44 protein-coding genes (1 of these 44 running past the window's edge) are annotated in these 57,671 nt (G+C 62.3%); 13 read left to right on the forward strand and 31 right to left on the reverse strand.

Going from position 1 to position 57,671, the window contains the following annotated elements:
• Positions 1-68: 68 nt before the first annotated feature.
• Entirely contained in the window at positions 69-584 is a 516-nt protein-coding gene (gene fabA / locus CWR53_RS14495) for a 3-hydroxyacyl-[acyl-carrier-protein] dehydratase FabA (RefSeq protein WP_023533607.1), read from the forward strand.
• A gap of 11 nt (positions 585-595) precedes the next feature.
• Positions 596-1,816 (forward strand): beta-ketoacyl-ACP synthase I, encoded by a 1,221-nt coding sequence (gene fabB, locus CWR53_RS14500; RefSeq protein ID WP_058639738.1) that lies wholly within the window; start codon positions 596-598, stop codon positions 1,814-1,816.
• Between the two features lie 94 nt (positions 1,817-1,910).
• Here fabB and CWR53_RS14505 read toward each other — a convergent pair whose 3' ends face one another.
• From CWR53_RS14505 to htpG, 3 genes are all read right to left on the reverse strand, one after another.
• Entirely contained in the window at positions 1,911-2,915 is a 1,005-nt protein-coding gene (locus CWR53_RS14505) for an amidohydrolase family protein (RefSeq protein WP_058602672.1), read from the reverse strand.
• 107 nt (positions 2,916-3,022) lie between these two features.
• Positions 3,023-3,748, reverse strand: a complete 726-nt coding sequence (locus CWR53_RS14510; RefSeq protein WP_058602671.1) for a dienelactone hydrolase family protein — start codon at positions 3,746-3,748, stop codon at positions 3,023-3,025.
• A 65-nt stretch (positions 3,749-3,813) separates the two neighbouring features.
• Positions 3,814-5,718, reverse strand: coding sequence for a molecular chaperone HtpG (gene htpG, locus CWR53_RS14515; protein ID WP_058602670.1), 1,905 nt, complete (start codon positions 5,716-5,718; stop codon positions 3,814-3,816).
• 433 nt (positions 5,719-6,151) lie between these two features.
• Here htpG and CWR53_RS14520 point away from each other — a divergent pair, with 433 nt between their 5' ends.
• Positions 6,152-6,427, forward strand: coding sequence for a hypothetical protein (locus CWR53_RS14520; protein WP_058602669.1), 276 nt, complete (start codon positions 6,152-6,154; stop codon positions 6,425-6,427).
• Between the two features lie 67 nt (positions 6,428-6,494).
• Here CWR53_RS14520 and CWR53_RS14525 read toward each other — a convergent pair whose 3' ends face one another.
• From CWR53_RS14525 to sdhC, 11 genes are all read right to left on the reverse strand, one after another.
• Entirely contained in the window at positions 6,495-7,244 is a 750-nt protein-coding gene (locus tag CWR53_RS14525; RefSeq protein ID WP_058602668.1) for a DUF599 domain-containing protein, read from the reverse strand.
• A gap of 236 nt (positions 7,245-7,480) precedes the next feature.
• Positions 7,481-8,794 (reverse strand): branched-chain amino acid transport system II carrier protein, encoded by a 1,314-nt coding sequence (gene brnQ / locus CWR53_RS14530; protein ID WP_058602667.1) that lies wholly within the window; start codon positions 8,792-8,794, stop codon positions 7,481-7,483.
• 408 nt (positions 8,795-9,202) lie between these two features.
• Positions 9,203-10,087 carry a succinate--CoA ligase subunit alpha gene (sucD, locus tag CWR53_RS14535; RefSeq protein WP_004376004.1) on the reverse strand — a complete coding sequence of 295 codons (885 nt, stop codon included), beginning with the start codon at positions 10,085-10,087 and terminating at the stop codon, positions 9,203-9,205.
• On the reverse strand, positions 10,087-11,253 hold the full coding sequence (gene sucC, locus CWR53_RS14540) for an ADP-forming succinate--CoA ligase subunit beta (protein ID WP_023533614.1): 1,167 nt from the start codon (positions 11,251-11,253) through the stop codon (positions 10,087-10,089). The genes sucD and sucC overlap by 1 nt, the downstream gene beginning before the upstream one ends.
• A gap of 172 nt (positions 11,254-11,425) precedes the next feature.
• Positions 11,426-12,862 carry a dihydrolipoyl dehydrogenase gene (gene lpdA, locus CWR53_RS14545; RefSeq protein WP_058602666.1) on the reverse strand — a complete coding sequence of 479 codons (1,437 nt, stop codon included), beginning with the start codon at positions 12,860-12,862 and terminating at the stop codon, positions 11,426-11,428.
• A gap of 94 nt (positions 12,863-12,956) precedes the next feature.
• Positions 12,957-14,177: a 2-oxoglutarate dehydrogenase complex dihydrolipoyllysine-residue succinyltransferase gene (odhB, locus tag CWR53_RS14550; RefSeq protein WP_100851928.1), complete on the reverse strand. Its 1,221-nt coding sequence runs from the start codon at positions 14,175-14,177 to the stop codon at positions 12,957-12,959.
• Between the two features lie 42 nt (positions 14,178-14,219).
• Entirely contained in the window at positions 14,220-17,051 is a 2,832-nt protein-coding gene (locus CWR53_RS14555) for a 2-oxoglutarate dehydrogenase E1 component (protein WP_058602664.1), read from the reverse strand.
• 239 nt (positions 17,052-17,290) lie between these two features.
• The gene (locus tag CWR53_RS14560) at positions 17,291-17,995 is read right to left on the reverse strand and encodes a succinate dehydrogenase iron-sulfur subunit (RefSeq protein WP_023533615.1); all 705 of its coding nucleotides are present in this window, start codon (positions 17,993-17,995) and stop codon (positions 17,291-17,293) included.
• Between the two features lie 11 nt (positions 17,996-18,006).
• Positions 18,007-19,779 (reverse strand): succinate dehydrogenase flavoprotein subunit, encoded by a 1,773-nt coding sequence (gene sdhA / locus CWR53_RS14565; protein WP_058602663.1) that lies wholly within the window; start codon positions 19,777-19,779, stop codon positions 18,007-18,009.
• A 3-nt stretch (positions 19,780-19,782) separates the two neighbouring features.
• The gene (gene sdhD / locus CWR53_RS14570) at positions 19,783-20,151 is read right to left on the reverse strand and encodes a succinate dehydrogenase, hydrophobic membrane anchor protein (RefSeq protein ID WP_023533603.1); all 369 of its coding nucleotides are present in this window, start codon (positions 20,149-20,151) and stop codon (positions 19,783-19,785) included.
• Positions 20,145-20,531: a succinate dehydrogenase, cytochrome b556 subunit gene (sdhC, locus tag CWR53_RS14575; RefSeq protein WP_088523617.1), complete on the reverse strand. Its 387-nt coding sequence runs from the start codon at positions 20,529-20,531 to the stop codon at positions 20,145-20,147. The genes sdhD and sdhC overlap by 7 nt, the downstream gene beginning before the upstream one ends.
• A 352-nt stretch (positions 20,532-20,883) precedes the next feature.
• On the opposite strand from sdhC, the gene gltA reads away from it, so the two are divergent.
• Complete coding sequence (gene gltA, locus CWR53_RS14580) at positions 20,884-22,173, forward strand: citrate synthase (RefSeq protein WP_023533602.1); 1,290 nt, start codon at positions 20,884-20,886, stop codon at positions 22,171-22,173.
• 110 nt (positions 22,174-22,283) lie between these two features.
• Here gltA and CWR53_RS14585 read toward each other — a convergent pair whose 3' ends face one another.
• The 9 genes from CWR53_RS14585 to CWR53_RS14625 form a co-directional block, all read right to left on the reverse strand.
• Entirely contained in the window at positions 22,284-22,889 is a 606-nt protein-coding gene (locus CWR53_RS14585; RefSeq protein WP_058602662.1) for an START domain-containing protein, read from the reverse strand.
• Between the two features lie 33 nt (positions 22,890-22,922).
• Positions 22,923-23,177: a YkgJ family cysteine cluster protein gene (locus CWR53_RS14590; RefSeq protein WP_027916297.1), complete on the reverse strand. Its 255-nt coding sequence runs from the start codon at positions 23,175-23,177 to the stop codon at positions 22,923-22,925.
• A 126-nt stretch (positions 23,178-23,303) separates the two neighbouring features.
• Positions 23,304-23,768 carry a hypothetical protein gene (locus CWR53_RS14595; RefSeq protein ID WP_100851929.1) on the reverse strand — a complete coding sequence of 155 codons (465 nt, stop codon included), beginning with the start codon at positions 23,766-23,768 and terminating at the stop codon, positions 23,304-23,306.
• A gap of 64 nt (positions 23,769-23,832) precedes the next feature.
• Positions 23,833-25,275: a PLP-dependent aminotransferase family protein gene (locus CWR53_RS14600; RefSeq protein WP_058602659.1), complete on the reverse strand. Its 1,443-nt coding sequence runs from the start codon at positions 25,273-25,275 to the stop codon at positions 23,833-23,835.
• 293 nt (positions 25,276-25,568) lie between these two features.
• Positions 25,569-26,378: an OmpA family protein gene (locus tag CWR53_RS14605; RefSeq protein WP_100852658.1), complete on the reverse strand. Its 810-nt coding sequence runs from the start codon at positions 26,376-26,378 to the stop codon at positions 25,569-25,571.
• Positions 26,378-26,731 carry a DUF4398 domain-containing protein gene (locus CWR53_RS14610; RefSeq protein ID WP_058602657.1) on the reverse strand — a complete coding sequence of 118 codons (354 nt, stop codon included), beginning with the start codon at positions 26,729-26,731 and terminating at the stop codon, positions 26,378-26,380. Before CWR53_RS14610 ends, CWR53_RS14605 begins: the two co-directional genes overlap by 1 nt.
• Before the next feature lie 9 nt (positions 26,732-26,740).
• Positions 26,741-27,562 (reverse strand): ABC transporter substrate-binding protein, encoded by an 822-nt coding sequence (locus CWR53_RS14615; protein ID WP_058602656.1) that lies wholly within the window; start codon positions 27,560-27,562, stop codon positions 26,741-26,743.
• 74 nt (positions 27,563-27,636) lie between these two features.
• Positions 27,637-28,566: an electron transfer flavoprotein subunit alpha/FixB family protein gene (locus CWR53_RS14620; protein ID WP_058602655.1), complete on the reverse strand. Its 930-nt coding sequence runs from the start codon at positions 28,564-28,566 to the stop codon at positions 27,637-27,639.
• Positions 28,567-29,316: an electron transfer flavoprotein subunit beta/FixA family protein gene (locus CWR53_RS14625; protein ID WP_023533596.1), complete on the reverse strand. Its 750-nt coding sequence runs from the start codon at positions 29,314-29,316 to the stop codon at positions 28,567-28,569.
• A 585-nt stretch (positions 29,317-29,901) separates the two neighbouring features.
• On the opposite strand from CWR53_RS14625, the gene CWR53_RS14630 reads away from it, so the two are divergent.
• Entirely contained in the window at positions 29,902-31,566 is a 1,665-nt protein-coding gene (locus CWR53_RS14630; protein WP_058602654.1) for an electron transfer flavoprotein-ubiquinone oxidoreductase, read from the forward strand.
• Between the two features lie 99 nt (positions 31,567-31,665).
• Here the strand turns inward: CWR53_RS14630 and CWR53_RS14635 are convergent, their stop codons facing one another.
• The 3 genes from CWR53_RS14635 to CWR53_RS14645 all read right to left on the reverse strand — a co-directional run bounded on the left by CWR53_RS14635 (position 31,666) and on the right by CWR53_RS14645 (position 34,163).
• Positions 31,666-32,985, reverse strand: coding sequence for an MFS transporter (locus CWR53_RS14635; RefSeq protein WP_100851930.1), 1,320 nt, complete (start codon positions 32,983-32,985; stop codon positions 31,666-31,668).
• A 74-nt stretch (positions 32,986-33,059) separates the two neighbouring features.
• Entirely contained in the window at positions 33,060-33,533 is a 474-nt protein-coding gene (locus CWR53_RS14640; protein WP_058602652.1) for a response regulator, read from the reverse strand.
• 153 nt (positions 33,534-33,686) lie between these two features.
• A complete protein-coding gene (locus CWR53_RS14645) occupies positions 33,687-34,163 on the reverse strand; it encodes a sigma-70 family RNA polymerase sigma factor (protein ID WP_058602651.1) in 477 nt (158 codons plus the stop codon).
• 211 nt (positions 34,164-34,374) lie between these two features.
• On the opposite strand from CWR53_RS14645, the gene CWR53_RS14650 reads away from it, so the two are divergent.
• The 3 genes from CWR53_RS14650 to CWR53_RS14660 are packed head-to-tail and all read left to right on the forward strand — an operon-like array spanning position 34,375 to position 38,925.
• Complete coding sequence (locus CWR53_RS14650; protein WP_058602650.1) at positions 34,375-35,541, forward strand: efflux RND transporter periplasmic adaptor subunit; 1,167 nt, start codon at positions 34,375-34,377, stop codon at positions 35,539-35,541.
• Positions 35,542-37,506, forward strand: a complete 1,965-nt coding sequence (locus CWR53_RS14655) for a MacB family efflux pump subunit (protein ID WP_100851931.1) — start codon at positions 35,542-35,544, stop codon at positions 37,504-37,506. It begins immediately after the preceding gene.
• Between the two features lie 3 nt (positions 37,507-37,509).
• Positions 37,510-38,925: an efflux transporter outer membrane subunit gene (locus CWR53_RS14660; RefSeq protein ID WP_100851932.1), complete on the forward strand. Its 1,416-nt coding sequence runs from the start codon at positions 37,510-37,512 to the stop codon at positions 38,923-38,925.
• A gap of 239 nt (positions 38,926-39,164) precedes the next feature.
• Here the strand turns inward: CWR53_RS14660 and CWR53_RS14665 are convergent, their stop codons facing one another.
• A complete protein-coding gene (locus CWR53_RS14665) occupies positions 39,165-40,793 on the reverse strand; it encodes a PvdJ/PvdD/PvdP-like protein (RefSeq protein ID WP_100851933.1) in 1,629 nt (542 codons plus the stop codon).
• Between the two features lie 211 nt (positions 40,794-41,004).
• Between CWR53_RS14665 and CWR53_RS14670 the strand changes: the two genes are divergently transcribed.
• From CWR53_RS14670 to CWR53_RS14690, 5 genes are all read left to right on the forward strand, one after another.
• The gene (locus tag CWR53_RS14670) at positions 41,005-42,351 is read left to right on the forward strand and encodes a dipeptidase (protein WP_058602646.1); all 1,347 of its coding nucleotides are present in this window, start codon (positions 41,005-41,007) and stop codon (positions 42,349-42,351) included.
• A 16-nt stretch (positions 42,352-42,367) separates the two neighbouring features.
• The gene (locus CWR53_RS14675) at positions 42,368-43,654 is read left to right on the forward strand and encodes an aminotransferase class V-fold PLP-dependent enzyme (protein WP_100851934.1); all 1,287 of its coding nucleotides are present in this window, start codon (positions 42,368-42,370) and stop codon (positions 43,652-43,654) included.
• Between the two features lie 37 nt (positions 43,655-43,691).
• Positions 43,692-44,594 (forward strand): formylglycine-generating enzyme family protein, encoded by a 903-nt coding sequence (locus tag CWR53_RS14680; RefSeq protein ID WP_100852659.1) that lies wholly within the window; start codon positions 43,692-43,694, stop codon positions 44,592-44,594.
• Positions 44,595-44,621: 27 nt separating this feature from the next.
• On the forward strand, positions 44,622-46,271 hold the full coding sequence (locus CWR53_RS14685) for a cyclic peptide export ABC transporter (RefSeq protein WP_058602643.1): 1,650 nt from the start codon (positions 44,622-44,624) through the stop codon (positions 46,269-46,271).
• 110 nt (positions 46,272-46,381) lie between these two features.
• Positions 46,382-48,832: a TonB-dependent receptor gene (locus CWR53_RS14690; RefSeq protein WP_181405433.1), complete on the forward strand. Its 2,451-nt coding sequence runs from the start codon at positions 46,382-46,384 to the stop codon at positions 48,830-48,832.
• A gap of 492 nt (positions 48,833-49,324) precedes the next feature.
• Here the strand turns inward: CWR53_RS14690 and CWR53_RS14695 are convergent, their stop codons facing one another.
• The 4 genes from CWR53_RS14695 to CWR53_RS14710 form a co-directional block, all read right to left on the reverse strand.
• Positions 49,325-49,588 carry a DUF3077 domain-containing protein gene (locus CWR53_RS14695; RefSeq protein ID WP_100851935.1) on the reverse strand — a complete coding sequence of 88 codons (264 nt, stop codon included), beginning with the start codon at positions 49,586-49,588 and terminating at the stop codon, positions 49,325-49,327.
• A gap of 87 nt (positions 49,589-49,675) precedes the next feature.
• Positions 49,676-49,918 carry a hypothetical protein gene (locus CWR53_RS14700; RefSeq protein ID WP_058602641.1) on the reverse strand — a complete coding sequence of 81 codons (243 nt, stop codon included), beginning with the start codon at positions 49,916-49,918 and terminating at the stop codon, positions 49,676-49,678.
• Positions 49,919-50,789: 871 nt separating this feature from the next.
• Complete coding sequence (locus CWR53_RS14705; RefSeq protein ID WP_100851936.1) at positions 50,790-51,752, reverse strand: alpha/beta hydrolase; 963 nt, start codon at positions 51,750-51,752, stop codon at positions 50,790-50,792.
• Positions 51,753-51,788: 36 nt separating this feature from the next.
• Positions 51,789-57,671, reverse strand: the 3' portion of a protein-coding gene (locus CWR53_RS14710; protein ID WP_100851937.1) for a non-ribosomal peptide synthetase. It continues 11,805 nt past the right edge of the window; only the last 5,883 of its 17,688 coding nucleotides appear in the window; its start codon lies beyond the right edge, outside the window; its stop codon occupies positions 51,789-51,791.

The following is a 57,671-nucleotide window of genomic DNA, read 5'->3' on the forward strand; positions in this document are numbered from 1 at the left end:
CTCGCGATGCGTGACGGGCCGGCCGGGAAGATTCATCCCCTGCCGCAGGGGGTTATTGAGGAGCTCGCATGACCAAACAACACGCCTTTACTCGGGAAGACCTGCTGCGCTGCAGTCGCGGTGAGCTGTTCGGCCCAGGTAATGCGCAACTGCCCGCGCCGAACATGCTGATGGTCGATCGCATCACCCACATCAGTGAAGAAGGCGGCAAGTACGGCAAAGGTGAATTGGTCGCCGAGCTGGACATCAATCCTGATCTTTGGTTTTTTGCCTGCCATTTCGAAGGCGACCCCGTGATGCCAGGGTGCCTGGGCCTCGATGCCATGTGGCAGCTGGTCGGCTTTTTCCTGGGCTGGCAAGGCCTGCCGGGCCGCGGTCGTGCACTGGGTTCCGGTGAAGTGAAGTTCTTCGGTCAGGTGCTGCCCACCGCCAAGAACGTCACCTACAACATTCACATCAAGCGCGTGCTCAAAGGCAAGCTGAACATGGCCATCGCCGATGGTTCGGTCAGTGTCGATGGCCGCGAGATCTACACCGCCGAAGGCCTGCGGGTCGGCGTGTTCACCTCCACTGACAACTTCTAAGGGTTATTCGCATGCGCCGCGTCGTTATCACTGGTCTGGGCATCGTGTCGTGCCTGGGCAATGACAAAGCTACCGTCACCGAAAACCTGCGCAACAGCCGTCCGGGTATTCGTTACAACCCGGAATACAAGGAAATGGGGCTGCGTAGCCAGGTTTCCGGCTCCATCGACCTCAATCTCGAAGAACTGATCGACCGCAAGGTCTTCCGTTTCGTCGGGCATGCGGCTGCCTACGCCTATCTGGCGATGCAGGACGCCATCAAGGACTCGGGCCTGACCGAAGAGCAGGTCTCCAGCCCACGTACCGGCCTGGTTGCCGGCTCCGGTGGTGCATCGACCCTGAACCAGATGGAAGCGCTGGATACCCTGCGCGAAAAAGGCGTCAAGCGTGTAGGCCCCTACCGGGTAACCCGCACCATGGGCAGCACCGTTTCGGCGTGCCTGGCGACGCCGTTCAAGATCAAGGGCATCAACTACTCAATCTCTTCTGCATGCGCTACATCGGCCCACTGCATTGGTACTGCACTGGAGCAGATCCAGTGGGGCAAGCAGGACATCGTGTTCGCCGGCGGCGGTGAAGAAGAGCACTGGAGCCAGTCGTTCCTGTTCGATGCCATGGGCGCCCTGTCGACCAAGCGCAACGAAACCCCGGAACTGGCCTCGCGTGCCTATGACGCAGACCGCGATGGCTTCGTCATCGCCGGTGGCGGTGGCATGGTGGTGGTCGAAGAGCTGGAACATGCGCTGGCCCGTGGCGCCAAGATTTACGCCGAGATCGTCGGCTATGGCGCCACCTCCGACGGCTATGACATGGTCGCGCCAAGCGGCGAAGGCGCCATCCGCTGCATGCAGCAGGCGCTGTCGACCGTCGATACCCCGATCGACTACCTGAACACCCACGGCACCTCTACCCCAGTGGGCGACGTTGCCGAAATGAAGGGCGTTCGTGAAGTGTTCGGCGAAAATGCACCGAAGATCAGCTCGACCAAGAGCTTGTCCGGTCACTCCCTGGGGGCTGCCGGTGTACACGAGGCGATCTACTGCCTGCTGATGATGGAGAACAACTTCATCGCCGGCTCGGCCAACATCGACGAACTGGACCCGGCGGTCGCTGACTTGCCGATCCTGCGCAAGACCGAAGAAAATGCCAAGATCGATACGGTCATGAGCAACAGCTTCGGCTTCGGCGGCACCAACGCCACCCTGGTGCTCAAGCGCTGGGAAGGCAAGTGATTCGCTGACGCGCCAATAGAAAACGCCCCGACTGGTTCGGGGCGTTTTCATTTACGTTGTAAAAAAGATCCCGTTGGGCACGACGTGACCTGTGTCATTTCCCCTTGGGCAGTACAGCCAGGAAGTTGTCCTTGGCCACGCGCCTGGCCACGTCCTCGGGCAAGGCATCCAGAAATGACCTGAAACTGTCCATCTCCTCCCCCAGGCTATCGAAGCGGCCGACCACATCCGAGCCCAGCATGAACCGCGTCGGATACCGCTTTACCAGCGCCAGCCAGGCTTCGCGTGGGACGCCTTGCTCATCGAGCAGGTAGGGCTTGAGCACACTCCACGACAGGTCCACGTACAGGTTCGGGTAATCCTCGAGCAATCGCGTCAGCACGGGCAGCAGAAAATCCATCTGTGTCTGGTGCCGGTGAATTTCCATGCTGCTGCCAGCGTGTGCCCAGATGAAGCGCGTATGCGGATGATTGCGCAGGGGCTCTTCGATCTCGGCCAGGTACAAAGGGTTACGCTCGCGCTTGGAGGTGATATTGGAATGCAACAGCACCGGCAGGTCGCGCTCGGCGGCCAGGTGATAGACCCGGGTCATGGCTTCGTTGTTGGCACGCGGGGTTTCACCGCTGGTCAACGCCGTCAGGTCATCGTGACGGGTGAATACCTCGCCGATACCCTGCCAGAGGCCTGGATAAAGGTCGAGCATGCGCTCGATATGGCTCACGGCATTCTTGTCGACTGGATTGAAGCCGGTCAGGAAGGGGTGGAATCGCTTGCGCTGTTCGCCCGACAACTGCTGCAGCGCCGCTGCCACATAAGTGTCGGTGGCACTGTACCAATAGGCGTCGGCATCGTCGCCGGCGTAATAGCGGGGGCGCTTGGGCTCGTCTTCATGCCATTTCTTGGCAACGGGGATGCCGGAGATCATCGACTGATCGATGCCTGCAGCGTCCATGGCCCTGAGCAGCGCCGGCATACCTTCGGATTCCTGGAAGAAATCCACGTAATGCAGGTGCGCATCGCTGTAGCGGTATTCACGGGCCTCGGCACCTGGGCCAAGCCAGGCGGTCAACGCTACGCAGGCCAGTGCTCTGGCGATCATGGTTGGCTTCCTTGTAAGGGGCAAACCTACTAGACCTGCAAGGGCATCGTGCGGTTCGCCAGCCCCGCCATCAACGCAGCGCTGGCATCGCTCCAATCACGTGTGCGCTAGCGCTGGAATACTTCGGCCAGCAGGTTGTGCATCGCGCGGAAGGCCCGCTCGGACGTGCGCCGGTCGTACTGCGTCTTGCCAGGCACATTGGCATCCGGGTCAGTGAACGAATGCACCGCGCCGCCATAGCTCACCAGTTGCCAATCGACTTTGGCGGCGTTCATTTCGTCTTCGAACGCCGGGAGCTGCTCTTGGGGCACCAAGGGGTCGGATGCGCCATGCAGCACCAGGACCGAGCCCTTGATGCGTTTGGCATCCTCAGGGTCAGGCGTGTCCAGTGTGCCGTGGAAGGAGATCGCTGCACGCAGATCAGCCCCCGCACGCGCCAGTTCGAGCGCACAGCACCCCCCGAAGCAGAACCCGAAGGTCGCCACCTTGCCGGGGCTCAGTGGAGCCTTGGACTGGCCCAGCAACTGCGCAAGGGCGCCTTCCATGCGCCTGCGCAACTCGCCGCGGTCGTTTTTGAGCGGCATCATTGCAGCGCCCGCCTCATCGGCATTCGCCGGGCGAACGGTCTGACCATAGAGATCGACGAGCAGCACCACATAACCTTGCGCTGCCACTTCCTTGGCAATGCGCTCGGCCCCTTCTGTCACGCCCATCCAGTTGGGCGCCATCACCAGGCCAGGCCGACCCAGGGCGCCGGGCTCATAGGCCAAACGGCTCTCGAAGGTCTTGCCGGACAGGTGGTGGACCAGTGATTCGACGACTACTTTGCTCATGCTGTACTCCTTAAGGCTGCCCCATGAAAAAAGCCCGCCGAAGCGGGCTTTAGCCAGACGTCAATTCAAGCAGACAACTCGACCAACAGCTTGTTCAAGCGCCGCACATAGGCTGCGGGGTCTTTCAGACTGTCACCGGCTGCCAGCGCGGCCTGGTCGAACAGAATGTGCGACAGCTCGGCAAAGCGGTCCTCGCTCTGTTCGTGATCGAGCTTCTCGATCAGCGGGTGAGTCGGGTTGAACTCGAAGATAGGCTTGGAATCGGGCACTTTCTGGCCGCTGGCTTCCAGAATCTGGCGCATCTGCAGCCCCAGGTCCTGCTCGCCGATGGCCAGAATGGCTGGCGAATCCGTCAGGCGATGGGAGACGCGGACCTCGGCGACGTTTTCGCCCAATGCGCTTTTCAGGCGCTCTACCAGGCCTTCCTTATCCTTGGCGACTTCTTCCTGGGCCTTTTTGTCTTCTTCGGTATCCAGTTTGCCCAGGTCCAGATCGCCACGGGCCACATCCACGAACGCCTTGCCGTCGAATTCGTTCAGGTAGCTCATCAGCCACTCGTCGATGCGATCGGTCAGCAGCAACACTTCGATGCCTTTCTTGCGGAAGACTTCGAGGTGCGGGCTGTTCTTGACCTGCGCGTAGGATTCGCCGGTGAGGTAGTAGATCTTGTCCTGCCCTTCCTTGGCGCGGGCCAGGTAGTCGGCCAGCGACACGCTCTGCTCGCCGCTTTCGTCGTGGGTAGACGCGAAGCGCAACAGGCCAGCGATCTTTTCCTTGTTGGCAAAGTCTTCGGCCGGGCCCTCTTTCAACACCTGACCGAAGTTCTTCCAGAAGCTCTTGTACTGCTCTGGCTCGTTCTTGGACAGTTTTTCGAGCATGTCCAGCACGCGCTTGGTCAACGCGGTCTTCATCGAATCGATGATCGGGTCTTTCTGCAGGATTTCCCGCGACACGTTCAGCGACAAGTCGTTGGAGTCCACGACACCCTTGATGAAGCGCAGGTAGAGCGGCAGGAACGACTCGGCCTGATCCATGATGAACACGCGCTGAACGTACAGCTTCAAGCCACGCGGCGCCTCACGCTGGTACAGGTCGAACGGGGCGCGGGCAGGCACATACAGCAGCGAGTTGTATTCAAGCTTGCCTTCGACCTTGTTATGGCTCCAGGCCAACGGGTTTTCGAAGTCATGGCCGATGTGCTTGTAGAACTCCTGATATTCCTCGTCCTTGATCTCGGTACGCGGACGGGTCCACAGGGCGCTTGCACGGTTGACGGTTTCCCACTCTTGGGCTGGCTGCTCTTCGCCTTCGGCTGCTGTCTGTTCCTTGGGCAACTGAATTGGCAGGGCAATGTGATCGGAGTACTTCTTGACCACGTTGCGCAGGCGCCAGCCATCGGCGAATTCCAGCTCGTCCTTTTTCAAGTGCAGAACAATGCGGGTACCGCGCTCAGGCTTGTCGATGGTCGCGACTTCAAACTCGCCCTCGCCCTTGGACGACCAGTGCACGCCTTCGCTGGCGGGCTGGCCCGCGCGACGGCTGTAGACATCGACCTGGTCAGCCACGATGAATGCCGAGTAGAAGCCCACGCCAAACTGACCGATCAGGTGCGAGTCTTTCTTCTGATCGCCGGTGAGGTTCTTCATGAAGTCGGCAGTGCCAGATTTGGCAATGGTACCCAGGTGAGCGATGACGTCGTCGCGGCTCATGCCGATGCCGTTGTCCTCGAGGGTGACCGTACCGGCCTCCTTGTCGAAGCTCAGGCGAATCTTCAGGTCCGCATCGCCTTCGAGCAGTTCGGGCTTTGCCAGCGCCTCGAAACGCAGCTTATCGGAGGCGTCGGAGGCGTTGGAGATCAGTTCGCGCAGGAAGATCTCCTTGTTCGAGTACAAGGAATGGATCATGAGGTGCAGCAGTTGCTTTACCTCGGTCTGGAAGCCCAGCGTTTCTTTTTGAGTCTCCACGCTCATGTTCTTCAAACTCCGATCAGATGACAGTGGTCGCCAAGCGGCATGGATGGCTGCGTTGGCGGCGGATGTCATGCAGATGGGGGCTGCCGAATTGATTTCAAGGGCTTGCCCGATTCGATCTTCAAATCCGAGCGGGTCGTGGCGAGCTGCTTAGCCGCCCTGCTTGCCGCAGGCGGTGTATCGTTGCCAGGTTCAGACGGGTGCCGCTACTAACGCAACGAAGAGACGTGCATGTGCGTACCTGCCGTGCACTGCCATACCGGCTGAGTTGCAGTTGCCCGCGGCCGTTAACCCGCCTTAGTGCGAAACACTCGCCATGGCCGGAAGTTCAGTTTCAAGATATTTAATATCTGCGTAATGACGGTGGAACTAATCCAGCAGGGTCCGACTCGAAGCATCAAGTCAACTTATTCCACCAAGGAGAGACACCCTCATGCGTAAACCATTTGCTTTTGCTCTGATGCTGGCTGCTGCCATGGGCCTGGCTGCTTGCGATAAAGCGAGCGAAGACAAAGCCCAGGACGCACAAGAACACCGTGAAGAAGCCCAGGAGAAGATGGGTGACGCACAGGACAAGATGAACGAAGCCGCCAAGGAAAACGCCGAAGCTGCCCAAGACCAGGCCGAAGCCAATCGCAAGGCTGCCGAAGAGGCTGCCCCAGCCACGCCAGCGACCACCACTACTCCGGCCGATCCTGCCAAGCAGTAATCGAACCGAACAAAAAAACCCGACATTGTCGGGTTTTTTTATGCCTGTCATTCGTGGACTAATCGTTTCAGTTAGGCAACGTGGACTGTGGGGCGTGCAACTCGCCTGTCGAACTTTCGGTGGGGGTGAACACCATGACGTCAAGCACGTCTGAATGGAACTCACGGCGATAAAGGATCAGCACAACCCCTACACTTACCGCCATGAACAACCAGGGGTTGATAAACCAGCTCAACATGGCCATGCCGAAGTAATAAGCGCGCAGCCCGAAGTTGAATTGGTTGGCCGCCAATGACAGCACCCTGGCCGCTCTCAAGGCAAAGGCCTTGCGCTCTAGTTCGCTTACCTGACGCTCGCCGATCATGGGCGCCGAGCCCACCAGTACGGCAGCGAAGTTGTATTGACGCATGCACCAGCTGAACGTGAAGAAGGCATACACGAACACCGTGGCCAGACACAGCAACTTGATCTCCGACATGCCCTGGGATGCCTGCTGCACCAGCGGCAGATCCGCCAGCAACGATAGCGCGCGGTCGGAAGCCCCCAGCACAGTCAAAATACCCGCCAGAATGATCAGGGTGCTGGAGGCGAAAAAGGAGGCGTTGCGTTCCAGGTTGCCGATGACGCTGGCATCGGCAATGCGGTTGTCACGCAGCAGCATCCTGCGCATCCAGTCTTCACGGTACAAATGCAACACGCTGGCCAAGCATGCGGTGTCCCGCCCCTTCCAGATGGCATAGCGCGTATAGCCGCCCCAGCACAGCACGAACCAGCATGCCGCTATAAGGTTATTGAGGTTGCTCAGGATGAAGTTCATGCAGAGATCCGTAGGTGCCATGTGCCGAAAGCATAAAGACCGTCTTTCGACGCTGGCAACCCGCAAAAGGCACGCGAACTCCAGCGAATAATTTCCAGGGCGGCTCGCTTGGACCGTTTGGCAGGGTGCATACGAACAAAAGCCCCGCATCCTTGCGAATGCGGGGCTTGCAGTGCCAAGCAGTGGGTCCAGCATCTCGTGGCTTGTGGCCGATGCCGGACCCTGGGCTTAGCAACTCATGCCATGGCCTGGCGGGGCTTGCCGAGCATGCGATCGCATACCACTGCACCCACCAAGGTCACCACCGACGGCACCAGCCAAGCCAGGCCCTGATCGCTCAACGGCAAGTGAGCCATGAAGTCCGGGAGCACGTGGGCAATGTCGCTACCTTTGACGGCATCGACCATGCCGAACAGCAACGAGACCAGCATCACCGGGCCGAGGATGCGCGTTGGCGAGTTCCACAGCTCGTTCACGAAGCTCAGCCCCACCACGACGATGCACGGCGGGTAGATGGCGGTGAGCACAGGGATCGAGAACATGATCAGCTTGGTCAGCCCGAGGTTGGACACCAGCAGCGAGAAGCCTGCCAGGATCACGACCAGCGCGCGGTAGGACAACGGCAGGATCTGGCTGAAGTACTCGGCACAGGCGCAGGTCAAGCCCACGGCAGTCACCAGGCACGCCAGTGCGATCAACACGGCCAGGAAGCCGCTGCCCAACGAGCCGAAGGTATGTTGCACATAGGCGTGCAGCACAGCCGCCCCGTTGCTGGCCCCTGCCGCGATTTCGTGGCTACCGGCGCCCAGGCGGAACAGGCTGATATACACCAGCGCCAGGCCAACACCGGCAATCAGCCCGGCAATGATGGCATAGCGAGTGATCAACTTGGGCGACTCCACGCCGCGCGAGCGGATGGCGTTGACGATGACGATGCCAAATACCAGCGCCCCGAGCGTATCCATGGTCAGGTAGCCATCGGAGAAGCCCTTGGAGAACGCGGCAGCAGCATAGGCAGGCTGCGCCTCGCCAATGGTGCCCGCTGGCAATGCGAAGGCCGCGATGCCAAGCACGGCCAGCGCGATGATCTTGAGCGGTGCCAGGAACCGACCCACGGTGTCCAGCAGCTTGCCAGGGTACATCGACACCGCCAACACCACGATGAAGTAGACCAGGCTGTAGATGAACAGCGCCAGCGGGCTTTCACCCGTCAACGGCGCTACACCCACTTCGAACGATACCGTCGCGGTACGCGGTGTTGCGAACAAGGGGCCAACCGACAGGTAGCAAACGGCGGCCAGCAGGCCACCAAAGAACTTGCCGATCGGGCTGCTCAGCGCATCCATGCCGCCGCCGACCTTGGCCAGGGCGACCACGGTGATCACAGGCAGCCCCACCGCCGTGACCAAAAAGCCCAGCGCAGCCATCCACACGTGCGGGCCGGATTGCAGGCCGACGATGGGCGGAAAGATGATATTGCCAGCGCCTACGAAAAGCGCGAACGTCATAAAGCCAAGCGCCAGGATATCCTGGCCTTTGAGAACTTTCATTTGAGGTAGTACCACACTGCTGAAATCGGGATTCGTGAGGGGATTTCCCCATGGGTGAGGGAAATGCTGCCCGGCTTGGTAGGCCAGACCCGTTTAGCGTGTCGTTCCCTTTTGGGGCACGGGCACAAAATAGTCGCGTAGATTAACCGGTTTACCCTTCAAACGCACTGGCACAGTGCGTGTTGTCCGATGTGCGTACGTCATTGTCGTCTGCGTGAACGGAACGATCGGTATTATCCGCTGGTTGAACAGGGTGTATGTACGAAAATTCCTATCACAGCTATCGAAAAAACCTAATCCCTTTGGTCCCCTAACCTGACGAGCAAATCTTCACGAGATTAATCGGCGTCCCTATACGACAAAGGCCACCCGAAGGTGGCCTCTGTGCGCGTGGGGGGTGCAGCAATATTACTTCTTCACTTCCCAACCGGTCAGCTCGGCCAAGGCCTTGCCGATGTCAGCCAGCGAACGTACGGTTTTGACACCTGCGTCCTGCAGGGCTGCGAACTTCTCGTCTGCAGTGCCCTTGCCGCCCGAAATGATGGCGCCAGCGTGGCCCATGCGCTTGCCCGCAGGTGCAGTAACACCGGCGATGTAGGAAACGACAGGCTTGGTGACGTTGGCCTTGATGTAGGCTGCGGCTTCTTCTTCAGCCGAACCGCCGATCTCACCGATCATGACGATCGCTTCAGTCTTCGGGTCTTCCTGGAACAGCTTCAGGATGTCGATGAAGTTGGAACCCGGGATCGGGTCACCGCCGATGCCGACGCAGGTCGACTGGCCGAAGCCGGCGTCGGTGGTCTGCTTGACAGCTTCGTAGGTCAGGGTGCCGGAGCGCGACACGATACCGACCTTGCCTGGCAAGTGAATGTGACCCGGCATGATGCCGATCTTGCACTCGCCCGGCGTGATGACGCCTGGGCAGTTAGGGCCGATCAGGGTCACGCCCAGCTCGTCGCACTTGACCTTGGCGTCCAGCATGTCCAGGGTCGGAATGCCTTCGGTAATGCACACGATCAGCTTGATGCCGCCAAACGCTGCTTCCAGGATCGAGTCCTTGCAGAACGGCGCTGGTACGTAGATGACCGAAGCATCGGCGCCGGTCGCCTCAACGGCTTCTTTGACGGTGTTGAACACCGGCAGGCCCAGGTGGGTGGTGCCACCCTTGCCTGGAGTGACGCCGCCGACCATCTTGGTGCCGTAGGCGATGGCTTGTTCGGAGTGGAAAGTACCCTGCGAGCCGGTGAAGCCCTGGCAGATGACTTTGGTGTCTTTATTGATCAGGACGCTCATTACTTGCCCTCCGCAGCTTTGACAACTTGTTGAGCAGCGTCGGTCAGGCTGGTTGCAGCAATGATGTTCAAACCGCTTTCTGCCAGTACTTTAGCGCCCAGTTCGGCGTTGTTGCCTTCAAGGCGAACGACGACCGGCACCTTCACGCCGACTTCCTTCACAGCACCGATGATGCCTTCGGCAATCATGTCGCAGCGAACGATGCCGCCGAAGATGTTGACCAGAACGGCCGCGACATTGCTGTCGGACAGAATGATCTTGAACGCTTCGGTAACGCGTTCCTTGGTAGCACCGCCGCCCACGTCGAGGAAGTTGGCTGGCTTGCCGCCATGCAGGTTGACGATATCCATGGTACCCATGGCCAGGCCAGCACCGTTGACCATGCAGCCGATGTTGCCTTCCAGGGCAACGTAGTTCAGTTCGAACTTGGCAGCGTGGGCTTCACGGGCATCGTCCTGGGACGGGTCGTGGAAGGTTTTCAGCTTCGGCTGACGGTACATGGCGTTGGCATCGATGTTGATTTTGGCATCGAGGCAGTGCAGGTCGCCGTCGGCCTTGATCACCAGCGGGTTCACTTCCAGCAGGGCCAGATCGTGATCCTTGAACAGCTTGGCCAGGCCCACGAAGATCTTGGCGAACTGTTGCACTTGCTTGCCTTCCAGACCCAGCTGGAACGCCAGCTCGCGACCTTGGAACGGCTGAGCGCCGACCAGTGGATCGATAGTGGCCTTGAGGATTTTTTCAGGTGTGTCGTGAGCGACTTTCTCGATGTCCACGCCGCCTTCGGTGGAGGCCATGAACACGATGCGGCGGCTCGAACGATCGACCACAGCGCCCAGGTACAGCTCTTTGGCGATGTCGGTGCAGGATTCGACCAGAATCTTGGAGACGGGCTGACCGTTGGCATCGGTCTGGTAGGTGACCAGATTCTTGCCCAACCACTGTGCAGCGAACGCCTTGGCGTCTTCCTTGCTGCGAACCAGCTTGACGCCGCCCGCTTTGCCGCGACCACCAGCGTGAACCTGGGCTTTGACGACCCACTCGTTCCCGCCGATCTTGTCGCAGGCTTCTGCCGCTTCTTCAGGGGTGTCGACCGCGAAACCCTTGGAAACTGGCAGGCCGTACTCAGCGAACAGCTGCTTACCCTGATACTCGTGAAGATTCATGCTTTTTACCGTCTTCGTTAGGTACTGCGCTTCGGCGCTGCGCCATCACTGGCGCCGCACCACCTGTGACCGTTGACCCCGGGTTATCCCATGTGATCCGGTCCGGCGGACTTTCCGCGGTGAGTCATGCACGCAAGACTCACGACGGGCAGCCCGCCGTGGTTTCTTATGATTAACGCTTCTTACGGTTGGCGACGTGAATGGCACCGCCATTCACCGCCAGCGCTGCTTCGTGCAACGCTTCGGACAGGGTTGGATGGCTGAAGACCATCATGCCCAGGTCCTCGGCACTGGTGCCGAATTCCATTGCGATTGCGCCCTGCTGTACCAGTTCGGCAGCCGATGGGCCAATCACGTGCACACCCAGTACGCGGTCGGTCTTGGCATCGGCGATGACCTTGACGAAACCACCGGTGTCGTTAGCCGCCATCGCACGGCCGCTGGCCGCGAACGGGAAGGTGCCCACGTTAACCTCAACACCCTCGGCCTTCAAGGACTGTTCGGTCTTGCCGACCCACGCGATTTCCGGGTGGGTGTAGATGACCGATGGGATCAGGTCGTAGTTCATCTGGGCCTTGTGACCCTTGATGCGCTCGACGACCATGATGCCCTCTTCCGAGGCCTTGTGCGCCAGCATCAGGCCACGCACCACGTCACCGATGGCGTAGACGCCCGGCACGCTGGTCGCGCACTGGTCATCGACGTAGATGTAGCCACGCTCATCAATGTTCACACCGCTGTCGGCAGCCAGCAGGTCGGTGGTCACTGGACGGCGGCCCACCGCAACGATCAGCTTGTCGAAGGTGATCTTCTGCTCGCCTTCGGCGTTGGTGTAGGTGACTTCGACTTCGTCGCCGTTGACCTTGGAACCGGTGACGCGCGCACCCAGCTTGATGTCCAGGCCTTGCTTGGTCAGAACCTTCTGGGCTTCCTTGGAGACGGCGGTGTCGGCAGCCATCAGGAAGGTGTCCAGGGCTTCGAGTACGGTCACTTCTGCGCCCAGACGCGCCCATACCGAACCCAGTTCCAGGCCGATCACGCCAGCACCGATCACGCCAAGGCGCTTGGGCACGGCTTGGAATTCCAGGGCGCCGGTGGAGTCGACGATCACGTTCTGGTCGACCGGAGCCGGCGGAATGTCGATCGGGCGCGAGCCGGAAGCCAGGATAACGTTATCCGCTTCGATGACTTCGCTGGTGCCGTCGGCCTTGGTCACTTCGACCTTCTTGCCCGCCAGCAGCTTGCCGTGGCCCTGGATGGAGGTCACGCCGTTGGCCTTGAACAGGGTGGCGACACCGCCGGTTAGGTTCTTGACGATGCCTGCCTTGCGGCCAACCATCGCCGGTACGTCCATCTTCACTTCGCCAGTGGAGATACCGTGGACGTTGAAGCTCTCTTTGGCTTCCTTGTATTTCCAGGAGCTGTCCAGCAGCGCCTTGGAAGGAATGCAGCCTACGTTGAGGCAAGTGCCGCCCAGGGCCAGCTTGCCCTCGGCGTCGGTGTACTTCTCGATGCAGGCAGTCTTCAGACCAAGTTGGGCGGCCTTGATAGCAGCTACATAGCCGCCAGGACCGGCACCAATCACTACCACGTCGAATTTCTGGGTCATAAAAGATTCCTTGTTAGCTCAAGCGGCCGCTGCAAGCCGCAAGACAGACAGGCTTCGATCTGAAGCCTGTCGCTCGCAGCTTACAGCTGCGCGATTAGATGTCCAGCAGCAGGCGGGACGGATCTTCCAGCAGGTTCTTGATGGTCACCAGGAAGGTCACCGCTTCCTTGCCGTCGATCAGGCGGTGATCGTAGGACAGCGCCAGGTACATCATCGGGCGAATCACCACTTGGCCATTGATGGCCATCGGGCGCTGGATGATGTTGTGCATGCCCAGGATCGCGGCTTGTGGTGGGTTGACGATCGGCGTCGACATCATCGAACCGAAGGTACCACCGTTGGTGATGGTGAAGGTGCCGCCGGTCATTTCTTCGATGGCCAGCTTGCCGTCACGGGCTTTCTTGCCGAAGGTGGCGATGCCGTTCTCGATTTCGGCCAGGCTCATGGACTCGGCGTTGCGCAGTACCGGGACCACCAGGCCACGGTCGCTGGAGACCGCTACACCGACGTCCGCGTAACCATGGTAGACGATGTCGTTACCGTCGATCGAGGCGTTGACTGCCGGGAAGCGCTTGAGCGCTTCGGTCGCAGCCTTGACGAAGAACGACATGAAGCCCAGGCGCACGCCGTTGTGGGTCTTCTCGAACAGGTCCTTGTACTTCGAACGCAGGGCCATGACTTCGGTCATGTCGACTTCGTTGAAGGTGGTCAGCATGGCCATGTTGGACTGGGCTTCGACCAGGCGCTCGGCGATCTTGGCGCGCAGACGGGTCATCGGCACACGCTTCTCGGTACGATCGCCAGCGGCGGTCACGACCGGTGCCGGTGCTGCAGCGGCAGGCTTGGCCGCCGGGGCAGGCGTCGACTTTTTATTGGCAACGGCAGCGACCACATCTTCCTTGGTCACGCGGCCGCCTTTACCGGTACCCGACACGCTGGCCAGGTCGATGCCATTTTCTTCTGCCAGCTTGCGGGCAGCAGGGGCAGCGACCGGGTCGTCTTCACCTGTGTCGGCAGCGGCGGCAGCCGGTGCAGCGGCCTGGGCAGGCGCAGCAGCAGGTGCAGCGGCAGCAGCGCCGCCCTCCACGATCGAACCCAGCACTTCGTCGGACAGGACGGTATCGCCCTCGCCCTTGACGATGTCACCCAACACGCCGTCGGCAGTGGCCAGCACTTCCAGCACGACCTTGTCGGTCTCGATGTCGACGATCAGCTCGTCCCGCTTGACGGCGTCGCCTGGCTGCTTGTGCCAGGTGGCAACGGTGCCGTCGGCAACCGATTCCGGGAAGGTTGGGGCTTTGATCTCGATAGCCATTATCAGTGTTTCCTTAAATTCGGTTTCAGATGCGCGAAGGCGTTAAACGGTGAACGCGTCTTGCAGCAGTCGTTCCTGCTGCTCGGCGTGCTTGGAAGCGTAACCACAGGCTGGCGCGGCAGAAGCCTCGCGACCGGCGTATTCCAGGTTCAGCGCCTTGTTGTGGCGGCCCAGGATACGACGCATGTGGTGCTGGCTGCTGTACCAGGCGCCCTGGTTCATCGGCTCTTCCTGACACCAGACCGCGTGCTTGAGGTTGGTGTACGGCGCCAGGATTTCGACCAGGTCGTCTTCCGGGAACGGATACAACTGCTCGATACGCACGATCGCAATGTCTTCGCGGCCTTCGGCACGACGTTTTTCCAGCAGGTCGTAGTAGACCTTGCCACCGCACAGCACCAGGCGCTCGACCTTGGCCGGATCGAGGGTGTCGATTTCCGGAATGACGGTCTGGAACGAACCTTCCGCCAGGTCTTCCAGCGTCGAGACGGCGAGCTTGTGACGCAGCAGCGACTTGGGCGTGAGCACGATCAGCGGCTTGCGCAGTGGGCGAATGACCTGACGACGCAGCAGGTGGTAGATCTGCGCCGGCGTGGTCGGCACACAGACCTGGATGTTCTGCTCTGCACACAGCTGCAGGTAACGCTCAAGGCGCGCCGAGGAGTGCTCTGGGCCCTGGCCTTCATAACCGTGCGGCAACAGCATGGTCAAGCCGCACAGACGGCCCCATTTGTGCTCGCCACTGGTGATGAACTGGTCGATCACCACTTGCGCACCGTTGGCGAAGTCGCCGAACTGAGCTTCCCAGATCACCAACGCGTTCGGCGTGGTGGTGGAGTAGCCGTACTCGAATGCCAGCACCGCTTCCTCGGACAGGAAGGAGTCGTACAGTTCGAAGCGTGGCTGGCCCGGGTACAGGTTCTTCAGCGGTACGTAGGTGCTGGCGTCCTTCTGGTTGTGCAGCACCGCGTGACGGTGGGAGAAGGTGCCGCGTCCGATGTCCTGGCCGGTCATGCGGATCGGGTGCCCTTCGAACTGCAGCGTGGCGTAGGCCATGGTCTCGGCGTAGCCCCAATTGATCGGCAGGCCACCGGCTTGCATCTTCTGGCGATCTTCGTAGATCTTGGCGACCTGACGCTGGACCACGAAACCTTCGGGCAGCTCCAGCAGTTTTGCCGACAGCTCCTGCAGGGTCTTGAGGTCGAAGCGGGTGTCGTGGCGAGCCGTCCAGGCGTGACCCAGGTAGGGGCGCCAGTCCACGAACAACTCGCGGTTCGGCTCCTTGACCAGACTCTTGACCACATGCAGGCCGTTGTCCAGCGCACTGCGGTAGTCGTCGATCTTGGACTGGGCGCGCTCGGCGTCGATGCGGCCTGCCTGGATGAGGGCTTCGGCGTACAGCTCGCGGGTGGTGCGCTGCTTGGTGATCTGCTGGTACATCAGCGGCTGGGTGCCGTTGGGCTCGTCGGCCTCGTTGTGACCGCGGCGACGGTAGCAAACCAGGTCGATGACCACGTCACGCTTGAACTGCATGCGGTAGTCGACGGCCAGCTGGGTGACGAACAACACGGCTTCCGGATCGTCGCCATTGACGTGCAGGATCGGCGCCTGAATCATCTTGGCCACGTCGGTGGCGTACTCGGTCGAGCGCGCATCGAGTGGGTTGCTGATGGTGAAGCCAACCTGGTTGTTGATCACGATGTGCACGGTACCGCCGGTCTTGAAACCGCGGGTCTGCGACATCTGGAAGGTTTCCATCACCACGCCCTGACCTGCGAAGGCCGCGTCGCCGTGGATGGAGATAGGCAGCACCTTGTCGCCAACACTGTCGTTGCGGCGGTCCTGACGGGCGCGCACCGAGCCTTCGACCACAGGCGACACGATTTCAAGGTGGGACGGGTTGAACGCCATGGCCAGGTGGACTTCGCCGCCTGGGGTCATCACGTTAGAAGAGAAGCCCTGGTGGTACTTCACGTCACCGGAGCCCAGCTCGTTCATCTTCTTGCCTTCGAACTCGTCGAACAGCTCGCGCGGGTTCTTGCCGAAGGTATTGACCAGCACGTTCAGGCGACCGCGGTGGGCCATGCCGATGACGACTTCTTTGGTGCCGTAGGAGCCGGAGCGCTGGATCATTTCGTCCAGCATCGGGATCAGGCTTTCGCCACCTTCCAGGCCGAAACGCTTGGTGCCCGGGTACTTGGTACCCAGGTATTTCTCCAGGCCTTCGCCTGCGGTGACGCGCTCGAGCAGGTGGGACTGCACGTCGGCGGAGAATTCAGGACGGCCACGCACGCTTTCCAGGCGCTGCTGGAACCAGCTGCGCTGCTCGGAATCGACGATGTGGGTGAACTCGGCGCCAATGGTGCGACAATATGTCTTCTGGAGCGCATCGAGGATGTCGCGTAGGCTCGCCTCCTCTTTGCCGATGAACAGGTCGCCGGCACGGAAGGTCGTATCAAGATCGGCATTGGTCAAGCCGTAGTGATTGATCGACAGGTCTACGGGCGCAGGGCGCTGCCACAACCCCAAGGGGTCGAGCTTGGCAGCCTGATGGCCGCGCATACGATAGGCCTGGATCAGTCGCAGCACTTCAACCTGCTTCTTCTCGTGTTCACTGCTCACGCTCCCGGCAGATACCGGCTGGGCGCGGCGCTGGTTCTTTGCCAGCAGTACGAAATGATCGCGGATCGTGGAGTGCGATACGTCGGTAGCGGTGCTGCCGTCGGCGGGCAACTTCTGGAAGTAGGTGCGCCACTCTTCTGGCACAGCGTTAGGGTCGTGCAGGTAGAGTTCGTAGAGCTCTTCCACATATGCAGCGTTACCACCTGAAAGGTGGGCGCTTTCCCACATGCGCTGCATCACGCTTTCTTGCATGCTTGGTCACCCTCGATTAGGGGACTGATCGGCGAGAGCCATGAAAACCTGGAACGGTCCGAAAACAGCGACTGAACCACGCCACCTGGATCCTGCTGATTTTCCGGGTACCAGCCCGGAAAGCCCCTGCTGGTCTCATCTTCATAGGTAATGAACAGGGGCTTTGTGAGCCCCGTTCGGGTTTTACCTCGGTGCGGGTGTTACACCCGCACGTCGGCGTACTGCAGGTACAACGTGTATCAGGTGCCGCTTTGCAGCAGCATGTTACGTACGTGGCCGATCGCCTTGGTCGGATTGAGACCTTTAGGGCAAACGTTGACGCAGTTCATGATCCCGCGGCAGCGGAATACGCTGAACGGGTCATCCAGGGACGCCAGGCGCTCCTGGGTTTTGGTGTCACGGCTGTCGGCCAGGAAACGGTAGGCCTGCAACAGCGCGGCGGGGCCCAGGAACTTGTCCGGGTTCCACCAGAACGACGGGCAGGACGTGGAGCAGCACGCGCACAGGATGCACTCGTACAAGCCGTCCAGCTTGTCACGGTCTTCCGGCGACTGCAGACGTTCGATGGCCGGAGGCGGCGTATCGTTCTGCAGGAACGGTTTCACCTTCTCGTACTGCTTGTAGAAGATGCTCATGTCCACGACCAGGTCACGAATGACCGGCAGGCCAGGCAACGGACGCAGTACCAGCTTGTTGCCCTTGACCACGCCCGACAGCGGGGTGATGCAGGCCAGGCCGTTCTTGCCGTTCATGTTCATGCCATCGGAACCGCACACGCCTTCACGGCAGGAGCGACGGTACGAAAAGCCCTCGTCCTTTTCCTTGATCAGCGCCAATACATCCAGAACCATCAGGTCCTTGCCGCCGGTATCGACGTCGAACGACTCCATCTTGGGGGCCGCGTCGGTGTCGGGGTTGTAGCGATAAACTTCGACTTTCAACATAGCAGCCACCCTTAGTAGGTCCGGATTTTTGGTTCGAAGGCCGGCACGGTCTTCGGCGCAAAGTTGACGCCACGCTTGGCAACGCGCTTGACACCCGGGTAGTACAGGGTGTGGCACAGCCAGTTCTCGTCGTCACGGTCTTCGAAGTCTTCACGGGCGTGAGCGCCGCGCGACTCTTTACGGGCTTCGGCCGCGATGGCGGTAGCTTCGGCAACTTCCAGCAGGTTCTGCAGCTCCAGCGCTTCGATACGCGCGGTGTTGAAGGCCTGGGACTTATCGTTGATCTTGACGTTGGCGATACGTTCACGCAGGCCAGCCAGTTGCTCGATACCCTTGAGCATGTACTCGCCGGTACGGAACACACCGAAGTAATTCTGCATGCAGCTCTGCAATTCGCGCTTGAGGCTGGCTACGTCTTCGCCGGTGGAGCGCTCGTTGAGCTTGTTCAGGCGGTTCAGGGCAACGTCGATGTCGGTATCGCTGGCGTCGAGGTGCTCGATGCCGTCGCTCAGCGCCTTCTCCAGGTGCAGGCCGGCAGCACGGCCGAATACCACCAGGTCGAGCAGCGAGTTGCCGCCCAGGCGGTTTGCACCGTGAACCGATACGCACGCCACTTCACCTACGGCGAACAGGCCAGGAATGATGTGATCATTGCCTTCTTCGTCCATGGTGATGGCCTGGCCATGAATGTTGGTGGCAACGCCACCCATCATGTAGTGGCAGGTCGGAACGACCGGCACTGGCGCAACGACAGGGTCAACGTGGGCGAAGGTCTTGGACAGTTCGCAGATGCCTGGCAGACGGCTGTGCAGCACTTCCTCGCCCAGGTGGTCCAGCTTCAGCAGCACGTGGTCCTTGTTCGGGCCCACGCCGTTGCCGGCGATGATTTCCTTGACCATGGAACGGGCAACCACGTCGCGGCCGGCCAGGTCTTTGGCGTTCGGTGCGTAGCGCTCCATGAAGCGCTCGCCGTGGGCGTTGATCAGGTAACCACCCTCACCGCGGCAACCCTCGGTGACCAGTACGCCGGCGCCGGCGATACCGGTCGGGTGGAACTGCCACATCTCGATGTCCTGCACCGGAACACCGGCGCGCAGGGCCATGCCGATGCCGTCACCGGTATTGATCAGGGCGTTGGTGGTGGAGGCGTAGATACGGCCGGCACCGCCAGTGGCCAGAACGGTGGCCTTGGACTTGATGTACATGGTTTCGCCGGTTTCGATGCAGATCGCGATCACGCCGACGAAGGCGCCTTCCTGGTTCTTCACCAGGTCAACGGCATAGTACTCGTTGAGGAAGGTGGTACCGGCTTTCAGGTTGCCCTGGTACAGGGTGTGCAGCAGCGCGTGACCGGTACGGTCGGAAGCGGCACAGGTACGGGCAGCCTGGCCACCTTTACCGAAGTCCTTGGACTGGCCGCCGAACGGACGCTGGTAGATACGGCCGGTTTCCGTACGCGAGAACGGCAGGCCCATGTGGTCCAGCTCGAAGACCGCAGCCGGGCCTTCCTGGCACATGTATTCGATAGCGTCCTGGTCACCGATGTAGTCCGAGCCCTTGACGGTATCGTACATGTGCCAGCGCCAGTCGTCGTTCGGGTCGGCCGAAGCGATGGCGCAGGTGATGCCGCCCTGGGCGGAGACGGTGTGCGAACGGGTCGGGAAGACCTTGGTGACCACGGCAGTCTTGTGACCGCCCTGGGCCAGCTGCAGCGCTGCGCGCATGCCGGCGCCGCCGCCACCGATGATGATGGCGTCGAAGGAAATGGTTGGAATGCTAGCCATGGATCAGATACCCCAGAGAATCTGCACACCCCAGACGAAGTAAGCGAACATCGCAACGCCGCATACCGCCTGGAACAGGAAACGAATCGCAGTTGCCGACTTGCCGAACGACATAGGCGTCAGGTAGTCGGTAGCAATGGTCCACATGCCGACCCAGGCGTGAGCGCCGAGGGCAACGAGGGCCAGCAGACTGAAGATCCGCATCGCGTTGTTGGAGAACAGGGCATGCCACTGGGCATAGTCGATGCCTGGGTGGGCGACCACGTAGCCGATCAGGAAAATGAAGTAAGCCGCGAGAACGACCGCCGAGACGCGCTGCGCCATCCAGTCATAGAGGCCCGAACGCGACAGGTTCGTGACGTTGGTTACCATACCCAAACTCCCACCAGAACGATCAGCACCACGGAGATGACGATCACGATTTTCGAGCCCAGCTTGCCGCCTTCCAGCGTCTCGCCGACACCCATGTCCATGATCAGGTGACGAACACCTGCCACGAGGTGATAAAGCAGGGCGGACAACAGGCCCCAGGTCACGAACTTGGCCAGCGGGCTGGTCAGACACGCCTTCACTTCACCGAAGCCTTCCTCCGAACCCAGCGACTTGCCCAGTGCATACAGCATGATGGCAAGGCCGATGAACAGAATGACGCCGGAGATACGGTGCAGGATGGACGTGTACGCGGTGACAGGAAGCTTGATGGTCCTTAGGTCTAGGTTTACAGGTCGTTGGCTTTTCACGGCTTTTTTCACACTGAAGAGCCCCTAGCGAATCAGGGCAAAGTTGTTGGTAAGTGTACTGGTCAGGTACCCACCACCCAGGGAACGGCGACCCCCAGCAGGTCGGGCTTGCAAGCCCCTGGCGGTCGGGTGCCGAGTATAGACAGTTAGGCTGCTCATGACAACGTGAGGGGGTAGCCCGAATAGCGCATTGCCTTTAAGGAGGAAAAGGCGTAAATGGGCGAGAATTTCGGGAAAAATCAGGCTTGAACAGCTGATTCAACAAGCCTTTAGGCAAATTGACATCTGAATTTATCCCTCTATAGTGGTGCGGGCCCTGCGTGGGGGGTCTGTCTGATGATTTCAAGCATTAATAGGAGGCCACATGGCTGACAAAAAAGCGCAGTTGGTCATCGAGGGCACTGCCCCCGTCGAGCTGCCCATTTTAACCGGCACGGTTGGTCCTGATGTAATCGACGTCCGCGGGTTGGGGGCCACTGGTCACTTCACCTTCGACCCCGGTTTCATGGCAACGGCCTCGTGCGAGTCGAAGATCACCTACATCGACGGCGACAAGGGTATCCTGCTGCATCGCGGCTATCCCATCGAACAACTGGCCGAACAGTCCGACTACCTCGAGACCTGCTACCTGCTGCTCAACGGCGAACTCCCCAATGCCGAGCAGAAAGCCCAGTTCGTCAGCACCGTCAAGAACCACACCATGGTTCACGAACAGCTCAAGACGTTCTTCAACGGCTTCCGCCGCGACGCTCACCCGATGGCGGTGATGTGCGGTGTGGTCGGCGCCCTGTCGGCCTTCTACCACGACTCCCTGGACATCAATAACCCGCAACACCGCGAAATTTCCGCGGTGCGCCTGGTCGCAAAGATGCCGACCCTGGCCGCGATGGTGTACAAGTACTCCATGGGCCAGCCCATGATGTACCCGCGCAACGACCTGTCGTATGCGGAAAACTTCCTGCACATGATGTTCAACACCCCGTGCGAGATCAAACCGATCAGCCCGGTGCTGGCCAAGGCAATGGACCGGATCTTCATCCTCCACGCCGACCACGAGCAGAACGCCTCCACCTCCACCGTGCGCCTGGCAGGTTCGTCGGGTGCCAACCCGTTCGCCTGCATCGCTGCCGGCATCGCGGCACTCTGGGGCCCGGCCCACGGCGGTGCCAACGAAGCGGTACTGACCATGCTCGATGAGATTGGCGATGTGTCCAACATCGACACCTTCATCGCCAAGGCCAAGGACAAGAACGATCCGTTCAAGCTCATGGGCTTCGGCCATCGCGTCTACAAGAACCGCGACCCGCGCGCCACCGTGATGAAGCAGACCTGCGACGAAGTCCTGCGCGAGCTGGGCATCAAGAACGACCCGCAGCTCGAACTGGCCATGCGCCTGGAAGAGATCGCTCTGACCGATCCTTACTTCATCGAGCGCTCGCTGTACCCGAACGTCGACTTCTACTCGGGCATCATCCTGAAGGCCATCGGCATTCCGACCAGCATGTTCACCGTGATCTTTGCCCTGGCGCGCACCGTAGGCTGGATTTCGCACTGGAAAGAAATGCTCTCCAGCCCGTACAAGATCGGCCGCCCGCGCCAGCTGTACACCGGCGAGGCGAAGCGCGACATCGTGGCACTGACCGACCGCAAGTAAGCGTTCAACGCCCAATGCCAAAAGGCTGCCCTCGGGCAGCCTTTTTTGGTTGGTCCAGTGCTGACCGCCTCTTGTGACAGGCGGCCCTTCACCCATCCAGCAGAGAAACGTCAGTTTTTCTCAGCGCGCGCCCGAAGCGCCTTGAGCGTATTGAACGGCGCTTCCACCACGAACTTGTTGGCAACCATCGCCGGCACACTGCCGCCTGGCTCGGTATGCACCTGGTACGTGACCTCCGTGCTGTCACCCTTGGGCACCAGCTTCCAGAAACCGTCCACCTTCGCCACCCGCACGAAGCCCTTCTCCTCGGGCACGTAGGCAGGCTCTTCGACGAGGTTGCGCGTAAGGCTGCCATCGGCACTCTTGACCGTGGTTACACGCAGCACGGAGTCGCGTGGTGTCACAGGCCAGGGTGTATTGAACTGGGTGTAGGTCCAGCTCTGGTCACCCTCATGCTTGAGCAGTTTCTGCAACTTGCACTCGTGAATCCAGGCACAAGCCCCGGCCACATCCTCCTGCAACGCCTGAACCTTGGCCAGCGGCGCCTTGATGACGGTCACGCCTCGGTAAGCCTTGTACTTGGAGCCCGGCACTTCACTGAGGGAGACCTTGATGCCCTCCTCGTCCTTGGCCACCTGCCAGTTTTCAGCCAAGGCAACAGGTGCAAACAGAACACTGACGCCACACAGCAGCGCAATACGCTTGAACGATCTCATCATGTTTATCCTTGTTGTCGAAGATCCAGCCTGTCACGCCGCCGTTACCCGCTCCCACCAGCCCAGAATCCTGATCGCCTCTTCATTGTCAGCGCCGCACACCTCGGGATCGGCCTTGAAACCGCCACAGACCGCCGGCCGCTCGGGTTTGCCGAACAGGTCGCACAGGTTCGCAGGGGTAAGGTGCAGACACCTCACCCCTGCCGGCTTGCCCTCGGGCATCAGTGGCATGGCTGAGGTGATGGATGGCGCGATGCAACAGGCGCCGCAGCCTTCGCGGCATTTCATGGCATTCAAGTGACTCAGGGCTCCAGAGAACGGGATAGGGCGGCACACACGGATAGTAACCGCTCAAACAAACGTTTGAAATTGCCACCCAGATGAAAATCCACTGACTGGTCGGTCAGTCCCCGCTCACTGACGGTACTCGAAATCGATGGCGGCGCCTTCGACATCCCGGCGGCTGTCGTTGCGAAGCTGCAATTGCATTTCGTTGCTGATCAAGCGGCCGTTGAGTTGAAACGGACTGTCGGCTTCGGACTTTTCAACGAACAACGGCGGCAGCAAGGGCTTGCGCTTCTTGATGGGCGATGGCTCACCCACATTCGGCTGCAGGTTATCCACCAGCTCGGTCGGCAAGCTCAGGTCGAGGTTGGCTTTCGGCAATGGCTTGGCCACTTGCTTGCTGACCTTTTTGTGCGTCGATTTAGCGCGCTTGCTGACTGCCTTGCGAGCACTTTGCTGTGCCTTGGGTTTGACTTGCGCTTTACCTGTAGCGGACTGTGCCTGGCTTGCTGGCTGGGCAGCCTGGGCTGGGCTGCCCGGCAGAACCACGGGCAGCAGACACAAGACCATCAGATACCGGCGCAGTGCGTTCATGGCAAATGGACAGAACTCCATGGAAAATGCGTATGCTCCCTGTTCCGCAGCCGCCTGGCAAGCCTCACAAAAGTGGGGTTGCAGGCTCCCTGCACAATTGTTGTGCCAGTAGTCCCAAGGTGATGACTGCGCGCTCGGCCTCCTTGTTCCATGGAATCCCGCAGTTCAGGCGGATACAGTGGTTGAACTGTTCGGTGTTGCTGAAAATCAGCCCCGGCGCGATGCTGATCCCCTGCTCCAGCGCCCGCACGTGCAGCTCCTGGGTATTGACCCGGCCAGGCAAGCTCACCCACAGAATGAAGCCGCCCGTTGGGCGCGTCATCTGAGTGCCCTCCGGGAAGTGCTGCTGCACCGCCAACTGATACGCACTGAGGTTCTTGCGGTACTCCTGGCGAATGAAGCGAAGATGGCGATCATAACCACCGTTTTCCAGGTAAGCCGCTACCGCCATCTGGGTCACGCTGCACGCCGAATGGGTGGTGAAGGTCTGCAAGCGCTGGATCTCGTCCTGGTAGCGGCCGGCAATCATCCAGCCCACTCGCACGCCAGGCGAGAGCGTCTTGGAGAAGCTTGAGCAGTAGATGACCCTGTCCAGACGATCGAACGCTTTCAAAGCCTTGGTCTTGCCCTGCTCGAACATCAACTCGCCATAGATGTCATCTTCGACGATCTGGATGTCGTAGTCCGATGCCAGGCGCAGCAACTGCTTTTGCCGCTCTTCGGGAACGGTCCCTCCTAGCGGGTTGCTCAACCGCGCGGTCAACACCAACGCCTTGATGGACCATTGGTTGGCGGCCAATTGCAAGGCCTCGAGACTGATGCCGGTCGAGGGGTCGCTGGGGATCTCGATCACTTTCAATCCGAGCAAGTCCGCCAATTGCAGAAGACCGTAGTAGGTCGGCGACTCGGCCGCGATCAGGTCGCCGGGCTTGGTGAGCACACGCAGCGACATCTGCAACGCATCGACACAGCCATGGGTGACGATCACCTCCTGTGGGTCGACCAGCACGCCGGCGTCGCGCATGCGAATGGCGATCTGCCGACGCAGGGGCTCGAAGCCTGGGCTGAACATGTAGCTGAAGGCGCGCGGGCTGTGAAAGCGTGTCACCTTGGCCAGTTGCTGGTGCAAGGCTCGCACGGGCAGATAGTCGACATGTGGCACGGCCGCGCCGAAGGCGAATACGCCATCGCGGCGCGCCTCGGTCAGCACCTGCTGGATGATGCTGGCCCGGGTCACCAGACCGGGGCGCTCCACGCGCGCGATGTCCGGCGTGGGCGCCGTTAGCGCCGGGGTCTGGTGCACATAGTAGCCAGACTGGGGACGCGCGCGAATCAACCCCTGGTCCTCCAGGTTGGCATACGCTTGCAGGACGGTGGCATGGCTGACATTGAGCTGTGCACTCATCTTGCGCACCGAAGGCACCCGTTCGCCGGGCTGGTAGACACCGCGCCGGATGTCTTCGGCCAGTTGCTGGGCGATACGCTGGTATAACAGCAGGTTGGTCATGGCTGGATCTCGACGCGCGGACAGGCTCATTATTCTTGTGTCGCTCACTGCGGTTCAGGATACCGGAACAGTTGCAAAGTGTACTGGGACAGATGACAGAATAGTCAACGGTACACGTGCTTGGAAGCGATTTGCAGCACCCGCACGTAAACGGTGTGCGGGCATGCTGGTCATGAGCCTATCCGGCAGGTGGCAAGCGCTCACAAGTCATTCACGCGCAGGGGCAACGGCGGCCATGCACTGCCCATTTCGACGGCCAGCATGACCCATTGCCCGGGCCTGACACCCACCCATCAGCGTGCTGGCGCGAGCTTGCCCTTGTCGTCGGAGAACACGATCTCAACCCGTCGATTCTGCGCCCTGCCCCGCTCCGAGGCGTTGACCTCAACCGGGTATTGGTCGCCATAGCCCTCGACTTGCATCCGTTTTTCATCGATGCCCAGGTCGGCCAGCATATCAGCCACGGCCTGCGCCCGGTCGCGGGACAGCTTGAGATTCTCTTCAGGCGTGCCAGTGCTGTCGGTATAACCTTCGATGCGCACTATGCGGCGGGGGTTGAGCTGGAGGAACTGCACAAGCTTGAGCACCGTCCGGCTGGCCGAGTTCTTGAGATCAGCGCTGCCGGTATCGAACAGTACGTCACCCAGCGTCATGACCAAGCCACGGTCGGGCTGCTCCGACGCCAGTGCGACGATCTGCGACTCGACCCATTTGCCCTGTTGCTGCACGCTGGCCAGCTTGGCCTCGCGCAGCGCCAGTTGCAGCCGTTGGCGTTCCAAGTCGAGCTTGGCCTGGCGCTCCTGATTCAGCGCAAGCTTGGCGTGCTCACTGGCAATTTCGCTGTAGCGTTGACTGAGGTAGGCGTAATGGCGCACATCGGCACCGGTACCCATGTAGCTGGACAAACGCTCGGCGCGCGACAGCGACTCGCCGGCGCGGATCACATCGCGCGGCGCGCTGCGCAGCACATCCGAGTCATCCTTGACCTTCTGGAAGCTGGCAGCGGCTTGATCCAGCGCGGCCGTGCTGCGCTGGCTGGCGCAACCGGTCAGGCCTGCTGCAAGGGCCAGCAACGTCAGTACCGTGAAAGAACCACGCGCCATCATGGCTGCACCTCCAATTGTTTGCGCAGGCGCTTGATCCTCGATTGCAGCAGTTGCAACTGCTCATCGCTCTTTTGATTCAACACTTGTGCCTCGGCCAGCCGAGCATCGAGCTCAGCCTGTTCGGCGCGCATGCGAGCGTCGCGAAAATCCTGTGTAAGCATGTTTGTACGAGCACGTCCCAGTTTGTCTTCGGCCAGCTTGAACGCTTCGACCTGGTCGGTAGCACCAACCGCTTTTGCTTGTTCCAGGGCCTGTTCGGAGAGGCGCATCTGCTCATCCGGGGCGGGGTCGTTGGCACAGCCAGCCAGGACAAGCACGGCCATGGCAAGGATCAAAGGTTGGGTTTTCACGCGATCTTCCTAGTGTTTGGGGGCGTCGCCCTGCACCTGCAATTGCGCCTTCCAGCGCTCGAGATTGGTCTGCAGCACAGCATCGGACGTACCGGAGATGGGCAATTCTGTCAGTTTTTTCGCCAAATGCCCACGCAGCCAACTGTCGTTGCACGCCGAGTCATGGGACAGCGCCACGTAAAGCCCGGGCCGATCAACGGGTAGGCCGCGGGCAATCAGGGCATCGTTCATGCCCAGGCTCTGGACCATGGCCATGCCCGAGTAACGACCGGCTAGCACGTAGTCTACTTGGCCGAGTACCAACTTCTGAAAGGCCTGGGTCAGATTCTGCGCCATCACCGGTTTCAACTGGTCTTTGGCAAACGCGGTGAACGCGGGGGTCAACCGCGCTCGCTCCGAAAGACTTCCCCGATACCGCGCAAGGTCGGCTGGGCCATCGAAGGTCAACTCGGCATCGTGCCGCGTCCACACCAGGTACTCATTGAGTTGCAACGGCGGGTGGATGTAGTCCAGCGATGTCAATTGCTCAACTTGCAACGGCGCATCGAGCAGCAGATCCATGCGCCCGCTGCGCACCTCCTCAAGGGCCTGATCGCGCCGGCCGGCATTGAGCACTTCCACCTTGATACCCAGCTCGCCCGCGACTTGGCGCAGCAAGTCGACGTTGGCGCCAATCAGGTGCTTAGGGTCTTTAGGATCCTGCCACGAATAGGGCGGCGCGTCGGGGCTGCCGGTGGCCACCAGGCGTTCGCACTTGCCTGCCGCCATCGCCAGTGGCGATACCAGAACTGTCATGCAGGCCAGCGCCCTGCCCGTTGCACCCAACCTCATCCCACACTCCTCGACCATAAAAAAACCCGGCCCTCAACAAGAGGGCCGGGTTCTTTATAAGTGAAGCCAGCGGATCAGACCAGCTTTTCCAGCTCCGGCACGGCTTCGAACAGGTCGGCAACCAGGCCGTAGTCGGCCACTTGGAAGATCGGTGCCTCTTCGTCCTTGTTGATCGCCACGATCACCTTGGAATCCTTCATACCGGCCAGGTGCTGGATGGCACCCGAGATACCGACGGCGATGTACAACTGCGGAGCGACGATCTTGCCGGTCTGGCCGACCTGCATGTCGTTGGGCACGAAGCCCGCATCGACCGCCGCACGGGAAGCGCCAACAGCGGCACCCAGTTTGTCGGCCAGGCTGTACAGGTGGCTGAAGTTATCGCCGTTACCCATGCCGCGCCCGCCGGAAACGACGATTTTGGCAGCGGTCAGCTCAGGACGATCGGACTTGGCCAGCTCTTCGGAAACGAACGCCGAGATGCCAGCATCGTGGGCAGCACCCACCGCCTCGACAGCGGCGGCGCCACCCTCGGCAGCCACGGCATCAAAGCCGGTCGTACGCACGGTGATGACCTTCACGCTGGCGCTCGACTGCACGGTAGCGATGGCGTTACCCGCGTAGATCGGGCGCTTGAAGGTGTCGGCAGATTCGACCGAGATGATTTCGGAGATCTGATCGACGTCCAGCAGCGCTGCAACGCGCGGCAGGGTGTTCTTGCCATTGGTGGTGGCCGGGGCCAGCACGTGGCTGTAGCCCTGGGCAAGCTCGACGATCAACGGCGCAACGTTCTCGGGCAGCGCATGGGCGTAAGCGGCATTATCGGCGACCAGAACCTTGGCCACGCCGGCGATCTTGGCGGCGGATTCGCCAATGGCACCTACATTGTGACCGGCGACCAGTACGTGCACATCACCACCAATCTTGGCGGCAGCAGCAACGGTATTGAGGGTGGACGGCGCTACGGCACCGTTCTCGTATTCAGCGACAACCAGGATAGTCATTTAGATTACCTTCGCTTCGTTCTTCAGCTTCTCGACCAGTTCGGCCACCGATTTGACCTTGATGCCAGCGCCACGGGCAGCGGGTGCTTCCACTTTCAGGGTCTTGTTGGTAGAGGCCAGGGAAACGCCCAGCGCATCCGGCGTCAGGGTCTCGAGCGGCTTCTTCTTGGCCTTCATGATGTTGGGCAACGACGCGTAGCGCGGCTCGTTCAGGCGCAGGTCGGTGGTGACGATGGCCGGCAGGTTGAGCGCGACGGTTTGCAGGCCGCCGTCGATTTCACGGGTGACGTTGAGCTTGTCGCCAGCGACTTCGACCTTGGACGCGAAAGTGCCCTGGGCGTAACCGGTCAGTGCGGCGAGCATCTGGCCAGTCTGGTTGTTGTCACTGTCGATGGCCTGCTTGCCGAGGATGACCAGCTGCGGCTGCTCTTTATCGACCACGGCCTTGAGCGCCTTGGCCACTGCCAGGGAGTTCAGTTCGTCGGCTGCTTCGACCAGGATGGCGCGGTCGGCACCCAGCGCCAGGGCGGTACGCAACTGCTCCTGGGCGGTAGTCGGGCCGACGGATACGACGACGATCTCGGTCGCAACGCCTTTTTCTTTCAGGCGAACGGCCTCTTCCACGGCAATTTCGCAGAAGGGGTTCATGGACATCTTGACGTTAGCAAGGTCGACGCCGGAGTTGTCCGCCTTGACGCGAACCTTGACGTTGTAGTCGACCACTCGTTTGACAGCTACAAGAACCTTCATGGATTCCTCGTTACTCTCCGGTGAATAGATAGTCGCCTGGGACTAGGCCCTGCGATACGCGTGGGTACAAGGGCACCTCTGGAAACAAGCCGCAGACGAAGTTTTCATGGTGAACGCAACCAAATGCGCCCCGGCGTTTGCCGACCCATCACTGATGTGCACATGCCTGGGGCAAAAATGCACGCGGGTCATTTGCTGTCGTGGCGTGTAGACTTCACTACAAACCGCTTGAACGCTTGAAAACCCTGCTCCACACCTGGTCTTTAGAGGTGTACCTGCGCCCGGCTGCAAGCCTACGGCGAACGTAAAACCGCTCGTATCTTGACCGTATCACCCCATCCGGTCAATACGGCAAATCGGTCACCTTCCAGCCGCGTCCCTTTGATTTTACTGGGCTGCGGCAAATTCAAACAAACGTTTGTATTGGACCGGTCAAGTGGTGTAGATATAATGCGCGTCCAAGACAAAACGGTGTAGTTCGTCATTTGCCCAGCTACAACCTGGTGGCCTGGCCACCGCTGCGAATGCCCGCGCACCCATAAGACAAAGCAACAGCTATGAGCCTTGATGAGTAGGAGAGAACCTGTGGAACGCGAATACATGGAATTCGACGTGGTCATCGTCGGCGCCGGCCCGGCGGGCCTGTCCGCCGCCTGCCGCCTGAAGCAGAAGGCCGCCGAAGCCGGTAGCGAAATCAGCGTCTGCGTGGTGGAAAAAGGCTCCGAAGTCGGTGCCCATATTCTCTCCGGCGCCGTGTTCGAGCCACGCGCCCTGAACGAGCTGTTCCCGGACTGGAAGGCGCTGGGCGCGCCGCTGAACACCGAGGTCAAGCGTGACGACATCTACGTGCTCAAGGATGCCGGCAGCGCCACCAAGGTACCTGACCTGTTCGTGCCCAAGACCATGCACAACCAGGGCAACTACATCATCTCGCTGGGCAACCTGTGCCGCTGGCTGGCCCAGCAGGCCGAGAACCTGGGTGTCGAGATCTACCCAGGCTTCGCAGCCCAGGAAGCGCTGTTCGACGAAGACGGCGTCGTACGCGGCATCGTCACAGGCGACCTGGGGGTCGATCGCGAAGGCCAGCCCAAGGAAGGCTTGTACACGCCAGGCATGGAATTGCGCGCCAAATACACCTTGTTCGCCGAAGGCTGCCGTGGCCACATCGGCAAGCAACTGATCAAGCGCTTCAAACTGGACAGCGATTCGGACGTGCAGCACTACGGTATCGGGCTCAAGGAACTGTGGGAAATCGACCCAGCCAAACACCAGCAAGGCCTGGTGGTGCATACCGCCGGTTGGCCGCTGGACGTCATGGCCAAGGACAACACCGGTGGCTCGTTCCTCTACCATCTGGAGAACAACCAGGTGGTCGTCGGGCTGATCGTCGACCTGTCCTATGCCAACCCCTACCTGTCGCCCTTCGACGAGTTCCAGCGCCTGAAGCACCACCCGGTGATCAGCCAGTACCTCGAAGGCGGCAAACGCATCAGCTACGGTGCGCGCGCGCTGGCCAAGGGCGGCATCAACTCGCTGCCCAAGATGGTATTCAAGGGCGGCGCCCTGATCGGTTGTGACCTGGGTACCATGAACGTTGCCAAGATCAAGGGCAGCCATACGGCCATGAAGTCGGGCATGCTCGCTGCAGAGGCCGTCGCTGACGCCCTGATCGCCGGCAGTGAGGGCGGTGACCAGCTAGACGGCTATGTCAGCGCCTTCAAGGCCAGCTGGCTGCATGAAGAGCTGTTTGCCAGCCGCAACTTCGGCCCGGCCATGCACAAGTTCGGCCCGTTGCTGGGTGCTGCGTTCAACTACATCGACCAGAACTGGTTCGCCGGCAAGCTACCCTTCACGCTGCGCGACACCAAGCCTGACTATGCTTGCCTGAAGCTGGCCGCGGACTCGCAAAAGATCGAATACCCCAAGCCCGACGGCAAGCTCAGCTTCGACAAGCTCAGCTCGGTGTTCCTGTCCAGCACCAACCATGAAGAAGAGCAGCCCTGCCACCTGAAGCTGGCCGACCCGACCATTCCGATCGCCAGCAACCTGCCGCTGTATGACGAACCTGCTCAGCGTTATTGCCCGGCAGGCGTCTACGAAGTAGTCACTCAGGAAGATGGCAGCAAGCGCTTCCAGATCAACGCGCAGAACTGCGTGCACTGCAAGACGTGCGACATCAAGGACCCGGCCCAGAACATCACCTGGGTCACGCCCGAAGGCGCTGGCGGGCCCAACTACCCGAACATGTAGTCACCTCGCCCTGGCCGATATAAAAAGCCCCCGGTTCTCTCGAACCGGGGGCTTTTTATATCGGCCAGGGCGTGCTCGGAAACGGCAGGGTCACACGTGTCAGGCCGTGCGCGAGAGCTCAAGCCCAGGTTCACCCGCCGCCAGGGGCTCTCGGCGCCCGAAGTACACAGCAGTCATTGCCCCTACCCCGCCCATCACCAGACAGAAACCCACACACACCCAAGGGCTCCATGGCATCAGTGCGATAAGCGCCAAGGGCGTGATACTGGCCCACAGCGCATAAGCCACGTTGTAGGTGAACGAAATACCCGATACGCGAATCTGCGCGGGGAACAGCCCGACCATGACCGAGGGCACCACGCCCACCACGCCGCACGACAAGCCCGCCAGGGCATAGGCCACCCATGTCATGCCCCAGTGCCCGATCAGGCTGGCATAGAGCACGCCGACCCCCAGGGGTAGCAGCACGCTGTACAGCAGCAGCGCCCGCCACGCGCCCACGCGGTCGACCAGCAACCCGGCAAGCACACAGCCCAGATTCAGAAACACGATGCCCACGCTGCTCAGGGCAAAGGTATCCCCGGCACTCATGCCAAAGCGCTGCTGCATGACCGTCGGGGTGATCACCACCAGCACCACCACTGCCGAGGTCAGCACGCAGGTCAGCAAGGCCGCTGGCGCCAAGGCACGTTTATGTTCGCCAAGCACCTGTCGCAAGGGAAACTTCACCGGGGCCTGCTGGCTGCGCAAGGCCACGAAGACCGGTGTTTCACTCAGCCAGCGGCGCAACCACACGCCGATGACCCCGAACACGCCCCCCAGCAGGAACGGATAACGCCAGGCGTAGCTGAGTATCTCCTCGGGCGAGAACACGTGGGCCAGCAAGGTTGCCGTCAGGGCGCCCAGCAGATAGCCGAACGTGAGCCCAGCCTGCAGAAAACCCAAGGCATAGCCGCGTCGCCCGGGCGGTGCATGTTCGGCAACGAAGGTCCAGGCACTGGGCACTTCACCGCCGACTGCAGCCCCCTGCAGGATGCGCAGAGCCAGCAACAACAACGGCGCCGCGTAGCCGATGTCGGCATACGTCGGCATGACGCCGATGAGCAGGCAAGGCAGCGCCATCATCAGAATGCTGAGGCTGAAAACGCGCTTGCGGCCCAGGTGATCCGCGAAATGCGCCATCAGGATGCCACCCAACGGCCGGGCCAGGTAACCGGTGACGAAGATGCCGAAACTTTGCAGCAGCCGTAGCCATTGAGGCATTTCGGGCGGGAAGAATAGCTGGCTGAGGGTCAGGGCAAAAAAGACGAAGATGATGAAATCGTAGATTTCCAGCGCGCCGCCCAGCGCAGCCAGGCCCAGCGTCCGGTGGTCACGGCGGGTGAACCGGGGTGGACGAGCAGTATCGGTGGCAGTCATGGCAGGTTTCGCAGCAATGTTCAAAGGCCGGAGGATAGCAAATAGCGACCCGATTGCCCCCTACCCTGCCCGGCTCAGCGATGAAAGACCGTCTGGGCCAAGTTGCCGGGCGCTCTGGTGCCCGCCCTGCGTAGCCCGCCCGGCATAGGTAAGGTGCCCACCACCACGGGGGCGTCGATGATGGACATGAACGACGCCAGGGCATCATCGTCAGGTACGTGGGGCAGGCTCAGGCTGACCGCCTGGCGCTCGGCCTGGGGCACCGCAGGCACCTTCAGCTGGGCGCAATGGTAAAGCAGGGCATGTTGGATCTGCGTGCTGACCCGGCAAAACCGTACCAGGTCTACGCCTGCGTGGCTGGCCAATTCGATGTTGCCCAGCAGCAGGTGGAAGGGCTGCAAGGCACCGAGTACCAGGCGCTGCAGCTCCTCGAAACTGTCGACAGGGGCAATACGGTAATACCCCAGACCATTGAGCATACGCTCCAGTTGCAGGCGTTGGTGCGGGTGGGCATCGGCAATCAGGATACGCAAGGACTTGTTGGCCATGGTCGGACCTGCACAGTGGTAGGAGCGCCCAAGACCTGGCCGAGCCCGTCAAGCCCATGCCAGGTCCGGCATTGATACCCCTAGATACAAGCCGGGAAACCCTCGGAAAGCAAGCGGCGGTCCAACAGAATGTGCAGTTTGCGCGGCGTGCCGTCAGGACTCCCACTGGCGCATGCGTTGCCGGCAGTGTTTCATGGCATTGACGATGTGCTTCTCCACCAGGCTACGCGACAGGCCCAGCCGCTCGGCGATCTGCGGGTGGGACAAGCCTTCGAGCTTGCGCAGCAGAAAGCTGTCACGGCATGGCTTGGGCAATTCGTCCAAGGCGCGCTTGAGCAGGTCCAGCCGCTGGGCGTGGTGCATGTCCTGGGACCAGACCGTGTGCTGCCACTGAACGCCCTCGTCGAGCACTTCCAGCGGTTCGGTCTGGCGAATCAAGTGGCGCCGATGTCGATCCACCACCAGGTTGAGCGCGGTGCGATAAAGAAACGCGCGAGGGTGCTCGATCACTTGCGCATCGACACGCTCCAGTACCCGAACGTAGGCGTCATGGGCCACATCTTCGGCAGCCTGGCGGCTGCCAAGGCGTGCGCTCAGGAAATTGACCAACTCGCGATAATAGTGTTCCACGGCGGCACCCTGAATCGCCCGATGAAGGCCCCGCGCAGCCCAGATGGTCGCAGGTGATATCAAATTGGAATCTTACAAATTATCATTAACCGCAGCAACCGACGTCGGTCGCCTGCCAAGGCTAAATTCAACACCATGACCTTCGTTTAACGGGGACCTGCCTGCGCACAGGCATTGCTTGCGCTCAGGCCCACTTCGGCTGGAAGTCCCCATGAGACGTGCACCCGCTACTCGCCACCGCCTGCTTCTGGGCGGCTTCGCCCTGCTGAGCCTGGGCAGTCTTCTGGCCTGGAGCACCCTGCCCCTGGGCGCGGTACCGGCCAATACCGTCACCGTGACGCGTGCAGACATCGAAAGCAGCGTCACCGCGCTGGGCACGCTGCAACCCAGGCGCTATGTGGATGTTGGCGCACAAGCCTCCGGGCAGATTCGCACGCTTCACGTCGAAGCCGGCGATACCGTGCGTAAGGGACAACTGCTGGTGGAGATTGACCCGTCAACACAGCAGGCGCGCGTGGATGCCGGGCGCTTTTCCATCGACAATCTCAAGGCGCAGCTCGCCGAGCAGCGCGCCCAGTTCAAACTGGCCAAGCAGCAGCTCGCACGCCAGCGCAGCCTGGCCGATGCCGGCGCCACCCGCGAAGAGGATGTGCAGGCGGCCAATGCGCAGCTCAGCGTCACCCAGGCGCGTATTGACATGTATCAGGCGCAGATCCGTCAGGCCCAGGCGAGCCTGCGCAGTGACGAAGCCGAATTGGGCTACACCCGCATCTACGCCCCGATGGACGGCACCGTGGTCGCGGTGGATGCCCGTGAAGGCCAGACACTCAATGCCCAGCAGCAAACCCCGTTGATTCTGCGCATCGCCAAGCTCTCGCCGATGACGGTGTGGGCGCAGGTATCGGAGGCCGACATCGGTAAGGTCAAGCCCGGCATGACGGCCTACTTCACGACACTGGCAGGCGGCAAGCGCCGCTGGAGCAGCCGCGTCAGGCAGATCCTGCCGATTCCACCCAAGCCGCTGGAGCAAACCAGCAGCGGTGGCGGTAGCCCGGCGAGCGCGACCAATGGCGCCACCGGTACTCAGGTTGTGCAGTACACCGTCTTGCTGGATGTGGAGAACCCTGACGGTGCGCTGATGGCCGAAATGACCACGCAAGTGTTCTTCGTCGCCGGGCAGGCCAGCGGTGTACTGACCGTACCCCTGGCCGCGCTGGACGAACGCGATGGCATGCACATCGCCCAGGTGCTCGCCCCCGATGGCCAGGTGCAACCGCGTCAGGTACGAACAGGGCTTAGCGATCGCCTGCGTGTGCAGGTGCTCGATGGCCTGGGCGAAGGTGAGCGGTTACTGATCGGCCAAGGCAGTGGAGGCTAGATGACCACGCCCCTGATCGAACTGCGCGACATCTGCAAGGCTTACGGCGGCTTCGGCACCCCCAGGGTGGACGTGCTGCGGGGTATCAGCTTGCGTATTCATCCCGGTGAATTCGTTGCCATCGTTGGCGCTTCGGGCTCCGGAAAGTCGACCCTGATGAACATCCTCGGTTGCCTGGACCGTCCCACCCGCGGCAACTATCACTTCGCGGGGATGGACGTGGCCGAGCTGGGCAACGATGAACTGGCGTGGCTGCGCCGCGAGGCATTCGGATTCGTCTTTCAGGGTTACCACCTGATCCCTTCCGGCTCTGCGCTGGAAAACGTCGAAATGCCCGCCATTTACGCAGGCATCCCGGCCCAGGAGCGCCAGGTGCGCGCCGCGGCCCTGTTGGACCGGCTAGGCTTGGCAAGCCGCACTGCCAACCGCCCGCATCAACTCTCGGGTGGACAGCAGCAGCGGGTGTCGATTGCCCGCGCATTGATGAACGGTGGCCACATCATCCTCGCCGACGAGCCCACCGGTGCCCTGGACAGCCATAGCGGCAAGGAAGTCATGGCACTGCTGGACGAGTTGGCCAGCCAAGGCCATGTGATCATCCTGATCACCCACGATCGAGATGTCGCAGCCCGCGCGCACCGGGTCATCGAAATTCGCGACGGCCTCATGATCAGCGACTCGGCCGACCAGCGCGACGGCGCAGTCCGCCACCCCGGCCTGCAGGCCGATGATCTGCGTCAGCGCCTGGGCCAGGGGGCGCAGTTGCGCGGCGCCTGGAAAGGCGAGCTGGTCGAAGCACTCCAGGCAGCTTGGCGCATCATGTGGATCAATCGCTTTCGCACCGCGCTCACCTTGCTGGGCATCGTCATCGGAGTAGCCTCGGTGGTGGTCATGCTGGCCGTGGGCGAAGGCAGCAAGCGCCAGGTGATGGCGCAGATGGCCGCGTTCGGCTCCAACATCCTTTATCTCAACGGCAAGCCGGCGACACTCGGCGAGCCGGCAGGTACCGTCACCCTGGACGATGTCGCCGCCATCGGCCAATTGCCGCAGGTCAAGCACGTCATGCCCGTTATCGGGGAAAAGCTCATGGTGCGCCAGAACAACACCAGCCAGATGTTCTACGTGGGCGGCAACAACACCTGGTTCGAGGACATTTTCAACTGGCCCGTGGTCGAGGGCTCATTCTTCAGCCAGGCCGACGAAGCCGGCGCGGCAGCAGTCGCCGTGATTGGCCAGAAAGTGCGGGAGAAGATGCTGGGCGATCATGCCAACCCGATCGGCCAATACCTGCTGATCGGCAACGTGCCCTTCCAGGTGATCGGCATACTGGCGGGAAAAGGCGCCAGCTCCGGCGACCAGGACAGCGACGGACGTATCGTGGTGCCGTACTCGGCCGCCGCCATCCGCCTGTTCGGTCATCGCGACCCCGACTACATCACCATCGCGGCGCGCGATTCGGCGCAGGTCAACGGGACCGAGGCGGCCATCGATCACCTGTTGCGCCAGCGCCACCAGGGCCGCCACGATTTCGAACTGACCAACGATGCGGCCTTGATCCAGGCCGAGGCACGCACCCAGAGCAGCCTGTCGTTGATGCTCGGCGCCATCGCGGCCATCTCGCTGCTGGTGGGCGGCATTGGGGTGATGAACATCATGCTGATGACCGTGCGCGAGCGTACCCGCGAAATTGGTATCCGCATGGCCACCGGAGCGCGCCAGCGCGACATCATGCGCCAGTTCCTAAGCGAGGCGGTCATGCTGTCGATGGTGGGCGGGCTCAGCGGCATCGTCCTGGCTCTGGTCGTCGGCGCCGGCTTGATGCTGGCCGATATCGCGGTGGCCTTCGCGCTGCCTGCCATGCTTGGCGCTTTTACCTGCGCTGTGATCACCGGCATCGTGTTCGGCTTCATGCCCGCACGCAAGGCCGCCCGACTCGACCCGGTCAAAGCCCTTACCAGCGAATAAGCCATGCCCTTGCCAAGCCGCATCAGCCTGTTGACCCTCTGCCTGGCGCTCGCCGGGTGCAGCCCGCCCACTCTGCCCCAGGCAGAGGTCCAGCTGCCAGGGGCCTGGCAGGGCCCGACACGCGCTTTCAGTGAGGCCGACAGACCGGCGCGTCAGTGGTGGCAGTCCTTCAACAGCCCCGAACTGGACAACCTGGTGCAACGCGCCCTGCATAACAGCCACGACCTGGCGGCCGCCACCGCGCGCATCCGCCAGGCCAGAGCCCGTGCTGCCATCGCCAATGCACCCTTGCTGCCAGCGGTCGAACTGGGCGTGGATGCCAGCCGCCAGCGGCTGCTCAAGGGCGAGGGTTATAACGACCTCGATGCCACCAGCAGCCAGCGCACCAGCACCGCGTTCGATACCCAGCTCAGTGCCAGCTATGAAATCGATTTCTGGGGCGGCCTGCGGGCTAGCCGCGACAACGCCCTGCACGCACTGCAAGCCAGCCGCTTCGACCGGCAGACGGTGCAGCTGAGCCTGCTCAGCGACATTGCCAACACGTATCTGCAGGGCCTGGCCCTGGCCGAGCAACTGCGCATCGCCCAACTGAACCTGGACAATGCACGGGGCATCTTGCGACTGGTCCAGGCGCGTCAGCGCGCAGGCTCGGCAACACGCCTGGAACTTGCCCAGCAGCGCAGCCTGGTCGCGGCCCAGGCGCGTCAGATCCCCCTGTTGGCGCAACGCGTGCAAGACGCCCGCATCACCCTCGCGACATTGCTCGGCGACCCGGTGCAGCAACTGCCAACCAGCCGTCAGCCGTTCGCCAACGTGGCCTGGCCGACGTTCGACAGCGGCCTGCCCAGCGACCTGCTGACCCGTCGCCCCGATATTGCCGCCGCCGAGGCCCGCCTGGCAGCGGCCAATGCCAACGTGCAGGTGGCCCGAGCGGCCATGCTGCCCAAGGTAACCCTTGGCGCCACCCTTGGCAGCGGCGCCCGCACCTTCGCCCAGACACTGGAAAGCCCCTATTACACCCTGACCTCCGGCCTGCTTGCGCCGATTTTCGACAACGGCAGGCTGCGCGCTTCCCGCGACCTGGCCGAGGCCGAGCAGGCCGAATTGCTGGAGCAGTATCGTAGCAGCATCCTCGCTGGCCTGAGCGATGTGGAGAAGGCGCTCAATGCCCTTGACGGTGTCGACCGCCAACGTCACTGGCAGGACGAAGAAGTGCGACAAGCCCAACTGGCCTTTGACCTGGCCGAACAGCGCTATGGGGCAGGCGCCGAGACCGTGCTGACCGTGCTGGAAACCCAGCGCACGTTGTATACGGCCCAGGACCAGCAGGCAACGCTACGCCTGGCCCGCCTGCAAGCGAGCGTGGCGCTTTACAAGGCGCTGGGTGGTGGGTGGGAGGTGGGAGGTGATGCACCCTAGGCGCAACGCGGAGCTCGAAAAACGCCAGGATCGCCGAGGCCGCGGCGCAAGGCCACTCCCACACGGGCTAACCTTTAGATGCGATGCAAGGCAGTTGCTCCGGTATAGTCCTGGAACGGCCTCGCCGGGGCGCCAGACCGGCCGCGTTGGGCTGCGCAGCAGCCCCAAGAACTCAGCTTCGCAGCGCATATTGTCGGGGCCGCCTTGCGTCCCATCGCTGCATGAATTGCCCCAGGCCCTTACCGCGACGCCCGCATCACCTTCAGATGCCGGGCATACCACGGCCGCTGCGGCACCTTGGGCCGTAACGCGGCGAAACGCTCGTCTTCGGCATAGATGATACGCAGGGCCAGCTTCATGGTCTCCGGGTCCATCTCCACGCTCCGTCCTGGGCGCAAACCGGGCACTGTAGAGCACCCATGGGTATCCGGCCCCAGCCAGGGGTCGGCGACCTCTACCCAGCGCCCCGGCGCGAACCAGGGCACGCCGTTGACCTCCAGGCGCCGCACCTCACCAGGATGAAGCCGTTCATGGGCCTGGAACCAGTCCTCGATGCGGTCGTCGATCCAGCCATGAAAGCGCCAGAACACCGGGTTCACATGGGATGAAAAAGGGTCGCCGAGAAAATCGTTCTCGGCGCCATACCAGCGCTGGGCATAGTCGTCGGGCGTGCGCGCCATCGGCACCGGCATGCCGTTGGCCGGATCGCGCGGCACCGAGGCCCAGCGCATGTGCAGCCAGTCATGCAGGCCCAGCTCCAGCTCCGAGCCAAGCTGCCCCAAGGTCAGCGTACTGAGGTAATGAGGATCGCCATAGCGCGACTCCCAAACCTGGAAGTTGCCGTAGAAGGTGTCCGGGCTCTTGATGTCGCGCACCCACTGGGCGTACTCCTCGTCATCATCGGCCAACCATGTAGGCGGCAAAGCATTGCCGTCATGGTTGTCGAAGTAGGCCGCAAACCCTGCGCGGTCGCGCTCGAGCGCTGGTTGGGGCAAGGGAAAGCGCGGCCACGACGGTAAAGGCTCGATGGCCCTGGCGTTACCCAGCATGTGCCGGTGCGTGAACAGAAAGTCCTCGCCGGAGCCGTTGCGGTCCTTGTGCCGGCCCCGGGCATCACGCTCGCGCGCCCTTGGCCCTGGCTGCCAGCCCAGCCCTCGCAGGGCACCGCGCTTTTCGTCATCGAGCTTGTGCCACTTGTCCCGCGACGCATGCCACAGCTGGTGAAACAGCCGGTGTTCCGGCGCGATCAACTTGGCCAGCAACGGCGCCGACAACGGCGTGCGCTCCCGCGCTTCGGGAAAGGTTTTTTTCAGCGCCAGGAAACGGTTGTCCTGCACAGGCAGCGCCAAGGGCCGCTCCAATGCCGCCACGTGCCCGCTCAAGGTCGCAGGCCCTGCGTTACCGTACGCCCCCCAGACCTCGTCAAGCACAACCTGGCACTCGTAGCGTGCCCCAAGCGGGTTGGCGTCCGTGGCCAACAGCCGCCAGCGTAGCGTCCCTGGCTGATCGAGCAACAAGTCAGCCACCACCCGATAGCGTGGCTCCAGGGTGCTGCGCAAACGTTCAGGTGTGTCGAGGTAGCCGCGCAAACCCCGCCCGCTCCAAGCCACATCCAGGAACAGCTCAAGCTCCCCTGGCGGCACGCCGGCAAGCCCGGCCTCGCGGCCTTGAGGTGTCCAGTGCCAGATACCGCGCAAGGTGTCGCCCAGTTGCCTGACAGGCGTATCGGCGAGTTCCACCACCGCCTCGCCAGGGGTCTCAGGGTATTGCTCTTCACTGGCTCGCCGCCGCTGCAGGTACCGCGCGCCTGGCACTGCCATACCCGTCAATGCCACACCGGCGATGAACCCGCGTCGAGAAATCGTCATTGCCCTACCTGTGCTTTCACTTCGGCCATGGAGCACGGCCCATCCAAGGCTAGGACGTGGCCCGGCGGGCGAAATTTAGCGCTGCAGTGCGCGCTGGCACCTGCCTTCAGCCAGGCGGCGGGGGCTTAAATTTCTGCCATCGCAGCTCGTTCCCTCCAGGTAGCGGCGGCATCCAAGCCCATCCCTCGACGGTGAACCTACTGAGACCAAGATGACGACACCACGCTGGAAGAAAGCCCTGTATATCAGCCTGGCCGCGGCCGTGGCCGCCGGTGCCGGGTGGGCGGCCTGGGACTATCTCGACACGCCGGCAGGCTACCCCAGGGAGGTCATGCGCCAGGCCAACGACCTGCAGGAGCGCTTGCTTTCGTTCGACAGCCACATCACGCTGCCGCTGACCTTCGGCACCGAAGGCAGCGAAGCCGACCAGGACGGTGCGGGGCGCTTCGACCTGAACAAAGCAGCGCGCGGGCGCCTGTCTGCCGCTGCCCTGACCCTTTTCGCCTGGCCCGAATCCTGGACCGGCGACAATGGCCCACACCGCCCTACCCCCGGCTTCGTCGAGGCCGCCCGCCATACGCAAGAGGTGCGCTACAACGCCATCATGGGCATGGTCCGCGACTTTCCCGAAAGGGTGGGCATTGCCTATACCCCACAGGACATGCGCAGGTTGCACGGCGAAGGCAAGTTTGCGGTGTTGCTCAGCATGCTCAATGCCTACGCACTGGGCGACGACCTGGACCAGCTGGACCGTTGGGCCGCCCGCGGCATGCGCCTGTTCGGCTTCAGCTACGTGGGCAACAACAGCTGGGCCGACTCCTCGCGCCCGCTGCCCTTCTTCAATGACACCGTCGATGCACTCGAAGGCCTGTCACCCATAGGCAAACAGGCGGTACAGCGCCTGAACGATCTGGGGGTGGTCATCGACGTGTCGCAGATGTCCAGCCAGGCACTGGCCCAGGTCGTGGCGCTCAGCCGGGCACCGGTGGTGGCGTCGCATTCAGCGCCCCGGGCGATGGTCGACATCCGCCGCAACCTGTCGGACAAGGAAATGCAACTGATCAAGGACAGCGGCGGCGTCATCCAGATCGTCGCCTTTTCCACCTACCTCAAGCCCTTGAGCAGCAAAACCCAGCAGCGGCTCAACGCGCTGCGCAGCGACTATGCCCTGCCGCCCCTGGCCGACCTGAACTACGCCCTCATGCCGGGCGACCCCGTCATCGCGGGCTGGCCTGAACAGAAAGTGGGCCAGTACGCCAATGCGTTGTACGCCATCCTCGACGAAGAACCGCCAGCCACGCTCAAGGACTACGGCGACGCCATCGACTATGCGGTGCGCAAGGTCGGCATCGACCATGTCGGCCTGAGTTCGGACTTCAACGAAGGCGGGGGTATCGACGGCTGGCAGGACGCCAGCGAGGCCCGCAACGTTACGGCCGAACTGATTACACGGGGTTACTCCGAAGCTGACATCAGCAAGCTGTGGGGCGGCAATTTCCTGCGTGTCTGGCAGCAGGTACAAGCGGCAGCAGCCCCTGGCGCTACCCCCTCCCGATGATGATGCGAGCCCTTACATGAACGACCGTCGCGCCTTTCTGAAGCAGGCCAGCCTGCTCGCTGCCAGCCTGCCACTGGCAGGCCACTTGATACCCGCCGCCCAGGCCGCGCCCACACCCGCCACAGGCGCTGACGCCTGGGCGGGCTTTCGCAGCCTGTTCAACCTCGACCCGGCCTACGCCCACTTCGCCAACTTCCTGATCACGTCGCACCCAAGACCGGTGCGCGAGGCCATCGAGGCCTTGCGCGCGCAATTGGACCGGCACCCGGCACGGCTGGTGGACTGGGACAGCCAGTCGGAATGGAAACACGAAGCGCAGGTGCGCGAAGCGGCGGCCCGCTACCTGGAAGTCGCCCCGCGGCAAATTGCCCTGACCGGCAGCACCACCGAGGGGTTGGGCCTGATCTACGGTGGGCTGAAGATAGCACCCGGGCAAGAGATCCTGACGACGGTGCACGAGCACTCCGCAGCGCGCCACACCCTGGACTTTCGCACCGCCCGCGACGGCACCCCGGTACGCCGCCTGCGGCTGTTCGACGAGCCGTGGAACCTGTCCACCGACCAGGTGCTGAGCACCATCAAGGCGGCCATCAACCCCAAGACCCGCGTGCTGGGCATGACCTGGGTGCACTCGGGCAGTGGCGTGAAGCTGCCGGTCGGCGCCATCGGCGAACTGGTCCGCGAGGCCAACCGCGACCGCGCCGAGCATGAGCGCATCCTGTACGTCATCGACGGCGTACATGGCTTTGGTGTCGAGGACATGCGCTTTGCCGACCTGAACTGCGACTACTTTATTGCCGGCACGCACAAGTGGATGTTCGGCCCACGCGGCACAGGGATCATCTGCGCTGCCACCACCGCACTCGATAACCTGAACCCGCTTATCGCGACCTTTTCCGAGGACGAGGATTTCGCCACCACCTTCACCCCAGGCGGCTATCACGCCTTCGAGCATCGGTGGGCGCTGGGCACAGCCTTCGACTTGCACCTGCAGCACGGCAAGGCCGCCATCCAGGCACGCATCCACGGCCTCAACGACTACCTCAGGCAGCGGCTCGAAACGTTGCCGGGCGTGCAGCTGGTCACGCCGCGCAGCACCCGCCAATCGGCTGGTTTCACCTTCTTTCGGGTGGCCGACCAGGATGCCGACGAGGTCGCCGCCTACCTCAACAGCCAGCGCATCGTCGTCGATGCGGTATCGCGCGACGTGGGACCGGTGGTGCGCACTGCACCGGGCCTGCTCAACACCGAAGCCGAAATCGACCGGCTGATCGCTGTGCTCACGCCACGCTTGCGCCGCTGAACCCTTCATGCAGACCACCGATCACGGACTTATCACCATGCCCAACCTGCCTTGCGCTTCACCCAAACCATTGTCCAGCACCCTGCACAAGCTAGGCGCTGCCGTAGTGCTCGGCCTGCTGGCCTGCCCTGTTGTCCACGCAGACGAAGCGATCAAACCCGGTAGCGTTTTCAAGGACTGCCCACGTTGCCCGGAAATGGTGGTACTGCCCGCCGGCAGCTACCTGATGGGTACCCCGGAGGATGAAGTGGGTCGCGAATACGACGAAGGCCCGCAGCACACCGTGACCTTCGCCAAGCCGTTCGCGGTGGGCCGCTTCCCGGTCACCGCAGGCGAGCTGGATGCGTACATCCGGGAAACCGGGGTCAAAATCGCCGATGGTGATACCCGTCCTGGCCGCTTCTGCAAGGCCAGCAAACCCACCTACAAGCAGGGCCCTCGCCAACCGGCGGTGTGCATCAGCTGGTTCGACGCCGATGCGTACGCCCAATGGCTGACGAAAAAGACCGGGCACACCTACCGTCTGATCAGCGAGGCGCAGCGCGAATACGCCGCCCGGGCCGGCTCCACCGGCCCCTTCCCGTTCCCCTTCGACAACAACGACGAGAAGGCCTACAGCATCAGCCAGCACGCCAACACCTACGGCCCCGCCGATGGCTACTCCTACACCGCGCCCGTGGGCAGCTACCCGGCCAACGCCTTTGGCGTGTACGACATGCATGGCAATGTCTACGAGTGGACGGCCGATTGCCTGAACCCTGACTACGAGGGTGCGCCTGCCGATGGCAGCGCCTGGAAGACCGGCAACTGCGAGAAGCGCGTCATGCGCGGCAACGACTGGGGCGAGGCCCCGGTGTTCTCGCGCTCGGGCAACCGCAACAACCGCTCCCCCGAGGTGCGCGGCGACTTCCTTGGTTTCCGAGTCGTCCGCGACCTCTGACAGCCCCACGCGATTGAGGAGAAACACATGACCCATCCACCTCGTGGCGCCGTCAGGGAACTGTTCGCCCTGCTCAAGCCGTTCTGGCCCCTGGTCACGGTTTGCATCGTCCTGGGCATGATCGGTGGCCTGAGCGTCACCGCTCTGCTGGCCACCATCAACAGCAGTTTGCACAGCGACGCCGGCCTGACCCAGGGCGTGGTGCTGGGCTTCGCCGGCTTGTGCCTGCTGGCCCTGCTCAGCTCGATTCTGTCCGACATGGGCACCAACTACGTAGGCCAGCACGTCATCGCGACCTTGCGTCGTCAGCTGGGTGAAAAGGTGCTGGCCGCACCCATCGACCAGATCGAGCGTTACCGCAGCCACCGGCTGATCCCGGTGCTGACCCATGATGTGGACACCATCAGCGACTTCGCCTACGTCTTCGCCCCGCTGGCCATCTCGCTCACCGTGACGCTGGGGTGCCTGGGCTACCTGGCACACCTGTCGTGGCAGATGTTCCTGGTGATCCTGGTGGCCATCGGCGTGGGTACCGTGTTGCAGTTCATCGCCCAGGCCAGGGGCATGCGTGGCTTCGAAGCCGCCCGAGAAGCCGAGGACGACTTGCAGAAGCACTACAGCGCCATCGCCGAAGGCGCCAAGGAATTGCGTATTCATCGTCCACGCCGTCAACGGATGTTCAGCCACGGCATCCGCGACACGGCCAACCGGATTTGCGCCACCCAGGTCCGCTCGATCAACACCTTCGTGATCGCCAAGACCCTGGGCTCGATGTTGTTCTTCGTAGTCATTGCGGTGGCGCTGGCCCTGCAATCGTACTGGCCCTCGGCGGACAAGAGCGTTACCAGCGGTTTCGTGCTGGTGCTGCTGTACATGAAGGGCCCGCTGGAGCACCTGATCAGCACCCTGCCGATCATCGGCAAGGCCCAGATCGCCTTTCGCCGCATTGCTGCGCTGTCCACGCAGTTCTCCTCGCCCGAACCACACCTGCTGCTGGACGACGCACGCAAGCCAGCCCTGGCCATGAACTCGCTCGAACTCAGGGACGTTCGCTACACCTTCCCTGCCGTGGAGGGCGCCGAGCCCTTCCAATTCGGGCCGGTGAATTTGCAGGTCGAGCAAGGCGACATCGTGTTCATCGTCGGTGAAAACGGCTGCGGCAAGACCACCCTGATCAAGCTGCTGCTGGGCCTGTACGCCCCGCAGGCCGGAAGCATCGTGCTCAACGGCCAGCCCGTGACGGCCCAGACCCGCGATGACTATCGCCAGCTGTTCACCACCATCTTCGCCGACTACTACCTGTTCGACGACGTGATCCAGGGCGACCAACCGCTGCCCGATGACGCAGGGCGTTACCTCAGGCGCCTGGAGATCGACCACAAGGTGAGCATCCGCGACGGGGTGTTCAGCACCACCGACCTGTCTACCGGCCAACGCAAGCGCCTGGCGCTGGTCAGCGCCTGGCTGGAGGAGCGGCCCGTCCTGGTGTTCGATGAATGGGCCGCCGACCAGGACCCGACGTTCCGGCGGATCTTCTACACCGAGCTGCTGCCAGACCTGAAGCGGCTGGGCAAGACCATCATCGTGATCTCCCACGACGATCGCTACTTCGATATCGCCGACCACTTGGTGCGCCTGCACCGCGGCAAGATCGCGCCAGCACTCCACCCCGCCTGATCCGTTGTAACCGGACTGAAACTTTTCTTTCCGGTTTTCCTACGCTGATGCGTCTCACTGAGCAACTAATACAAATCATTATCATTTCAAACTCCATCAGAGAGGATGTAATGCCAGCCCTTAGCACGCTCAACCCGCTCACCCAGGCCTTCAGGCTTCACCGAGCCTTCCAGACGACGCTGCTCGGCTCAAGCCTGAGCATGGCGCTGTGCCTGCCGTTGTCGGCCCAGGTGATGGCCCAGGAAGTGGATGTGGACATTGCCGCCATGCCGCTCTCCGCTTCGTTGCAGGCGTTCGGCCGGCAGGCCGACCAGCAGGTGTTGTTCAGCCCGGATGATGTGCAAGGGCTCAAAGGTCGAGCCGTCAAAGGCCACCTCACCGCGCAGCAGGCCCTGGCCACCTTGCTGGCAGGCACGGGGCTTGCGTACGACATCCAGGGCAACAGTGTGACCATTCACCGTCGTGGCAACGACACCAGCTCGCTGCAGCTGGACGCCACCACCGTGCAAAGCAACCTGGACGGTTCGAGCGAAGCCAGCCGTTCGTACACCGTCAACAGCAGCAGTGCGTCCACCAAGCTGCCCATGTCCCTGCGCGAAACGCCTCAGTCGGTCAGCGTGATGACCCGTCAACGCCTGCAGGACCAACAGCTGACCACCCTGAGCGACGTGCTCAAGCAGGCGCCGGGCCTGTCGGTGCAGAACATCGACAGTGAGCGGGTGAATATCTATTCGCGCGGCTATTCGATCGACAGCTACCAGTTCGATGGCATCCCCACCACCCTGATCGTGCAGACCAGTGCCAGCCCGCAGAGCCTGATCGACACTTCGATCTACGACCGCGTCGAAATCGTGCGCGGCGCCACTGGCCTGATGACAGGCGCCGGTGACCCATCGGGCAGCATCAACCTGGTCCGCAAGCGCCCGACCTCCACCTTCCAGGGCTCGATCACCGCCGGGGCGGGTTCCTGGGACACTTACCGCACCGAGGTGGACGTGTCTGGCCCCCTGACCGACGATGCCCGCCTGCGCGGTCGCACGGTCGTGGCGTACAAGCAGGGCAACAGCTACATCGACCACTACCAGCAGGAAAAACAGACCTACTACGGCATCCTCGAAGCCGACCTCACCGACAGCACCCTGTTGAGCGTGGGCGTGGACTACCAGAAGAACAACCCGCGTGGCGTATCGTTCGCCAGCTTCCCGCTGTTCTACAGCAATGGCGAGCAGACCGACTTCTCCCGTTCGATCAACGCAGGTTCGCGCTGGAGCTATCGCAAGCAGAACACGCTCACCACCTTCGCCAACCTTGAGCAAAGCCTGGTCAACGACTGGAAGCTCAAGGTGGCGGTCAACAACATGTACAGCTCGCGTGACTATTCCCTGGCCTCGCTCAGCGGCGACTTCCCCGATAAGCAAACCGGCGAAGGTGCCTACCTGTACGGCGGCGACGGCTCAGGCTCGCAGCGCCAACTGGGTATAGACGCCCTGGTCCAGGGCCCCTTCCAGCTATTGGGCCGCGAGCATGAGCTGGTGATCGGCCTGAGCGGTTCGGAATTCCACGACTACAGCGACCCGGCTGACGACGACCTGGAAGGCCGCCCGGCCAATATCTACACCTGGGACAACGACACCGAGCGCCCCCTTTCAGTGGGCAAGCTGATGAACGACGACACCACCGTGCGCCAGAACGCCGCGTACATGGTGGCGCGCTTCAAACCCACCGATGACCTGTCGCTGATCCTGGGCGCACGGGTGGGCGATTACAGCTACAAGAAAAAAACCGTGGCCAACCCGTCCTACCCCGGCCTGAACAGCCGCGCCTCGACCCGCGAAAGCGGTTTCGTCACCCCCTATGCAGGGGTGGTGTACGACCTCACCGACATCCACTCGCTTTACGCAAGCTACACCAAGATCTACAAGCCGCAGTCGATCCGCGATCAAGCAGGCAAGACCCTGGAATCGCGCGAAGGTGACAACTACGAGATTGGCCTGAAGAGTGAGTTTCTGGAGGGGCGGGTCAACACCGCCGTCGCCCTTTATGAAATCAAGCAGGACAACCTGGGCGTGGCCACCGGCGAGACTGTCGAAGGTACCGTTCGTGAGTCGGCGTACCGCGCGGTGTCCGGCGCCAAGACCCGCGGCATCGACATGGAAATCTACGGCGAAGTCATGCCCGACTGGAACGTCAGCGCCAGCTACAGCCACAGCCTGACCAAGGACTCGGACCGCGAGCGCATCATGACCGAGGCGCCGGCCAACCTGGTCAAGCTCTGGACCACCTACCGCCTGCCCGGCGAGCTCAACCAGCTGACCGTGGGTGGCGGCATGAACTGGCAGAGCGGCTTGAGCCTGACCACCAGCCAGGGCAAGGCGACCCAGCAGCAGTACGCCGTGTTCGACCTGATGGCGCGCTACGACATCACCAAGGAGCTGAGCGCCACCGTCAACGTGAACAATGTGTTCGACAAGAAGTACTTCAGCGCCTTGGACCCCACGTTCTTCACCGGTTATTACGGTGAGCCGCGCAACGTGATGTTCACGACCCGGTATAGCTTCTAAACCCCCTACCTGGAACGCCAAGCCGGCTCGGCGGTTGAGCCGGCTTGACTGCGATGTGCTACAAGGCGGCTGCGCTCGAACGCTACCCATCCTGTAGCCATCTGCAACGCCTACCTAGGCTCCGTGTGAAAAGTCTTGAAACGAAGGTCAGGCAAGGCGAAAACAGCCGAGCAACGGTCGGAGTCGCGCTCGACTTTACGGGTTGTAAATGAGCATTCCGACCGGGCTGGCGATCCAGGCTGTTTTCAACGCAGCATCACCGAGTGTCAGGCTTCTCACACAGAGCCTAGGCCCATCAGGATGATCATTAGCCCTCCCTGCCGGGTGCGGGTCATACGCTGCCTTGGGATGTAGCACCCACTGAGCTTGGGTGCGGAAATTTCCCAGACAGCGCGATTGGGTGCAGCGGTTAAAGCCTGTGCTAGGGTTCAAGAGCAGATCGTTTCGATGAGTGACGAATCTACAAAACTTACTGCCGCATGAACACGCCGCTCAGCTCGCCATGCCAGCCTCAGCATCGTCCATCAGCGCTTTGGCCAGCGCACCCAGATAGTAGGCAGCCCATACCAGCTTCGGGTCTTCGTCCATCAAGCCACTGATTGTCAGCTCCTGCACGTAACCCATCAGTTCAGAGGCTTGTGCGCGGGCGTGCTCGCGCGGTATGCCGGGTTCGATGCAGAAGAGTGGCTCGGTTTGCTGTTTGCCTTGATAGAACTTGGTTTTGCCGACGGTGACGCCAGTGTGATTTGCGGTCATTGATTGATCTCCCTGATTGTTTGCCGCCAGTGCTGCAATGCGGGCGACCCTGCTTGGCATCGCCTGCCAGACGCAGCCCCTGTGGCTTCAATGCACTGCTCGAGGTTCTTTCGGCCTCTGGACGTGCAGAAGCGCTGACTCCAGCAATGCCCGCAGCGCCTCGAGTTCGTGCAGAGACGTCATGATCAGAACCGATGTCGGCGATTTGGGCTGTAGCAGCAAGGCCTGATGGGCGACGGTTGCGGCGCATAGCGCGTGGTCCGAGGCTTGGATCAGGGTGTCTTCAAGGGAGTGGATGTGGTGCGGTGGGTCGGGGACGATCTTAAGCATCGCATAGTACCTTCCAATCGGGCCCCTCCCGACTGCTGTCAAACAGAGGGAGGCAGCTGTACGTAGGTTGACAGACCGGCGGACTATGCAAGTTCCGGCGCACGCAAGCGTGCCCCACGTACAGCCGCCATGAAGCGAGCTGCGTGCATAATACCGTTACGGCCTGTCAAAGCCATGTCGCTGATGAGCAACGACGCTCCGAGAGTAGAAGCGTAGAAACGAGGTCGCAATGGTAAATGCGGGGTCAGAGTATCTTTGGGAAATGGACTACAAGAAAGGGGCAGATTCTGATCTTTTTACTTGCTGAGCCCAAGCCTGGGCGCTGAAAAGCAGATTCAATCGTTTACCGAGAAAGCCGGTGGCGCTCCGATAATTGAAGCGGTTGAAATCACTCGTAAGCGTTTCTTGCTACGGCTAGCCCAGGTGTCAGGCTCTGTGTGAAAAGTCTTGAGGCGAAGGTCAGGCAAGGCGAAAACAGCCGAGGAACGGTCGGAGTCGCGCTCAACTTTACGCGTTGTAAATGAGCATTCCGACCGGGCTGGCGATCCAGGCTGTTTTCAACGCAGCATCACCGAGTATCAAGGCTTTTCTCACAGAGCCTAGTAAACGATCAGAAAAAGCACACACCTACTGTCCAAGTTGGTCGCAATAGATAGGGCTGGATGTGTGTGCGCTCTATTCTGCTAACGGCACGCCAGGGCTATTACGCTCATCGCCTGCCCGCCGCTGTTACACATGAGCTGCGCCGCCTGAAACGTGTCCGTCATCCAAATGCAAAGTCAGCTGAGAAATCGTCAGGTACCAGCGCCGTGGTAACGGCAGATCAGTCTGCTGTTGATGGCCAAATCGACGAAAAAACACAACGCCCACCTCACCCCCCAACCGCGTTCAGCCACCCCCCCACATCCCGATAAATCCCCCCCACCTGCCCCACCAACCCCGACATCCGCAAAAAGTCATGGCTAAGCCCCTCTGCCCGTACAAACGTCACCGGCGTCCCGCTCGCCTGCAACCAGTCGCGATAGGCCAGGCCTTCGTCATGCAACGGGTCATATTCCGCCACCCAAAGATAAGCCGGCGCCAGAGGCGTGTCCACTTGGGCCAGCAGCGGTGAAGCGCGCCAGTCCAGGCGTTGTTCGGGCAGCGGTGCGTAGTGCTGGTAGAACCACTCCAGCGTCTTGGTCTCCAGCAAATAGCCTTCGGCATGCTGGCGGTGGGATTCGCGCAGGCACGACAAGTCGGTGACCGGGTAGAACAGCAACTGCGCCAGCGGCTTGATCGCCAACGTTTCAGGGGCCTTGACCGCGGTGATGGCCAGGACGGTCGCAAGGCTTGCGCCGACGCTGTCGCCGGCAAACACCACCCGGCGATTGTCCAGCCCAAGCGCAAGGGCATGCTCGGCCAGCCAGTTGGCGGCATCGAGCGCATCGTTCACAGGAACGGGGAAACGGTGCTCCGGCGCCAGTCGGTAATCCGGGGCGAGCACCGCGAAGTCGCCCATGCTCGCCAGGCGCCGGCACACCGAATCGTGTGAATCGAGGCTGCCGACCACATAGCCGCCGCCGTGCAGGTAGAGGATCACCGGTTGCGGTGCAGCTGCAGGCTGCCCGTTACGGTAGAGCCGTGCGGGCAGCTGGGCGCCGTCGCGGGTGGGGATGCTCAATTGGCTGACACTCAGGTCACCGGGCGGGCTGGGGTCGAGCACTTGCGAGCTGGCGGCGAATTCGGCGCGGGCCTGGGCCACCTCCATCGCGTGCATGGGCTGGCTCTTGCCGGTCAGCCTGCCGAATTCGACCAGTTCCAGAAACGCTGCCAGGTCAGGGTGCAATGCCATGTTCAATCCTTACTTGAAAGTCAGTGACAGGGCGCGTCACGCGCGCCCCTGGGTTTCGGTGATCGCGTCCAGGCACTGGCACACCTCGCGCAACACCTGGGGCTGCTTGAGGATGTCGAAGTGCGATGCCTGGATGAGCGTTGCGTCGTCCTGGCTGAACCGCCGTTGATAGGCGTGGGCCGGAGCGCCGTACCCCTCCTCTGCCCACCAGAAGCTGGCCGGGCACTCGATGGCGGGCAGCGGCGCCAGGCGTCGCGACAGTGCCTTGAGGCGCAGCGCCACCTTAAAGGCATGCACCAGTTCCTCGGCAGCAAAGCGCGGTGAATCACCGCTGCCCAGCACGTGGGCCTGCACCTGCGCTACCAGGGTTTCGAGGGCCAGGTGGGAGCCATCCGTAGACAGGTCGAACGTCGGCAGGCTTTCGGGCGGCTGGTCCAGGATGATCGACAGGAAGTTGCGCAGCTCTTCGGTCAGGTCGTCCTCTGGGCCGTGGTCACCGGGCACGAAGCTGTCCACCAGCCCAACGAAGTGCACGCAGTGGCCCTGCCCTTCCAGCACACGGGCGACCAGCAGCGCCAGCGGCCCGCCCAGCGACCAGCCCAGCAAGTTGTACGGCCCTTGTGGTTGCTGTTCGCGGATGAACCCTGCGTAGTCCTGGGCCATGGCTTCCAGCGAGCTGTCCTGCCAGTGCTTGTCCAGCAGCATGCGGCACTGCACGCCGATGACCTGGCGCACTCCGTCCAGCCGCCGCGCCAGGGGCTCATAGTCGAACACGGTGCCGAACCCTGCGTGCAGGCAGAACAGGGGCTCGCATTGCGCGACCGGGCCGTTGAGCGGCAGCAGCGGTGACGGCACTGCCACGGCGTCATCCACATAACCGGACAACTCGGCGATGGTGGGTTTGCTCATCATGTCACGCAGCTTCAGCTCAACGCCCAGCGCCGGTTGATTGCGCACCTTGGACAACACCTTCAGGGTGCGCAAGGAATCGCCGCCCAGCTCGAAGAAGTTGTCCGTCACCCCGACCTGCTCCAGCTCCAGCACCTCTTGCCAGATCGCGACAAGGCCCGCTTCGAGGGCGTTGCGCGGTGCCACGTACTCGCGGCCCTTGAAGGACGGGTCTGGCAGCGCCTTGCGGTCGACCTTGCCGTTGGGGCTCAGCGGCAGGTGTTCCAGCACCAGGATCTGGCTGGGCACCATGTAGTCGGGCAAGCCCTGTTGCAACGCCATACGCAGCGCCTCGCCTTGCAGCGCCGGGCTGCTGGTGGCCACATAGCCGATCAGTTGCTTGCCGCCTTCGGTGTCACGGGCCACGACGACCGCATCGCGCACCTGGGGTTGACTGCGCAAGCGGGCCTCGATTTCGCCCAGCTCGATGCGAAAGCCCCGGATCTTCACCTGATGATCCAGGCGACCAAGGAAGTCGATCACCCCGTCTGCGCGGCGGCGCACCAGGTCGCCGGTGCGGTACAGGCGCGCGCCACTGCCACTGGGGTCGGCGACGAAACGCTCGGCGGTCAGGCCTGGCCGCGCATGGTAGCCCCGCGCAAGCCCCTCCCCGCCAATGTACAACTCACCCGGTACGCCATCGGGCAATGGGTTCAGGCCGGCATCGAGAATGTGCAGGGTACGCTCGCCCACCCGTGTGCCAATCGGCGCATAGGCCGCCTCGCAGCGCTGGTCGGTATCGACCACCCACAGCAACGGCGTGACCACGGTTTCGGTAGGGCCGTAGCCATTGGTCAGCAGCCTTGGGCGCAGGGTGCGCTTGACCAACTCGAAATTGGCATCGGCCACGGCGTCGCCGCCAAAGCAGTAGATCTGCACCGGTGGCGGGTTGTCGAAGGCCTGGCCGTATTCGGCCAACTGTTGCAGGTACGCAGGCGGGAAACAGGCGATGGTGATGGCCTGCTCATGCAGCACCTGCCAGGTTTCCTCGGGCGTCCACAGACGGTTGTCGCGCACCACCAGCTGACCACCGGCCGCCAGGGTGGACAGCCAGCGCTCCTGGGCGCCATCGAAGGCGAACGACATGAACAGCAACTCGCGGGTCGCCTCACTCATCCCATAGCGCTCGATGATGGCCTGGCAATGCATGGCCAGCGGCCCGCGGGCGACTGCAACGCCTTTGGGCTTGCCAAGCGAACCGGAGGTGTAGATCAGGTACGCCAGGTTGTCCTCGTCGATCGCGACCGCCGGCAAGGCGACCTGCGCCTGTACCGGCGCAAGCGATTCGAGCAGGAGGGTGTCGACCCCTTCGGCGCTTGGCAAACGGTCACTGACGCTGGCCTGGCTGATGAGCAGTCGCATGGCCGAGTCCTCGATGATCCACTGCACCCGCTCGCGTGGGTAGTCGATATCGACAGGCACATAGGCAGCGCCGGTCTTGAGCACCGCATAGAAGGCTACGATCATGTCCACCGAGCGCTCCAGCGCCACCCCGACACGCACCTCCGGGGCAGCACCGGCCTCGATCAGGGCCACGGCCAGGCGGTTGGCGCGCGCCTCAAGTTCGGCATACGTCAGGGACCGCCCGGCGCAGCTGACCGCCACCTGCTGACCACGGGCCTGCACATGCCCGACGATACGCTGCAGCAGCGGCGTGCGGGTCGGGTTGGCGACCAGCCGGTTGGCCTGGGCTTGCTGGCGTTCAGCGTCGGCATCGAGCATGGGCAGGCTGCCGATGGCTGCCAGTGGGTCGCCCAGCAGCGCTTGAAGCAAGCGCTCGAAGCTGCGCCGGATGCCTTGGCAGGCGACGGGGCTGAAGCGGCTGCGCCAGTAAAGGAACTCGATGCTCAAGGTGTCATCCAGGTGCACGGCGAGGTCCATGGCATAGTTGGTCACGTCGCGGCCTTCGCTGGCGCCGAAGCGCAAGCCGTCTTCACCGGCGTCTTGCAGGCGCTCGTCCAGGGGATAGTTCTCGAACACCACGATGCTGTCGAACAGCGCCTGCCCGCTTTGCCCGGACCAACGCTGCACATCGGCCAGAGAGACGTGCTCGTAGTCACGCACCTGCACGTTGTAGTCCTGCAGGGCCTGCAACCACTGGCCCACCGGCTGTTCGGGCGCAGGTGCCTGGATGATCGGCAGCGTGTTGATGAACAGGCCCAGCATGTCTTCAGCACCCGGCAGGTTTGCCGGACGACCGGCAACGGTTGCGCCGAAGCACACGCGCGATTGCCCGGTGTAGCGTTGCAGCAGCAGCAACCACGCCGCCTGGATCAGCGTGTTGGGCGTGACCCGCAGGCGCTGGGCCTGATCACGCAGTTGCCGGGTTTGCGCGGCGTCCCAGTTCAGGTACAGGGCGTCGTAGCCGTCGGCCTCGGCGACGGGCGCTGGATGCAACCCGGTGGCCAGCAGGGTGGGCCCTTCCAGCCCGGCCAGCTTGTCTTTCCAGAAGTGCTCCATCTGCGCCTGGGGCTGGGCGGCCAGCCAGCCAATGTAGTCGCGGTAGCTGCCGCGCTTGCCGGGCAGTGCTTGCCCAGCGTACACGGCGAACACCTCGCCAAGCAGGCGTGAGTGGCTCCAGCCGTCCATGAGGATGTGGTGGCTGCTCCAGATCAGTTGCTGGCGCTGCTCGTCCAGGCGCACCAGGGTCAGGCCCATCAAGGGCGGCTGCAGCAGGTCGAAGCCGCGGGCGTAGTCCTGCTCGGCCAGGCGTTGCAGGTCGGCGGCGCTGACCGGGCGATTCCGCCAGTCGAGCTCGCGCACACGCAGTTCGGCACGCTTGGCCACCCATTGCAACGGCTCGCTGAGGTGGCTTTCGGTCCAGAACCCAGTGCGCAGGATTTCATGGCGATCGACCATGTGCTGCCAGGCCGCAATGAAGCGCGCGTTGTCCAGCCCTTGTACCTGCACGCTGGTTTGGCTGACGTACAGCCCCTGTTGGGCGGCTTCGAGGGTATGGAACAGGATGCCCTGTTGCATCGGCGACAGCGGGTACAGGTCTTCGACAGCCCCGGCCGGCACCGGCAAGCGGTCCAGCTGCGCCTGGCTCAGCCCTGCGAGCGGGAAGTCGGACGGGGTCAGGCAGGGGTGCTCCAAGGCCAGGCAGTGTTCAACGACCGCACGTAGCTCGCCCACATAGGCCTGGGCCAGTTCCTCGATGGTGCACGCGGCGAACCGCTGGCGGCTGAAGGTGAAGTCCAGCTTCAGGGCGCCCTCGAACACCTGCCCGTTGATGGTCAAGGCATTGCCCAGCGGCGCCTGATCACTGACCTGGCGCCCACCGCTCTCCGCAGCCGGGGCGAACAGCGCGTCGTCCTCACGTGCGGCGCTGGCGTCGAACTGGCCCAGGTAGTTGAAGGTGATGCGTGGCTGCGCCAGGGTGGCCAATGCCTGGCGGGTGGCCGCATCGCCTAGATAACGCAGCACTCCAAAGCCAAGGCCCTTGTCCGGGATGGCACGCAGGTGCTCCTTGACCTGCTTGATGGTGTCCCCCACTGGCCCCGCCACCGGCAGTTTCACTGGGAACAGGCTGGTGAACCAGCCCACGGTACGGGTGAGGTCGACGTCGTCGAACAGCGTCTCGCGGCCGTGGCCTTCCAACTCGATCAATGCCGCCTGCTCGCCCGTCCATTGGCAGATCACCCGCGCCAGGGCGGTCAGCAGCAGGTCATTGACTTGGGTGCGGTAAGCGGCCGGGGCCTGCTGAAGCAGTTGTCGGGTCAGCGCTGGATCCAGTTCAACCTGCACGGTGTGGGCGTCACCCACCTGCTGGCTGCCTTGGGCATCTTCGCCAGGCAACGTCTGGGCAAAGCCCTGCAGTTGGGCCTGCCAGTAGGCCAGTTGCTGGCATAGGGTTTCGCTTCGGGCGTGGGCTTGCAGGCGTTCAGCCCAGGCCTTGTAAGCGCTGGTCTTGGCCGGCAGGCTGAGCGGCTGCCCGGTCAGGCACTGCTGGTAAGCCTGTTGCAGGTCCTCGAACAGAATGCGCCACGACACGCCATCGACCACCAGATGATGGATCGCCAGCAGCAAGCGCTGACTGCCATCGGCCAGGGTGGCCAACACCGCGCGCAGCAGCGGGCCCTGGGCCAGGTCCAGGCTACGCTGGGCATCGTCGCACAGGGCGGTGAGTGCCTGGGCATCGGTCACCTCGCGTTGCCACAGCAGCGCCTGGGCACTGCCGCCGTGGCAGGCCTGCCAACCCTGCTCGCCTTCACTGAAGCGCAGGCGCAGGGCATCGTGGTGGTGCACCAACGCCTGCAACGCCTGCTCCAGCGCAGCCCCTTGAAGCGGCGCGCTCGGCACCAGCAACACCGACTGGTTCCAGTGGTGACGCTGGGCAATGGCCTCACTGAAGAAGCTGTGTTGCACAGGGAGCAACGGCGTGCTGCCGGTGACCGCACCTTGGTCGATCTGCAGAGCTGTGTCTGCCGTGCCAACGACTTGGGCCAAGGCCCGGAGGGTCTGGTGCTGGAACAACGCTTTCGGGGTCAGGTGCAGCCCCAGTTGCCGCGCTCGGCTGACCACCTGAATGGAGATGATCGAGTCACCGCCCAGCTCGAAGAAGTTGTCGTCCACCCCGACCCGCTCAAGCTTCAGCACGTCTTGCCAGACTGTGGCCAACTGCTGTTCGAGCGCTGTCTGCGGGGCGGCGAAGGCATGGCGGCTAGCGGCCTCGGGTAGCGGCAGCGCCTTGCGGTCGATCTTGCCGCTCGGGCTCAATGGCAGGCTGTCGAGCACCACCAGGTGCGCCGGCACCATGTAGTCCGGCAGGCTCGCTTTCAGGGCATCGCGCAGCGTGACCGCAGCCACCTGCGTGACCACGTAGCCCACCAGTTGCGGCCCATTGGGGCCAGGCTGCGCCATGACCAGCGCCTCGCTGACACCGGCCTGCGCCAGCAGGCAAGTCTCGATCTCGCCCAGCTCGATACGGAAGCCACGGATCTTCACCTGATGGTCCACCCGGCCGACGTA

Source organism: Pseudomonas sp. SGAir0191, assembly GCF_002812565.2.
Lineage (GTDB): Bacteria > Pseudomonadota > Gammaproteobacteria > Pseudomonadales > Pseudomonadaceae > Aquipseudomonas > Aquipseudomonas parafulva_B.

Bases quoted from the DNA above. Each gene is read 5' to 3' on its own strand.
- CWR53_RS14655 (WP_100851931.1), top strand. From the start codon at position 35,542: ATGACCACGCCCCTGATCGAACTGCGCGACATCTGCAAGGCTTACGGC.
- CWR53_RS14555 (WP_058602664.1), bottom strand. From the start codon at position 17,051: ATGCAAGAAAGCGTGATGCAGCGCATGTGGGAAAGCGCCCACCTTTCA.
- CWR53_RS14615 (WP_058602656.1), bottom strand. From the start codon at position 27,562: ATGAGGTTGGGTGCAACGGGCAGGGCGCTGGCCTGCATGACAGTTCTG.
- CWR53_RS14695 (WP_100851935.1), bottom strand. From the start codon at position 49,588: ATGACCGCAAATCACACTGGCGTCACCGTCGGCAAAACCAAGTTCTAT.
- odhB (WP_100851928.1), bottom strand. From the start codon at position 14,177: ATGGCTATCGAGATCAAAGCCCCAACCTTCCCGGAATCGGTTGCCGAC.
- CWR53_RS14680 (WP_100852659.1), top strand. From the start codon at position 43,692: ATGCCCAACCTGCCTTGCGCTTCACCCAAACCATTGTCCAGCACCCTG.
- CWR53_RS14505 (WP_058602672.1), bottom strand. From the start codon at position 2,915: ATGATCGCCAGAGCACTGGCCTGCGTAGCGTTGACCGCCTGGCTTGGC.
- CWR53_RS14600 (WP_058602659.1), bottom strand. From the start codon at position 25,275: ATGACCAACCTGCTGTTATACCAGCGTATCGCCCAGCAACTGGCCGAA.
- CWR53_RS14625 (WP_023533596.1), bottom strand. From the start codon at position 29,316: ATGAAGGTTCTTGTAGCTGTCAAACGAGTGGTCGACTACAACGTCAAG.
- CWR53_RS14595 (WP_100851929.1), bottom strand. From the start codon at position 23,768: ATGAACGCACTGCGCCGGTATCTGATGGTCTTGTGTCTGCTGCCCGTG.
- sdhD (WP_023533603.1), bottom strand. From the start codon at position 20,151: ATGGTAACCAACGTCACGAACCTGTCGCGTTCGGGCCTCTATGACTGG.
- CWR53_RS14525 (WP_058602668.1), bottom strand. From the start codon at position 7,244: ATGAACTTCATCCTGAGCAACCTCAATAACCTTATAGCGGCATGCTGG.
- fabA (WP_023533607.1), top strand. From the start codon at position 69: ATGACCAAACAACACGCCTTTACTCGGGAAGACCTGCTGCGCTGCAGT.
- CWR53_RS14690 (WP_181405433.1), top strand. From the start codon at position 46,382: ATGCCAGCCCTTAGCACGCTCAACCCGCTCACCCAGGCCTTCAGGCTT.
- CWR53_RS14590 (WP_027916297.1), bottom strand. From the start codon at position 23,177: ATGAAATGCCGCGAAGGCTGCGGCGCCTGTTGCATCGCGCCATCCATC.
- CWR53_RS14665 (WP_100851933.1), bottom strand. From the start codon at position 40,793: ATGACGATTTCTCGACGCGGGTTCATCGCCGGTGTGGCATTGACGGGT.
- sdhA (WP_058602663.1), bottom strand. From the start codon at position 19,779: ATGGCTAGCATTCCAACCATTTCCTTCGACGCCATCATCATCGGTGGC.
- CWR53_RS14560 (WP_023533615.1), bottom strand. From the start codon at position 17,995: ATGTTGAAAGTCGAAGTTTATCGCTACAACCCCGACACCGACGCGGCC.
- CWR53_RS14585 (WP_058602662.1), bottom strand. From the start codon at position 22,889: ATGAGATCGTTCAAGCGTATTGCGCTGCTGTGTGGCGTCAGTGTTCTG.
- CWR53_RS14640 (WP_058602652.1), bottom strand. From the start codon at position 33,533: ATGGCCAACAAGTCCTTGCGTATCCTGATTGCCGATGCCCACCCGCAC.
- sucD (WP_004376004.1), bottom strand. From the start codon at position 10,087: ATGAGCGTCCTGATCAATAAAGACACCAAAGTCATCTGCCAGGGCTTC.
- CWR53_RS14635 (WP_100851930.1), bottom strand. From the start codon at position 32,985: ATGACTGCCACCGATACTGCTCGTCCACCCCGGTTCACCCGCCGTGAC.
- CWR53_RS14675 (WP_100851934.1), top strand. From the start codon at position 42,368: ATGAACGACCGTCGCGCCTTTCTGAAGCAGGCCAGCCTGCTCGCTGCC.
- gltA (WP_023533602.1), top strand. From the start codon at position 20,884: ATGGCTGACAAAAAAGCGCAGTTGGTCATCGAGGGCACTGCCCCCGTC.
- CWR53_RS14670 (WP_058602646.1), top strand. From the start codon at position 41,005: ATGACGACACCACGCTGGAAGAAAGCCCTGTATATCAGCCTGGCCGCG.
- htpG (WP_058602670.1), bottom strand. From the start codon at position 5,718: ATGAGCGTGGAGACTCAAAAAGAAACGCTGGGCTTCCAGACCGAGGTA.
- CWR53_RS14605 (WP_100852658.1), bottom strand. From the start codon at position 26,378: ATGGCGCGTGGTTCTTTCACGGTACTGACGTTGCTGGCCCTTGCAGCA.
- CWR53_RS14620 (WP_058602655.1), bottom strand. From the start codon at position 28,566: ATGACTATCCTGGTTGTCGCTGAATACGAGAACGGTGCCGTAGCGCCG.
- CWR53_RS14520 (WP_058602669.1), top strand. From the start codon at position 6,152: ATGCGTAAACCATTTGCTTTTGCTCTGATGCTGGCTGCTGCCATGGGC.
- CWR53_RS14660 (WP_100851932.1), top strand. From the start codon at position 37,510: ATGCCCTTGCCAAGCCGCATCAGCCTGTTGACCCTCTGCCTGGCGCTC.
- lpdA (WP_058602666.1), bottom strand. From the start codon at position 12,862: ATGACCCAGAAATTCGACGTGGTAGTGATTGGTGCCGGTCCTGGCGGC.
- CWR53_RS14700 (WP_058602641.1), bottom strand. From the start codon at position 49,918: ATGCTTAAGATCGTCCCCGACCCACCGCACCACATCCACTCCCTTGAA.
- sucC (WP_023533614.1), bottom strand. From the start codon at position 11,253: ATGAATCTTCACGAGTATCAGGGTAAGCAGCTGTTCGCTGAGTACGGC.
- CWR53_RS14685 (WP_058602643.1), top strand. From the start codon at position 44,622: ATGACCCATCCACCTCGTGGCGCCGTCAGGGAACTGTTCGCCCTGCTC.
- CWR53_RS14650 (WP_058602650.1), top strand. From the start codon at position 34,375: ATGAGACGTGCACCCGCTACTCGCCACCGCCTGCTTCTGGGCGGCTTC.
- CWR53_RS14510 (WP_058602671.1), bottom strand. From the start codon at position 3,748: ATGAGCAAAGTAGTCGTCGAATCACTGGTCCACCACCTGTCCGGCAAG.
- CWR53_RS14705 (WP_100851936.1), bottom strand. From the start codon at position 51,752: ATGGCATTGCACCCTGACCTGGCAGCGTTTCTGGAACTGGTCGAATTC.
- brnQ (WP_058602667.1), bottom strand. From the start codon at position 8,794: ATGAAAGTTCTCAAAGGCCAGGATATCCTGGCGCTTGGCTTTATGACG.
- fabB (WP_058639738.1), top strand. From the start codon at position 596: ATGCGCCGCGTCGTTATCACTGGTCTGGGCATCGTGTCGTGCCTGGGC.